The organism is Plantimonas leprariae, from assembly GCF_008802405.1.
Taxonomy (GTDB): Bacteria; Pseudomonadota; Alphaproteobacteria; order Rhizobiales; family Rhizobiaceae; genus Plantimonas; species Plantimonas leprariae.
Genome location: NZ_VZDO01000011.1, coordinates 1 through 56526, shown reverse-complemented (window position 1 = coordinate 56526; position 56526 = coordinate 1). Strand labels below are relative to the sequence as shown.

Here is a 56526-nt window from a genome sequence, read left to right as displayed (position 1 = left end):
GCTTCGCCGCGCTTTTCGCCGAGGCCGAGCGCCACGCGGACCTTCGCATCGTCGCCGTGGACGACGCCTCGCCCGAACCGGCGGTCGCGGGGCTTCTCGACGCGCATGCGGCGAACGGGCGGATCGCGCTTCGGCGGAACGGCACCAATCTCGGCTTCGCGGGCGCGGTCGGGCGCGGGCTCGAAGGCGAGCGCGGCCGCGACATCCTCCTCCTCAACGCCGACGCGGTGCTGCCGGCCGGGGCGGTCGCGCGGCTCGCCGCCGCCGTCTACTCGGCGCCCGCGATCGGCACGGCGACGCCGTTCTCCAACAACGGCGAATATGCGAGCCTGCCGCGCCACGCCGCCGCGAGCCCGGCGCCCACGCCCGAGGCCGCGGTGCGCATCGACGCAGCCGCCGCGCGAATCGGCGGCGGCACGGTGGTGGACCTGCCGACCGGCACCGGCTTCTGCCTTTTCGTGCGTCACGACTGCATGGCGGCGGTGGGCGGCCTGCCGCTCGTCTACGGGCGCGGTTATTTCGAGGACATGGAGTTTTGCCTCGGCGCCCGCCGCGCAGGCTTTCGCAACGTCTGCGCGACGTCCGTCTACGTCGTGCACCGCGGTTCGGAGTCCTTCGGCGCGGCGAAGCGCGGGCTCGCCGTGCGCAATCTCGCGATTCTCCGCCAGCGCTTTCCCGGCATCGAGGCGGAATGCGCGGCCTATGCCGAAGCCGACCCGCTGGCAAGCGCGCGCGCCGCGCTGATCGCGGCGGCCGGCGACGCCTTTCCGCCCGAGCCACCGCCGGAGGCGCCCGCGCCCCTCGCCGACCCGCCACCCGGATCGCGCGCGCGGCCGCCGACGCTCGGCGTCCTTGTGCCCGATCCGGCGCCCGCCCTCGACGCCTTCCTCGCCCGCCTGTCGGCGGCGCTCCGGCTGGTAGCGCCCGCGGCGCGGATCGTGGTGATAGGCCGCGCGGCGGACGATCTCGCGCTCATGGGGCGCGGCAACGTCTTCGTCACCGGGCCGCTCGCGGAGGGCGAGCATCGCAGCGTCGCCCTTCGCTACGGCGTTCGCGCGCTTCTCGTTCCCCCGCTTCCCGCGCCCGATCCCAGCCTTCCCGTCCTCACCTTCGCCTGTCCCGAAAGGGTGGGCGCCCCCTTTCCGGACATCCCCGCTCATGCCGTCGACCCCGCCGCCGCCCACGCGATCGCCGCTGAGTTCGCTCGTCGCATCGAGGCGCCGGCGCCGGGGTGACGGCGAGTCGCCGGCGCCGCCCGGCGCCCCCGAAGGCGTCGTCTCCACCCTCCGGCTGACGGGCGCGGGCGTCCTGGAAGGCCACGTCTTCGACGCCGCCGACCCGGCGCGCCGCTTCGTGGTGGAACTCGTTCTCGACGGCGAACCGCAGGCCATCGCCCGCGCCGAACTGTTCCAGCCGGGTCTCGGACCCGCCGCCGGCGACGGCTGCCACGGCTTCTGCTTCCACATCGACCCGGCGCTGCTGCCGCACGTCCGCATCGCCGCCGTCTGGATCGCGAACGGCGGCGCGCCTGTCGGCGAGGCCGTGGACCTCAAGGCCGGCGCGGTTTCGGCCGCCTCGCCGCTTTCGGAGGGCGGCGTCGAATGGACGGGCGACCTCGCGCTGCGCGGCTGGCTGCGCCGCGACGCCGCGCCCTTCCCGGCGCTCGTGGAAGCCTGGGCGGACGGGGCTTGCGTCGCGACCGCGCGGGCCGATCGCTGGCGCTCGGTGGCGCGCGGGAACCTGCGTGTCGCCGAGCCCGGCTTCGACTTGCACCTGCCTGCGGAGTTCGCCGACGGGCGCGCCCATGCGATCGAGGTGCTTTGCGACGGCAAGCCGCTGCCGAACAGCCCCGTCCGCCTCGTCGCCTTTCCGCAAGGGCTGCGCGCCCATCTTCTCGATCGGGCCGCAACGGAAGCGGAGGCCGAAATCGGCCGGCTCTTCGACGAGCGCTTCCCGGCGAGCGTTCCCTTCGGGCGTTTCGCGGCATGGGAGAAGCGGTTTGCGCCGGCGCTTTCGAGCCGGGCGCACGCCAACCTGCTCGCCGTCGTCGCGGTCGGCGCGGACGGGGGCGAGCGGACACTCGGCGGAGCCGGGCTCGATGCCGCCGGGGATTGGGTCGGCACGATGCTGCCGGCACCGGGCGACGCCCGGCAGCGCTTCGCGCCGAGCGACCTTCTGGCCTTCCTCGCCAACGAGGCGACGGCAGACATCGTGCTCTTCGCGGCGGCCGGCACCGAGATCCGCGCGGGCGGGCTGGAGCGCCTCGCCGCCGCGCTCGCCGACGACCGGGCGGCCGAAATCGCCTACGGCGACGTGCTCCTGCGGAGCGCCGACGGCACGCTCGCGCCGCTCGCCTTGCCTGCCTTCGACTACGAGCGGACACTGGAACAGGGCATCGGCACCCATTGCTTCATGATGCGGCGCGCGGCGGCGATTGCGGCGGCGACAAGCGGCGCGGACGACCTCGCCCGTCTCTTTCTCCACCCGGTGGAAGCCGGCGGCGTCGGGGCGGGCGCGCATCTCCACGTGCCGGGCTTCGGCGCGGTGCTGCCGCCCTTCGTGGGGAGCGAGGCGGGCGATCTCCGCCGCTCGGTCCGGGCGCATCTCGCCGCGCGCGGCTGCGCCGCCGAGGTGACGGAGCGAGCGGCCGCGACGCTGCCGGCCGTGCGCGTCGCACGATCCGCCCCGCCGCGCCCGCTAGCGCTGGTGATCGATGCCGGCGCCGACGCCGCGCGCGTCGCGCCGGTTCTCGAAGCGCTGGACGCCGGACGCGGGCGGCAGGCGCCGCGGATCGTGGTCGCCATGTCGGTCGATCCCGGCGAGCGCCTCCAGCGCGATCTCGACCTCGCGGGCGTCGCGCTCTGCCGCTCGCCGCCCGGTACGGGCCAAGCGCGGCGCCTCGGCGCGGCGGTGGAGGGCGTGGAGGCGGAGCTCGTCTGCCTTCTCGACGCGCGGCTGCGGCCGGCCGCGCCGGACTGGCTGGACGAGTTGCTCGGGCGCTTCGCGGAAGACGGCGTCGGCGCCGTCGCGCCGCTCGTGCTCGGCTCCTGCGGGCTGGTCGCCGAAGCGGGTCTGGTGCTCGGCCCCACGGGTGCGCCCGTTCCGGCCTTCGCCGACCGGCAGCACGGCGACCCCGGCTTTGGCGACGCGCTCCTCGTGGCTCGGCAGGCGGCGGCGGTCGGGCCGGGCTGCCTTCTCACGCGCCGCGCCGATTTCCTGGCGCTTGGCGGCTTCGATCCCTTGCTCTTTCCGGACCATCTCGGCGCGGTCGACTACTCCCTGAAGTTGCAGGCGCTCGGCCGGCGCGTCGTCGTCACGCCCGACGCGGTCGTCGCCTTTGCTGCGGGCAGCGACGCGACGAGTGCCGAAACGCCGGCGCACCGAGTCGCGCGCGAGCGCGAAGCGCGCGTTCTTTTCGCGCGCTGGACGACGGTTCTCGCGAACGATCCGTTCTACAGCCCGCTTCTCGGGCGCGGCGCCCCCGGCTTCGCCGGTCTCGCTTGGCCGCCGGGCGACCGGTCCCCGCGCCGCCCAACCGTCCCCCAGCCCCACGCGGTGCCGCCAGGCTGGTAAGGCCGGCCGAGCGCCGCTCGCCGCCTGCAAGGCGACATGCCCGAGCCCTCGACCTTCTCCAAACGCCGCCACAGGCGCTTTCGCGACGCCGACCTTTTGCATGCACTCTTCGCAATGGTGATGCGCCGCCGCATGGCGGGAAGCTCGGTTGACGGAGAGGGCTCGGCGATGGACGCAGCCTGATCGTTGCTGATGCCCAGCGCCAGCGGGGCGTGAAGCCAGCTGAGGATCTCCATCCCGTGTGGCACGCTGAGTGGTGCGAGAATGTCTCACCACGCTTAACGATGCCGCCTTCGGCGCGGCGACGCCGGAGGAGCCGAAGTTCGTCTCGCCAGTGGATCAGGCGGCCCTGCCGTCTTCGCCGACTGCACCAACGATCCGGTGGACGTGGAGAACGCGATCATCGTTGACGTCGAGGTCACCACCGCGGTTCGACAGGCCGAGGGGGGCGCTGCCAAAGAGATAATCGAGCGCGGTCACGACGATTTCGGGCTCTGGCTTGAGCGGCTGTCTACTTCGAGCCGCCATAGGTAGATACGTTACGCCGAATGATAATCTGGAAACCGCATGGCTCCGTTGGGTCGTGTTCCTTGGCGCAATGTAGCTGAGAGGTGGTCATCGGCGGTTGCGGGGCTGGGCCGGGTTGCGAGCGCCGGCCGCGAGCTCGAGTGCCCCCGATGGCCCACACAATGATGAACCTGCGCGAGCTCATGGAGAAGAGCGCCGACGCTGATCTGCCGCGTGAGATGATCGGCTTTGCCGCCGAGCGGCTGATGGAGTTGGAGGTCGGCGGCCTGACCGGCGCAGCCCACGGCGAGAAGAGCGCTAAGTGGCTGGTCCAGCGCAACGGCTACCGTGACCGAGAATGGCAGACCCGGGCCGGCAGGGTGGAGTTGTGCATCCCCAAGCTGCGCAAGGGCAGCTACTTCCCCGGCTTCCTCGAGCCGCGTCGGATGGCCGGGAAGGCGCTCACCGCCCCGATCCAAGAAGTCTACATCCAGCGCATCTCAACCCGCTCGGTCGACGACCTCGTCCAAGCCATGGGCGGCACGGGCGTCTCGAAGAGCCAAGTCTCACGCCTGTGCCAGGAGATCGATGAACGCGTCGGTGTATTCCTCGACCGCCCCATCGAAGGCGAGTGGCCCTACCTCTGGATCGACGCGACCTACGTGAGGTCCGCCAGGACGGGCGCATCGTCTCTGTCGCCGTGATGGTGGCGGTGGGCGTCGACAGCGACGGCCGGCGCGAGGGGCTGGGCCTGGACATGGGTCCGTTTGAGGCCGAGACGTTCTGGACGGCCTTCCTCCGGAAGCTCGCGCGCCGCGGCCTGCGCGGGGTCAAGCTCGTCGTCTCGGACGCGCACGAGGGCATCAAGGCCTCAATGGTCAAGGCGGTGAACGCCAATTGGCAGCGCTGCCGCGTCCACTTCATGCGCAACGTCCTCGCCCATGCCGGACGCAGCGGGCGGAGCGTCGTCTCCGCCTTCATCGCCACCGCGTTTGCCCAGGACGATGCCGAGGTCGCGCGTCAGCAGTGGCGGCGGGTGGCCGATCAACTCTGGTCCAAGGTCCCAAAGCTTGCTGCCCTGATGGACGAGGCCGAGCCGGACGTGCCGGCCTACATGGGCTTCCCAGCCGCCCACCGGGTCAAGCTGCACTCGACGAACCCGCTGAAACGCCTTAACGGCGAGATCAAGCGTCGCACCGAGGTGGTCGGCATCTTCCCCGACGAGGCGGCCATCACCCGCCTCGTCGGCACGATCCTGCTTGTTGAAACGCGAAGTCCCGCAACTCGCCGCCGTTTGAAGACTGCTTCTCTTGGAAGCGACTGGAAATCGGTGGAAGCGATCAGTCCTATGTCCTCTTCTCGTAAGCGGACTGTCTCTTTTCCACCAATAGTGTTGAAAAAGGCCGTATCCTGTGCGGCGCCGAGGCGGCACCGGTCATCGCTTCAGGACGCGGCGGGGTTGGCGGAGGGCCTATCGCCCGTCAGGTCCCCGGGATTGGCTGCTTGGCGACGTAGAGCTTGGCCATCTTCCTCAGGTTCTGCGCGGTGGCGGCCAGATGGAACTCGTCGCGGGCGCCGTTCGGTCCTCTTAAGTGCAAGCGGTCGAGCTTCAGGATGCGTTTGAGATGAGCAAACAGCATCTCGACCTTCTTTCGTTGGCGTCGTGACGCTGTGTAGGCATCGGTCTTGGCGATCGCCCGCGCCATGTCGCGGGCTCCCTCGAAGACGGACCGCGTCACCTTGCGGACCGGGGCGTTCGGACAGCATTGCGGCTTCAACTCGCAAGCCCGGCAGTCGGTGAGGCTGGCACGGTAGCGCAGCGTGTTGTCCTGATTGATCCCATCACGGGGCGTGGCGAAGCGGCGCCGGTAGAGTTCGAGCGTCTGGCGCGCCGGCGGCTCGCCGCCTTCGGGCTCGGCAATCAGGACGTCGAGGACATCGTGCAGGAAGCGCTCCTCGCCATTCATCTGAAGCGCGGGACCTGGGACGTGCGTCGGCCGATAGGGCCGTGGATCTCGGTGATCGTGCGCAACAAGCTGATCGACGCCCTCCGCCGTCGTGGTCACCAGGCGAGCGTGCCGATCGAGGATATCGTCGACCTCGTCGCGGACGAGCGGCAGAGCGTCTCGACGGACGAACAGGACATCGGTCGGATGATGGAACACCTGAAGCCGGTGCAGCGCGACATCGTTCGCGCCATCTCGCTCGACGGCTCCAGCGTTCGCGATACTGCCGCGCGGCTCTCGATGACGGAAGGCGCGGTGCGCGTCGCGCTGCATAGGGCACTCAGAAGTTTGGCCGCGATCTACCGCGGAGGCACGACATGAACGCCGAGAATGACGGTTCACCCAGACCGGCGATGGGAACGGACCGCCTCATCGAAATCCTGGCAAAGGACGCCGGCGTGCGGACGCGCTTCGGCGGCACCATACTCAAGGCGGCGGCGTTCGGCGTGATCGCCGCCGCGGCGTTCTATCTCGCCATGCTGCATCCGCGCCCCGACCTTGAGACTGTCGTGCGAACCACTCGCGTCCTGTTCAAGTTCATCGTGACGGTGCCGCTGGCCGTCGCCACGATCGGGCTGCTCGATCGCATCGGCCGCCCGGCGGCGCCGCTCGGGATCTGGCCGTGGCTGCTCGGCGGCGTCGGCGCCGTGCTGGCTGTCGGCGTCGGCATCGAGCTGGCGATGTTGCCGCCGGCAGAATGGGCGACCCGCCTCGTTGGAACGAACGCTCGCTACTGCCTTCTGTTCATCCCCTTGATCGCGATCGGACCGCTCGTCTGCTTCATCGCCGCGCTGCGGCAGGGCATGCCGACGCGTCCGGGCCTTGCCGGCGCCGCGGCGGGCGTCGCCTCCGCCGCGATCGCAGCCGCCCTCTACGCCACCCACTGCCCCGACGACAGTCCGCTGTTCGTGGCCACCTGGTACACGCTCGCGACCGGCATCGTCGCCACCTGCGGCTACTTCGCGGGCCGACGCTTCCTGCGAACCTGACGCGACCTGTAGCCTTCAACATCCTGCTGCCCGTGGACGGCTGACTTTTCGCAGAACCGTCTCAACCGATCAGCAGCTTCTTGCGACGCTCCGGATCGACGAAGGCGGCCAGTGTAGCCGCGGCGGCCTGCTCTGCGGTGACAGGCAATTCGGCATCGGCGATCTCGCCGGCGACCCAGAACGACAGACAGCCGCGGAACATGATGGCAAGCTGCCTCGGCAGCCGCGCCCTCGCGGCTGCCACGAGGCCCGCGTCGATCCCGTCGAACTCGGCCAAGGCCACCGACCATAGCGCGCTGGACTGGGCTGCCACCGCGCCCGGCGAACCGCTCCAGGTTCCGAGCGCCCCCATCATCGCCCGGTTGACCTCTGGCTCCTCCAAGAGGACCCCGACCGCCAACCGCACCGCCGCGAGCGTGCGCTCGACCGCATCGCCACCAGGCGCCGCAGTTCGCAGCCGCTCGCCCATCGCGGCGATGCGACGGCTCGAGAGCGCCTGCGCTATCGCCGTCTTGCTGCCGAATTGGTTGAACGGCGTCGCGAAGCTGACCCCCGCTTCCGCGGCGAGATCGCGCATCGAGAACGTCGCACCCGGATCGGCCCGGAGCAGCCGCTCGGCGGCATCCAGTACCTTGGAGCGGGCGACGCTTTCCCTCGGCGACTTTCGATCGGCTCCCGGCATCGCGAACTTCGTCCCCTCGCCTCTCTTGCATCCGGCTGATTATATCATGATATAAACAACGCCAGCCGCGCAGGCTGCGCGTTCGAAATCACGGAAGCAACCCATGACCACGTCGTCGCAGACATTTCTCATCACCGGCGTCAGTTCCGGACTTGGCCGCGCCTTCGCGACCGCCGCGCTCGCCGAGGGCCATCCGGTGATCGGCACCGTGCGGACGGAGAATGCCGCGACCGCTTTCGAAGCGCTGGCTCCCGGCCGCGCCCATGCGCTTCTCCTCGACGTCACCGACTTCGCCGCGGTGCCTTCGAGTGTGACGGATGTCGAGCGGCGCGTCGGCCCGATCGACGTCCTCGTCAACAACGCCGGGTACGGCCACGAGGGCGTGCTGGAGGAGTCCTCGATCGACGACCTGCGCCGGCAGTTCGACGCCAACGTCTTCGGCGCGGTGGCGATGATGAAAGCCGTGCTGCCGGGCATGCGCGAGCGCCGGCACGGGCGGATCGTCAACGTCACCTCGATGGGCGGCTTCATCACCATGCCCGGCATCAGCTTCTATTGCGGCTCGAAGTTCGCGTTGGAGGGCATCTCGGAGGCGCTGGGCAAGGAAGTCGCCGGCTTCGGCATCCACGTCACCGCGCTGGCGCCGGGGCAGTTCCGCACCGACTGGGCCGGCCGCTCGATGGACCGCACGCCGCGTTCCATCTCCGACTACGACGCGGTGATGGACCCGATCCGCGCCGCGCGGCAGGCGAAGAGCGGTAATCAGCCGGGCGATCCGACAAAGGCTGCGCAGGCTCTGCTCGAGCTGGTGCGCTCGGATGATCCGCCGATGCGCTTGTTCCTCGGGGACGACGCTTTGGCGCTCGTCGCGCAGAAGCTTGACGCGATGCGAGCCGAGATGGCGGACTGGGAAACCCTGTCGCGATCCACCAGCTTCGGCTGACGCAGAGCGCCGTCAGCCTTTGGCGGCGATGGCGCCGAGTTCCTCGAGGTCTAGGTCGCGTTCGAGGTCGTGCAGCGTCTCGTCGTCGATCTGGTTGGCACGATGGAGGCGGACGAGTTCGGCTCGCCCCGCCGCGACGGCGGCGAGGATCATGCCGAAGTGGGCGGCGATGCTTTCGTTGCGCTCCTCGTCGCTGCCGCTGAACTCGTTCGAGATCGTCGCGCGTCGCCGGTAGGTGTCGAGCAGACGCGGATGCAGGAGCGTGCCGTCGGGCGCGTAGGCGTGCTTCTCGACCGCCCCGAACTGGGCGCGCAGCATCGCGGCTTCGGCCGCGAAGAGGTCGAGCGGCGGTCTGGCGCGCTCGTCCTCCGTAAGACCGGCCCGGCGGATCACGAGGCCGAGCGTCGTGCCCTGGACGAGCACGGTCGCGAGGATTGCCGCGAACGCCGTCACCAGCATCAGGTCGCGCCCCGGCATCGCGTCCGGCAGGCTCAGCGCGACCGCGAGCGTGACGACGCCGCGCATGCCCGCCCAGCTCATCACCGTCGCGGCCGGCGCACCCAACGGCTCGGCCCGGCGCCAACCCATGCGGCTGACGAGCTTCAGAAGTGCGTCCGAGCCGAACACCCAGGCGAAGCGCGCCAACGTCATCGCGAGGATCACCGTCACGACCGGCAGCGCCATGTCCGCGACGACGACGCCAATGCCGCCGACGCGGTCGAGGACCCCGCGCAAGGACAGCCCGATCAGGATGAACACCGCCGCCTCGAAGAGGAAGATCAGCACCTGCCAGAACGCGACGCCCCGCAGCCGCACGCTCGCGGTGAAGATGACGTGCTGGTACCAGCCGCAGACGAGGCCCGCCGTCACGGTGGCGATGACGCCGGACACGTGCAACGCCTCGCCGAGAAGATAGCTCGCCCAGCAGACCAGCACGGAGGCCGCGATCATCAGGTGGTCGTCGCCGAGCCGACGCAGGAGCAGTACCCAGACCGCGCCGATCGCACCGCCGACGAGGAGTCCGCCGCCGACCAGCACCGCGAAACTGCCGACGGCCGCGCCCAGGCTGAAGGTCCCGGTCAGCGTGGCGGCGACGGCGAAGCGGAACAGCACCAGCCCGGTCGCGTCGTTGACGAGGCTTTCGCCTTCGAGCAGCGTGCCGAGCCGGCGCGGCAGCTTCACCCGTTGCAGAACGGCCCGTGCCGAAACGGCGTCCGGCGGCGAGACGATGGCGCCGAGCGCGACGCAGGCCGCCCAGGGCAGTTCCGGCACGACGAGTTTCGCCGCGACAGCGACCACGGCTGCGGTGAACAGGACCGCACCGACCGCCAGCGAGGCGATGCCGGCCAGATGCCGCCGGAAGGGGCTGAGCGCGGTGAACCAGGCGCCGTCCATCAGGAGCGGCGGCAGGAAGATCACCAGCACCAGTTCCGGGTCGAGCTCGACCGTCGGCAGGCCGGGCACGAAGGCCAGCGCCCCGCCGCCTACCAGCAGCGCCACCGCCGGCGGCAGCGAAAGGCGCTGCGCCGCGTAGTGCAGCGCCAGCACCGCCAGGAACATCGCGATGATCAGTTCGAAGACTTCGACCGAATGCATATCCTGCAGGCCGCCGGGAACGAGAGGAACGATGTGTTCCCGACGATCGGCACGACGTCAACCAGCGGCCAGCCTGCGCGATCGAAGCCGAACGCTTCGAAGGCCATTCAAGGCGCGTTCGCGGCTGCCGTGGCCGGTAGCGCGACGGGGCGCCTGGCGGTTGTATCGGCGTAGGCGATGTCGGCGTCGCGGAGCGCGGTTTCGATCTTCCGGAACGCCAGGGCACGCACGTCGAACTGGTTGCCGGGGGCGGTGCGGAACTTGCAGCGGAACACCTTGAGACCCGGCTCGATGCGCTGCAGCTTGCCTTTCAGCGGCTCGATGATCTTCGGCCCGACCTCCTCGTCCTCCAGCATCTCCTCGCCGACCCGCTTCAGCAGCTTGCGGACCTTCTCGGAGTCGGTCTCGATCGGCAGAGGCAAGTCGAACTTTTCCACCACCCAGTCGCGCGACATGTTCCGGACCGTGCTGAGGCTGCCGTAGGGCACGAAGTGGAGCGGGCCATTGTGGTGGCGCAGCGCCACGGTGCGCAGCGTGATCCGCTCCACCGTGCCCTTCGTCGAGGAGCCGCTCTCGATGTACTCGCCGATGCGGAACACGTCCTCGGCCAGGAAGAACAGGCCGGAGATCACGTCCTTCACCAAGGACTGCGCCCCGAAGCCGAAGGCGAGGCCGACGATGCCGGCGCCGGCGAGGAGCGGCGTGATCTCGATCCCGAGCGTCCAGAGCGACGACAGCGCGAGGAGCACGAGAATCAGCACCATCGCGGTGGTGCGCAGCAGTGGCAGGAGGGTCAGCAGGCGCGACTGCGACCCAAGCAGCGTGCCGGCTTCGGTTGCAGCTCCGATCCGAGCGAGCTGGTGATCAATCGCCGAGCGCACCGCGATCCAGGCGACGTCGGCGACGAGAACCAGCGCGGCGACGCCGAGGAGGCGCACCGCGAACCGCGCGAGCGGATCCTCGGCCTTCGCCATGCCGGCGAGCGACATGTCGGTAGCGAGCGCGCATAGAACGAGGGCGATCAGGATCGCAACGAGGCGCGCGGCCGGCAGCACGAGCAGCGGGGCGAGCGGCGGCGGCTCGTCGGCGGAGTCCGAGACGTCGGTCGGCATTACGTCGCGCCAGAAGTGGAAGACGATCCGGCGCATAGCGCCTTGCAGGAACACGAGCCCGCCGAGCGCGGCGAGGACGAGCGCGGCGCCACCGCCGCCGAACAGCCACAGCGCGTAGGTCGCGACGATCAGGGCAACGGCCAGCACGGCGCGGGGAAACTGCGGCAGCCGGCCTCGATGCTGCGGTGCCCGGCGGCGATGATCGGTCGGGGCCGGAAGCGCCGTCGCAACGATGATCGAAAGCACGGCCGCGAGGCTACCCGCGACGAGCCGCACGGCTTCGGCGGCCAGCGGCGCCGCTTCCGGTCCCGCCAGAAGCGGCGGCACGAGCCAAGCCGACGTAAGGAAGACTGCCAGAAGGACGCCCGCGAATACCGCGAGCCGCGCCGCGCCGTCCGCGAGCGGCACGAGACGGAGACTCGCGCGGTTCGGCGCGAACAGGGCGTCGGCGGCGAGCGCGGCCAAGCGCACCGCGACGACGCCAAGCGTCGCGCTCACCACGACCGCGTGGACGCCCGGCGGCCACGCGAAAGCGGCGCTTGTGCCGATGGCGCCAAGCGCGAAGAGCGCGACCCCGAACCCTTTCAGCAGCGCCTTGCGAAGCGCGAACAGGAGGGCTTGGCGCGGCGAGGACGGGGTCGTCGCAGCAAGGATGCGCAGGCCGGTCGCCGCGTAGACCCGGTGGTAGGCTTCCAGCGCGACGCCGACGCTCAGAATGACGAGAAGATAGGTGACGGCACGTACCCCGCTGCCGCTGGCGAGGGTATGGACGAGGTCGGTTTCGACCGTGCGGAACTGCGGCGCGGCGCCAGCCACGGCATTCGCGAGCGTGGCAGCGCGACTGGAGACGGCGTCGAGCGCGCTCATCGTCGCCGTCGGCATGTCGGCAAGGCTCTTCATGCCGCCGCTCCCGCCGGGACGCCCGTCACCTCCGGCCGGTCCTCGATCCAATCCTCCGGGTGGCGCGCCGCGCTCGCGTCGGCATAGGCTGGCACGAGACGCTCCACGACGACCGCGCCCGACAGCACCCGTGCCTGGCAGGCGAGGCGCACGTTCGGGATCGCACCGAGTGACCGCAGCGTTCGCGTCTCGGCCGCTCCCGGAGCGGAGAGGCGGTCCCCGCCGGCGTGGACGGCGATCCGGCACGTCCCGCAGCGCCCGCGCCCCTCGCAGACATGCGCGTGGTCGACGCCGGCGAGCCGGCTGATCTCGAGAACGCTGAGGCCTGCCCGGCCCGTCGCCTCGATCCCGCCGTCGTAGCGCACGCGAACTTCGGACCGGCGGCGGAGGGTGGCTCGGCCGAACCACGCCGCGAGGGCGAGGAGGACCGCGACGGCGTAAGCGAAGAGCAGCCGGTCCTGCCAGGCGAAGATCGTTGGAGCCGCCGTGGCGACCGCGCTCGTCGCTGCCTGAAGACGGGCTCGAGCGGCGGGATCGGCGGCCAGCTGCGCCACTACCTCCGTGCCGCCGCGGGCGAAGCCGAGCAGCGCCATGACCGGCAGGCCGAACAGCAAGGGCAGGACGAGGTTGCGGATCCGCGGCCAGACGGGCCGGAGCACCAGGACGGCGTAGAAGCCGATCACGGCATGGAGCCATACGGCGGCGACCGCGAGAAGCTGCTGGATGGCGAGCAGCGGTGCGGCGCTCCAGTAGATCGCGAGGATCGTCGCGTAGCTCGCCTCGAACCCCGCGACGATCGCGCCCGTCATTCGCATGGTCAGGACGTGCGCCATGACGAGCGGCGGCGTCGCGAGGCCGAGCGCGAGTTGCAGGAGGTCGAGCCGGGTCAGCGCGAAGGAGCGGCGGCGAGCGGTGGTCGCGAGGCCTGCCGCGACGTGAACGAGAACGCTCAGCACCAACAGCACCTCGCCGACCGGGTTGGCGAAGGGTGCGATCAGGATCGGCCGCCAGCGGTCGAGCGCCTCGAAAGAGACGAGACCGAGCGCGAGGTTCAGGAGATGGCTCGCGACGAAGGCGAACAGCACGAGCCCGGACAGGAGCCGGACCTGCCGGAACCGCAGATCGAAACCTTTCGGGCCCGTAGCCTCGGCTGCGAGCGACATGGGTTGCGCCTTTCTACCAGTTGCCGCGGCGGTGGTTCGAAAGCCGGCGAACCATGCCGGAGACGTTCAGCGTCCGCATCGTATCGAAGGCGATCCAGTTGCGCACGTCCTCTCGATCTGCCCCTGGGTGTTGCCGTCAACCTTACACCGCCCAGCAGGCGCAGCCGAGGACGCCCCAGAAGCTCCTGAGATCCTGGATCGGGAGCTTGGACGACCAGGCCGTCGCATGATCGTGGCCGTGAACGGTGCAGGCGTTCGCGCAGCCGCAGGAACCGATCGCGGCGCGCCTCAGCGGGTTGTTGCGCGCCGCCGCTGCGTCGTCGCCCCAGGCGGCATAGCCTCCGAACGTGCGCACCGGCGACCAGTCCGGCATGGCGGGCGGCACGTCGGTCTCGTCGAGGTCTGCGAAGTCGCCGGCACTCCAGACGACTTCGCCGCCGACGACGGTGAGGTCGGAGGACTGGTGCTCGGTGAAGCCGCCGACGACGCGCACCCATCGCGGCGGCGGGGTCGCGGCGACCTGCCGCTTCAGCATGTCCATCTCGTCGGCCAGCCGGCGCATCCCGTCCCAGCGCAGCTCCACGTTGAAGCTCAGGCCGCCGGCGGTGCCGGGGTGCGAACGTCGAACAGGGCGTGGATCGCCCCGATCGTCAGTCCGGACGCACGCGCGGGGACGCACTTTTGCATCGGAACCTCCAAGACAACAGGAAAGCGCACGGCGTCGACGGAGCGTCCTCGAGCCGCCCGGAACGACGCGGACGACCGCGAGTGGACCGCGATCGCACGAGGCCTTGAGTCCGGCCCGGACCGGCGAGGAGGCGCGAGCGCTCCGACGCCCGTTCGTCAGGAGCGGAAGGACCGCCTCCCCGCTGCGGTTGCGCCCCCCTACTTCACCATTCCGAACGGATCGGCGACGACGTGCCCGCCGACGTTGTTCCAGAAGCTCTCGATGGTGAGGCCGTATTCCGGGAGGTTCTCCTTGAAGGGTGCGAGCATCGCGTTCGCGGAGGGCAGCTTCCAGTCGGCCTGGAGCTCGCAGCCGAGCGCGAACGTCGTCACCAGTTCGGCGCCCGCGCCCGCCATGCGCGCCATCGCCGCCTCGATCTCGTAGCGGCTCCAGCCGCCGCACGCGTCGACGACCGGAAACACCCGGTAGCCGTCGTTCAGCATCGAGAGGGTCGGATAGGCGCAGCAGGTCCCGATCGTGCAGGCCGCGATGATGACGTGGCGCCGCCCGGTTCGCTCGACGAGGTCCTCGAACGCCCTGCGGAAGGACGGATCCTCGTAGGCGTTGATGATCCCGGTTCGCCGGTAGATCGGCTGGTCGGGGAACAGCGCCTTGATTTCGGGCAACGTATCGCCGTTCTGCCATTGCGCGTTCGACGTGCTGAGAAGCACCGGGATCCCGAGCGCCTTCGCGAACTGCGCCAACCCGACGACGTTGTTCTTGAGCTCTGCGAGCGAGGTCGTGTCGCGCATGCCCGCCATCAGGCCGATCTGGTGGTCGATCAAGAGCACGATGCTGTTCTGCGGCGTCGGCTTGTCGTGCGCGAAACGACCGGCCGCACGAGCGTCCGCGGCCGAGACGCGGTTGGGAAGCACGCGATCCTCGATTGAGCTCACGATGTCTGCTGGGCGTTCTGCCATGGTCATCTCCATTTCCTCTCCGAAAAGCTGGTTTCGGGGATCTGCGGGCGGCCGTGCTTACGGGCCGCGAGGTCGTACGCGCGTACTGTACGGATCGGCACATCCTCGCTACGAGGCGCCGGGCAATGCTGCACCGATACCCATTGATATGCTCGCGCGACGTCATCGGGAATCCGGGAGTTGAGCATCACAGCTCACACCGTTAGCGTGAGCCAATGCCCGATCGGATCGACAGCCTGCACGTGTTCGCCCGCGTCGCCGCCTCCGGCGGGCTCTCGGCCGCCTCGCGTGCGCTCGGCATGTCGCAATCGATGGTGACGAAGCATGTGGTGGCCTTGGAGACCCGGCTCGGCGTCAAGCTGCTGCACCGGACGACGCATCGGACGACGCTGACGGAGGCGGGCCGACGCTATCTGGAGACGGTGGAGCCGATCCTGGCCGAGCTGGAGGCGGCCGATGCGGCTGCCGCAGCGGAGCGCGTCGAAGTCAGCGGGACGCTGCGCCTGAACGCCCCGGTCTCGTTCAGCGTGCGCGTGCTGGCGCCCGTGCTGGCCGAGCTGGCCACCCATCATCCGGACCTGTCGATCGACCTGGGGCTGAACGACCGCGTCGTGGATCTCGTCGACAAGGGGTGGGACGCGGCCGTGCGGATCGGGCGCATACGCGACGAGACGCTGATCGCGCGTCGGCTGGCGCCCTGCCGCCTGATGGTCGCCGCCGCCCCCGCCTACCTCGCCGCGCATGGCGTTCCGCGCACCATCGAAGCGCTGTCCGAGCACAACTGCCTGGGATACACCTTCTCCAGCTGGATCGGGCCGAACCGCTGGCTGTTCGCCGCGGATGGTTCGATCGCCGCTCCGGTCGCGGGAACGTTCTACGCCAACAACGGTGATGTCTTGTTGCAGGCGGCCCGGGCCGGTCGAGGCATCATCTACCAGCCCACATTCATCATCGGGGATGACATCAGGGCCGGGAAGCTCGTTCCTCTGCCGTTGGATCAGCCGCCCTTTGAACTGGATGGCGTGTTCGCGGTCTATCCCGGAGGTCGCCGTCCGCTGGCCAAGGTCCGGGCGTTGGTCGACCATCTGGCTGCAACGTTCGGTCCCGAGCCCCACTGGGACCGCGACCTTGGGCTTGGCGACATCTGAAGCTCAGCGGGGGCGGCGTTGAGGCGGAATAGGTCTTCGCCGCCTTCGGCAGCGTCCATCATGTGCATGACTGGATACCGTCGAGCCTGATGGCAGTCGCAAAAACGATGTGCGCCGGCCTCTTCCCGAACGATCCGCCGGGTGATGACTGAACGCTGAAACGCGAAGCGATCGTTCCGACCGGTTGATAACGAACGTCTCCTTCCGAGCATCCGCAGCCTGAGACCAGCCGGACCGCTTCGGAGCATATCGGACGGAAATATCGGCTGAAATTCAAATATAAGTCGGACCGTTGTTGAAACGTAGCAGTCGCAACTCAGGTTGCTTGGTGGAACCAGACAGCTATTAATCCAGCCTATAATTTCTACCCACTTGATATCAAAGAAGACCAGGGCGCTTCAGGCGGCAATTCATGATATCGCACGAAGTTCCGGTTCCGCCGCGAGATGGCAGTCTGTTGTCCTGCCTCAGACATGATCATTGCCGTGGCGTTCTTTCGTTGCATCGACGCCGTCGAGACGAGCCGTCCAGTCCTCGACGGTGCTCGTCCGAAGCCTGCGAAGGGCGTGGTCGCGCCAATTCTTCGCGAGCTTGTCCAATCTGGAAAGGTGCTCGAGTTCGTTGCGGTTCAGCGTGTCGACGTAGAAGAGCCGACGGATGCGGGCGATCGTCCACTGAGGGTCGGCACGATGCAGGAGTCGCAACGCATCGCCGGGACCGACGATGCCCGGCCGCAGCACCCGGTAATACCAACCCGTCCGACCCGAGGACTGGACCAGCCTCGCCATCGCCTTGAACCCGAAGCGCTCGTTCAGCTTCCAGCAGGGTTGCCGACCTTGGGCGACCTCCAGAAGCGCGGTGCCGATCTCGAAGACGTCGCCGACCGCGACGTCCTCTTCGCTCAAGCCGAACGTCGAAAGGTTCTCACCGAAGGCGCCGGGCCGGTCGAGAAGGTCGCGGGGACCGAGATCGCGCGCCCAGGACGCATAGTGCTCGAACGGATAGTGATGCACGGCCTTTTCCGTGCCACCGTGCCGCACGGTATCGCCCTGCGCGTCGCCGACGAAACCCATGGCTGTCAACTCGGTCGGGGCTGACACCGCCGTCTTCGCGATGCCGCTCGGCACGCCCTTCGCCCCGAGCGGCCGGACAGGGCCCGTCATCAGCTCCCGGAGCGCGACGCCGCTCATCGTTCCGACCCGAGCCCGCTCAGCCACTCCGCCAGCATTGCCCGCGATGCCGAGCGAAGGGGTCGACCATGCAGCAGGCCCTCCCGCCGAAGCGCCGCCGGATCGATCTTCGCCCTGCCCAGCTCGGCGGCATGTCCGACGAGCCAGTTCTCAAAGGCGCGATCCGTGCTGGCCTCAGCATGGAATTGCAGGCCAAGGACGTTGCGCCCGATCGCGAAGGCCTGGTTCTCGACGAGTGTCGTGGATGCCAGGTTCTCGGCGCCGTCCGGCAGATCGTAGGTGTCGCCATGCCAATGCAGGACCGGCACGCCCGCGAGGTGACGAAGCGGCCCCCGCGCACCGGTTGCCGTCAGTCGAAGCGGAGAGAATCCGATCTCTTTCGTGCCCGTCGGGAACACCGCCGCGCCGAGCGCCGAGGCGATGAGTTGTGCGCCGAGGCAGACTCCGAGCGTCGGCCGGTCAGCCCGGAGCCGAGCGTGGATGAACGCCCGCTCGGCGGCGATGAAGGGATAGGCTTCGTCCTCATAGACGCCGACCGGTCCGCCGAGGACGATCAGGAGATCGGGAGCAAGCGGGTCGCCGGCGCAGAAGTCTGGGTCCGCGACGTCACTGGTGCGGATGCCGTAGCCCGCGTCCTGCAATGGGCACACGAAGGAACTAAGGTCCTCGAAGTGAACGTGCCGCAGCACGAGGGCGCTTTTCGTCATCGGGATCACGCAGCCGCTGAGGACGGTGCCGGCACTTCGCAGCGGTCGCCCGCGCAGCCGTTCGCATCACCGGCGGGATCGTCTTCGACGGCGGCCGGGATCGCGGCGGACAGCGCCATCGCGATCCGTGCGCCGACCGCGATCGGATCCTCGACGCCGAAGGCCTGATGGAGGATCGCGCCGTTTCGGCCGATCAGCACCGCAGAAGGCGTTCCGCGAAAGCCGTATCGCTGCATGGTGACCGGCACGGGCGAGTGCTCCGACGGCTGATCCACGGCGACGGGGTGCGTGATGCGGTACTCATGGAGAAACGCTTCGAGCGTCGCCGGCGTCATTGCCGCGTGGTGCTCGAACACCGTGTGCAGGCCGATGATCTGGAGGTCGGTCCCGGCGAAGACCCGCTCGATGCGCTGGACCTGCGGGATCGCCTCGGCGACGCAGCCGGGGCAGAGGAGCTGAAAGGTGTGCAGCAGGACCGGCCTACCCCGGAGCGCACGAAGCGTCAGGGGTGCTGGCGTGTTGAACCATTGGCTCGCCGCCAGTTCGGGCGAGAGCGTCGCGGATGCGTTCGGCATGGCCTGTCTCCTCGGATTTGGGAGGCGGACCGCGCCGGACGCGATCCACCGTCTCTTGTCCGCTTACGCGGCGGCGCGGGTCAGCTTCACCTTCTGGAAGTCGAGTGGCACGTCGAGCGCCACGTTGACGTAATTGGTGAAGAGGTTGAGGGCGACGTGCGCGACGATCTCCACGATCTCGCCGTCGTCGAAGCCTGCCTGCCGGAGCGCCTCGACGTCCGCAGCCTCGATGCCGGCGCGCTTGTCGACGACGGCAGTTGCGAAGGCGAGAGCGGCCGCGGTGCGCGGATCGGCGGAACGGCCGGCCTGCGCTTCCGCCATCTCTTGCGCAGTCGCACCGGCCTTCCGGCCGAGCGCGGTATGCGCGGCAAGGCAGTAATGGCAGTCGTTGCGGTCGGCGATCGCGACCGCGATCTGCTCGCCGAGCTTGGGCGGCAGGCGGCCGCCACCCAGCGCGCCGAACGCGCCCCACATGGAACTGAGCGCCGCCGGCGAGTTCGCCACCGCCTTGAACATATTCGGCACGACGCCGAAGGCCGACTTGATTTCGCCAAGCTGCTCGGCCGTCCGGCCGGTTGCGTGGGTGGGGTCGACGAGATTAATCCTGGTCATGTTCTGTCTCTCTTTTTGTCTGGAGGGGTTGGGACATGCGGGTTCGCCGATGGCTGTCGGCGGACCCGCGCTTCATGTGGTCACTTCGCGGGTGCGACCTTGCCGGGCAGGCTCAAGTTTCCGGAAGCGACCTTGAAGACATCCGCGACGCAGAGCAGCGGCGCATGGAGATTGCCGTTGACTTTCAGGCCCGCCGTCACGCCGTCGAAGGACGCGTTCTTCAGGCCGCCGATCAGCGACAGGGGAATGGTGACGTCGACGGCGTCGCCCTTCAGCGCCGTCGGGTAGGTCGGGCTGTCGATCAGGAGCGGCACGCCCGGCCAGGTCTCGGGCACTTTGGGTTTCGTGCCCTTCGGGATGTCGACAACCTTCAAGCCGGCGCCGCAGACCTCGTCCTTGGCCAGCACCACCCAGTGCGGGTGCCAGCGGTCGCGGTTCTTTGCGCCCTTGGCCGCGTCGTCGAAGTCGGGATGGAAGGTGACGGCCAGCGCGACGATGCCTTGGCCCTTGTCGAAGCCGATCTCACCGCTGTCGAGCGAGGTCGGCCAGACATAGGCGTAGACGCCGGAGCCTTCGAACTTGCCGGTCGCCTTGGGCTTCTCCTTGCCGGCGTCGCCCCGGACGCGGGTCGAGAAGACGGCGGTGTCGCCCTTGGTCGTGATCGTCGTCTCGACGATGTCGAACGAGGCGTGGACGGCCTTGTCCGGCTTGGCCTTCACGGCATCGGCCGAGGCCGTCGCCGCAAAGCAAAGCGATGCCGTTCCGGCGAAAAGCGCGCCGGCTGCGAGTTTTCCGAACATGGGATGTCTCCTATTATGTCGATGTCTGGAGGGGTGGAGCCGATCCCTTGTCGAAAGCGTCCCAGGTGGCTGCCCGGGATGTGGGATCGGCGGTCTCGTGTTCGCGGCAGTCGATGCGGAGATCCCGCTGGCCGAAAGCTGCGTCGACGAGATTGCAGTGATGCGGCCGGGCCGCATCGGAATGGGCAAAGGGCGCGAAGTACCGGCAGGTCGCGCACATCCGCTGGATCGGGATCGCCCCGATCTCCTGAAGCTGCCGGATCATTCTGATCAGGATGAGGAGGAGATCCTGCTGCTCGCCGGCGTCGAGGGCGTCCACGGCCCGTTCGGCGATGTTTCCCGAAGCAGTACCCGCTTCCAGCGCCGCCAGCCCGTCCGCCACGATGGCGACGTTGACGGCGCGCCGGTCGCCACCGGCGTCGCGCTTGGCAAGCAGGCCCTTGCGCTCGAGCGCGTTGACGGAGTCGGTCACGGTCGGCTGCGAGACCCCGAGCTGCGCCGCGATCTCCTTCACGCCGATACCGGATCGACGCCCTTCGAGAAGTTCGAGGATCGCGAGTTGCGTCGGGTTGAGGCCGGTGGCCCTCGCCCGGTTCCAATCGTCGCTCCGCATCGCCATCGCCACCCGAGAAAGCGCTTCGCGGACGCGATGGCTGACGGAGGTGGGGCTCTTCGGCGTTTCCATGCAGCCTATTTACATAGGACTCCTATGATACGCAATGGGCGCCTTTCGGATTTTGTGCGCCTTCGGAGATGAGAGCGGGAACTGGGCGGTTTCGAACCGATGGATGCTCGGAAACTTTTCGCTCTCGCCTCATGACACGGCGGATGCGTCAGCGCGGATGACCGCGAAGCTGCCGTCCACAGCCGCGATCCATGCGATCGAGATGAAGGCGCGGAGGGCCGAACACTCCGAAACGGCGTGTCAGTTCGGCAGCGGCTTGCAGCCGTCGCCCGCGACGGGCGAGCGCATGTCCGGGAAGGCGGCGAGAACGTCGAGAATATCGAGTTCGCCCGTCGGCAGGTCGCCGAACGTGTAGCGGTCGAGGACGGCGAGAAAAGCGCGCGTCGCTTCCGCCAGCACGCTGCGGATGCCGCAGGCTTTGGCGATGACGCAAGTCGAGCAGTCGACGAGGTCGAAGCCGTCCTCCGTCAGCCGGACCACTTCCCCAACCGTGATTTCGCCGGCCGGCCGCCCGAGCCGGATGCCGCCGGACCGGCCGCGCACCGTCGTCACCAGCCCGGCCCTGCCGAGCTGATGCACGACCTTCGTCAGGTGGTTCTGCGAGATGCCGTAGGCTTTGGAAATCTCGGCGATCGACGACAGGCGCTCCGGCCGAGCGGTGAGGAACACCAGCACGCGGATCGAATAGTCGGAATAGAGGGTCAGGCGCACGAGCGGTCACGATCCTTCAGCACGCCAAAAGATATATTCTTCTTGCATGTTTTCCGCAACATGCTATCAGCGTCAAAACATGCATATGGAATGCATGTTTTCTGGTGCCCCACGATGTTTGCCGCCTCCGCCGATCCCGTTGCCGTCCCGATGCCGGACGCACCCGATCCGAACCTCAATCATGTCGTCGTCGCCGACGGCGTGGCGCGGCCCGCGGCAAGGATCGCTGGCACGGACGGCTCGGTCACGGGAACCCGTCGTCGCTCCACTTCCATGCGTCGCAGGCCAGCCGTGTTCCGCGGGCCGGCTCAGCACTTCGGCCTGATGCTGATCGCCGCCGCTCTGGGGGCTCTCCTGCCGATCCCGGCGGAAGCTCACGTCAAGTGGTTCGCGCCCTACATCGTCGGCGCGCCGCCGGCGCCGATCTCGCGCACGCTGGCCGACGCCTGGTTCTGGACCGCCATCCTGCTCGTCCTCGCCTTCTTCGTCGCGACGCGCCTCGTGGAGAAGTCGATCATCGGCGAGGGCGTCCTTGCAGCGATGGATCGTCTCACCGATCCCTTATGGCGGCGGCTCGACGATTTCGTCCGAGTGGTGGTCGGCGGCTTCTTCGTTGCGATCTTCGCGGTCGGCGGCGTCTATCTGACACCCGACCTGAAAACCCCGGCGGAATGGGTCTCGTGGGTGCAGTTCGTGATCGCGCTCGGCATCTTCTCCCGCCGCACGATGCCGGTGTCGGCGGCCGGCATCGTCTTCCTGTGGCTCCTGGCGCTTCGGGACTACGACTTCTTCCACCTTCTCGACTATCTGGCGCTCGGCCTCGGCGTCGCCGGCTATCTCGTGCTCGCCGCCTCGGAGGATTTCGAACGGCGCAAGTATCGCTTCGAAGTGCTGCGCGTCGGTGTGTCGATCGCGCTGATGTGGTCGAGCCTCGAGAAGTTCGCCTATCCCGACTGGTTCTATCCGCTCGTCGTGGAGAAGCCCTTCCTCACCTTCGGCATGCCGCGCGACGTCTTCATCCCGATGGCGGGCGTCGCCGAGTTCACCATGGGCTTCGGCCTCCTCTGGACGCCGCTGGTGCGGCGCCTTTCGGCGGTGGCGCTGTTCGTCATCTTCAACGCGGCCGTTTATCCTTTCGGACGCACCGACCTCGTCGGCCACGCGCTGATCATGGCGATCATCGTCGCGATCGCCGCCGACCATACGCGCCAGCTGCATTTCCTTCCTGCCATCAAGCGCTCGCTTGCCGGCGTGCCGGCGGGGCTGGCGACGGCATTGGTTCTCTTCACCACCGGCTATTGGGGGCTGCACATCGCCTTCTACGGCATCGACGGGCAGGCCGGCGCACGGCCGATGGAGATGGCGACCCATACCTACTCGCCCGAGCATCCGCACGGGCCGAAGGCGGCGGAAAGCCTGGCCGCCGGCGAACTGCATCAGGGCATGGCCATGCCCGCCGCCGCACTGTCGGAGCAGCCGACGACCGGCGAGGCGGCCGCGGCCTTCGAAACCACGATGGCCGCCATGCACGGTCCGATGATGGCGGGCATGCGACACCCCGATCCCGACATCGCCTTCGTGCTCGGCATGATCCCGCACCATCAGGGCGCGATCGACATGGCGCGGGTGCAACTCCGCTACGGCCGCGATCCGGCCAACCGCGCCTTCGCCGAGCACCTTATCGCCGAGCAGCAGGGCGAGATCGACGCGATGCGCGACTGGCTCCGCCGCAACGGCATCGAACCGCCGTCCTCTGCCGGCGACGCGAAATAACGCCAACCCGACGTACGGAAGGACGACGATGACGCTCCCGCTCGAAACGGTCTCGCCCCAAGGGCCGCCGGCTTACTTCGACACGACTGTCGCAAGCGGCCAAGCGGTGCAGGCGGATCATCGACCTCAGTTGGACGAGATCGCGTTGCTGCGTTTGGTGGACCGCTTCTACGAACGTGTTCGCGCCGACCCGTTGCTGGCGCCGGTGTTCGGCGCCGCCGTGTCCGATTGGGACGACCATCTCGCCCGCCTGACGGACTTCTGGTCGTCGGTCATGCTGACGAGCGGGCGCTACAAGGGCAATCCGGTCGCGCTCCACCTCCTTCACGCCGGCGCCATGACGCCGGAGCGTTTCGAACGGTGGCTGGCACTCTGGACGCTGACGAGCGGCGAGATGCTGCCGGCGGACACGGCCACGATCATCCAGGGCAAGGCCGCGCGCATCGCGGAGAGCCTGCAACTCGCCATCGAGTTCCGGCCGTCCCCGGCCGCGTAATCAACCGCTCAGGAGAAGAGATATGCCTCAGCCGCTCAGTCCGGCCGCGATAGCGCTCGTCAAGGCGTCCATACCGGCGCTCGCCGAGCACGGCACGGCGATCACCACCGCCATGTATGCGCGCCTGTTCCAGGACGATCACATCCGCGCCCTGTTCAATCACGCGAACCAGGGCGGCAACGGCGCGCAGGTGCATGCGCTGGCGGCGGCGATCCTCGGCTATGCGAGCAACATCGACAATCTCGGCGCGCTCGCGCCGGTAGTCGAGCGGATCGCCTACAAGCATGTCGGCTACCACATCCTTCCCGAACACTACCCCTATGTCGCCACGGCCTTGCTCGGCGCTATCAAGGAGATCCTCGGCGATGCGGCGACCGACGAACTGCTCGCCGCTTGGGGCGAGGCCTTCTGGTTCCTGGCCGACGTGTTGAAGGCGCGCGAACTCGTTCTGCGGGACGAGATCATGACCGCGCAGGGCGGCTGGACGGGCTGGCGCCGCTTCGTCGTCGCCGAGAGGATCCGCGAGAGCAGCCACATCACCTCCTTCGTGTTGCGGCCGGAGGACGGCCGGCCGGTGCTGCGCCACAAGGCCGGGCAATACCTGACCTTCCGGCTGAAGCCCTCGGGCAGGCCCGAGCTGAAGCGCAACTATTCGATCTCCTGCGGGCCGAACGGCGGGCACTACCGCATCTCGGTCAAGCGTGAGGAGAGCGGACAGGGCGGCTCCCGCTTCCTGCACGATCAGGTACAGATCGGCGACGTCCTCGAAACCACGCCGCCGTCTGGCGACTTCCATCTTCCGGACGCACCGACCCGTCCCGTGATCCTGCTTTCCGGCGGCGTCGGGCTGACGCCGATGGTCAGCATGGCTGAAAGGATCGCCCACGACCTCGACGAAATCCCAGCCTATTTCGTCCACGGCACGCTGAACGGCGAGACCCATGCGATGGCGTCGCACATGCGCGCGCTTGCGGGCCGCGCCGGCAACCTACGGGTCGCGACCTTCTACAGCGAGCCGGCCGAGACGGACGTGCTCGGCACGAGCCACGAAGGCGAGGGCTTCGTTTCCGTCGACTGGCTCACCCGGCACACACCCCTCGCGGAAGCGGACGTCTTTCTGTGCGGTCCGAGGCCATTCCTCCACTTCTACGTGCGAGAGCTGACGCTGGCCGGCGTGCCCTCGAACTGCATTCACTATGAGTTCTTCGGTCCGGCGGACGAACTCGTCGCCGCTTGATCAAGCGACGGGGTTCGGCGAAACCGGGCTCCCGGCTATCGTCCAAGCCACCTTGCCGCCTTTGCAGGCGTCTGCATCACCATGAACGTTCAATGGCGACCTTTGACTACCCCGTTGGGTTCGTAGCGCGCGCCTACGCACCGCTGTCGGCCCGGGCGGCGCGTGGGTAGCCGTTGCGAGGTCATCGCTGCGGCGCTATAGCTCACATGTCGGAAAAGGCAGACTTGGTTTGGTAAGCCCAAGTCCTTCCGGTAACGGAAGCTCTGGTCTTTGGCCTCGCGCCGGAGATCCCCACGACGAACGACGGATGCGTCTCGCGCATCCAACCGTTCGTCCGTGCGGGTCTCGGGTTCGGGAAACGCTCCGGTCGAACATCGACTTGGAGAGCCTCGACCATGCATCGCACCCCCATCCACCTCCATGACGTCGTCATCGCCGGCGCTGGCCCGGTCGGCCTGTTTCTTGCCGGCGAGCTGCGGCGGGCCGGCTGCTCGGTGCTGGTGCTCGAAGCGGCGCACGACCCGCATTCGCCGCTGAAGCAGCCGCCGTTCGGCGTGCGCGGCCTGACGGTGCCGACGATCGAGAGCTTCGACCGCCGCGGCCTGCTCGACGCCGTCAAAGCTCATGCCGCAGGCCGCGACACGCCTGGAACGGCGCATTGGACGAAGCAGCAGCGCCGGCCGGGCGGCCACTTCGCCGGCATCCAGTTCTTCCACGATCAGATCGACCGCAGCCGCTGGCCGTATCGCCTGCCCGGCGAAGTCGGCAACCTCGCCACCGACATGGCGAGCATCGAAGCCGTCCTGACAGCTCGCGCCGACGCCCTCGGCGTCGAAATCCGGCGCGGCTGTGGGGTGGACGGCTTCGAGCAGTCCGGCGAACAAGTCGCGGTTCGCGCCGGCGGAGAGATGTTCCGGGGGCGCTGGCTCGTCGGCTGCGACGGCGCGCGCAGCGCGGTGCGCAAGGCGGCCGGCATCGGCTTCGCCGGCACCGATCCCGAATTCACCGGCTACTCCGTCCAGGTCGAACTGGCCGATCCGGACGCGCTGAAGCCCGGTCGGCACTACACGGCGACGGGCATGTACCTCTTCACGCCGCCCGCTACGATCGGGATGGTCGACTTCGACCGCGGCGCCTTCCATCGCGCCGCGCCGATCACGCGCGACCATGTCGAAACGGTCCTGCGCAAGGTTTCCGGGACCGATGTCGCGGTGACGGCGCTCGACCTCGCCACGACCTGGACCGATCGCGCCTTCCAGGCGACCGAATACGCCCGAGGTCGCGTGCTGCTGGCGGGCGACGCCGCGCACATCCATTCGCCGCTCGGCGGACAGGGGCTCAACCTCGGACTCGGCGATGCGATGAACCTCGGCTGGAAGCTCGCGGCCACGATCCATGGGCATGCGCCGGACGGCCTCATCGACACCTATGCGAGCGAGCGCCAGCCCATCGCGGCGCAGGTCCTCGACTGGTCGCGCGCGCAGGTCGCGCTGATGCGGCCAAGCCGGAGCACGCGGGCGCTCGAAAGCGTCATCCGCGATCTCATCGCAACGCGCGATGGCGCGACCTACTTCGCCGAGCGCGTCTGGGGCATCTCGCTCCGCTACGAGCTCGGCGACGATCACCCGCTGGTGGGTCGCAGCGCGCCGGACTTCGCGCTGGTCGACGGGACGCGGCTGAACGAGCGGCTCCGGAACGGCCGGGGCGTGCTGCTCGACTTCGACGCATGCCCGGCGCTGCGAACCATCGCGGAGCGCTGGGGCGACCGGCTCCCCTATGTCGCGACGGATGCCCGCGATCGGCTGGGCCTCGGCGCCGTGCTGGTGCGTCCCGACGGCATCGTCGCCTGGATCCATGACGAAACGGCACTTGACGAGACCGAACTTGCCGATGCCATCTCGCGCTGGTTCGGCACGGCATGAGATCGCTCGGCGAAACCATGGAGCCGACACCGGCCGGCGCTTGTGCCGGCAACGGCGCTGAAAGCGGATACAGGAGTGGTGTCGTGCGAGAACGCCGTCTTGAGGGGCGCGTCTGCGTCGTCGCGGGTGTGCTGGGCGACATGGGCGAGGTGGTCGCCCGGCGCTTTGCCGATGAAGGCGGCATCGTCGTCGGCATCGACCGCCGCCCGCATGCGATCGGTGAACTGCCGTTGATCGCCGACCTGACCGACGAGGATGCCGTCGCCGCTGCCTATGCGAGCGTGGCCGAAAGGTTCGGCCGCCTGGACGTTCTCTATAACAATGCCGGGCCGCTCGATCCGGACGATCACTCGGCGCTCGACACCACGCTGGAAACCTGGAACCGGGTGATCGCCTCGATCCTCACGGCGACATGGCTTAGCTGCAAGCACGCGATCCCGCACATGGGCAAGGGAGCATCCGCAAGCTCGGTCATCAACACCGCCTCGTTCCTGGCGGGCATGGGCGCCGCCACGGGCCAGATGGCGTTCAACGCCGCCAAGGCCGGCGTGGAGCAGCTCTCGCGCGACCTCGGCGTGCACCTCGCCCGCGGCAACATCCGGGTGAACGCCCTCGCCATCGGCCCGATCGAGACGCGGGAGATCAGGGCGACGTTCGAACGCATAGGTCCGGACCAGGCCGCGCGCCGCTTCACGCACATGCCGATGGGACGGTTCGGGACCTTGGAGGAACTGGCCGCAACGGCCGCCTATCTCGCGAGCGACGATGCCGGGTTCGTGACGGCCGGGTCGTTTCCGCTGAACGGCGGCATTCCCGGTGCCTTCACCGTCCCGGACCTGCCACCCCGCCTGCGCTGAACCCCTGCCTGGAGGATCAACCCGCCTGCCGCAGCACCCGGCGTTCACGCTCCAGCAGCCGACGATATCCATCCCGGCCGGCTGTTCGGCTGACTCCCCTCCGGGCCGAAGCCGGACGGTCCGCTTCCGGGCGGAAGACGTGGGAAATCTGCCGTCCTGCTTTCGACCCCGACAGGCAGGAGGGCTGCCGGTTTTCGTGCTGCCCGATGTCAGCCTCCGCCCGGTATCGGCAGGCTGGCGCTTGACGACCGGACGCCGATCGGAGAAGCCTTCCTCGTCGCGAGAGGGTGCGATGGCTCGAACGACCGACGCCCAGTTCAGCGATCTGGCAACCGTCGGCGGCCGCGCGCCGAATGCACCGGCCCCGCTCGAACGGCCGGTGGGCTCGAGGTCGATCTGGCTCGTGCCCGCCGCCGCGGTCGCGGCTGCCCTTGCCGTCTGGTTTGGCCTGTCGGGCACGGTCGGGGCGGTTCTCGCCCTGCATGCCGCCTGCATGCTGAGCGCCTGGGGCATCCTGCTGCCGGCCGGGGGCCTCATCGCGCGCTTCGCCAAGGTCACGTCCCGGCAGGATTTCCCGCGCGAGATCGAGAACCTCTACTGGTGGGTCTGGCACCGGCGGCTGCAGTATGCCGGCAGCGTCGTTGCGACGCTCGGCTTCGTCGCCGTCGTCTCCCAGACCGGCGGTCGCTTCGACACGGTCCACGGCCGGGTCGGCCTAGCAGTGCTGCTGCTCGGTTGGTCGCAGGTGGGCTCGGCCTGGCTGCGCGGCACGAAGGGCGGACCGACCGGCAGAAAGGCCGATCCCCGCGATCCCGCGACCTGGCGAGGCGACCACTACGACATGACGGCGCGGCGCCGCCGGTTCGAAGCATGGCACCGGCCCGCCGGCTGGGCGGCGCTCGGGGCGGGGCTGCTGACGATCGTTCTCGGAGTCGATCTGGTCGGCACACCGGCCTGGCTCTTCGCGGTCGCAGCGGTCGCCGAGGGCGCGGTCGTCTTGGCATTCCTGGACGGCACATTCCGGAGCAAGCGGACGGACACCTACGCCTCGATCTGGGGTCCCCGCCGATAGACAGGCGCAGCGCGGGCGACCCGGTCGCCTTGATGGCGGAAAGCAGGTCGTCCAGCCGGGTCGTCGCGTGCTCGCCGGCGAGCGCGAACAGGAGGTCGATCTTGCCGCGCAGCGCCTCGACATGCTCCGCCGCCAGCTCGCGGACGGAACTGTCGCCTGAAGCGGGACAAACGACTGTTTTCGAGGTGCCGGGCTCTCAGCTCTCAGCAAGCGGGGATGGGCCGAGTTCCTGCAGGAGCTGCGCCATGCGCGCATAGGCGTTGTTCCGGTAGGCGACGAGTTTCGCCAGCTTCTCCGGGTCGTGTTTGCCGGTGAAACCCTCGCCGCTCTTCACGCCGAACTTGCCCTCCGCCACCAAGCCCTTCAGAAGTTCGGGTGTCGCCATGCGCTCGCCGAAAGCGTCCTCGAACGTCTTGAAACAGTTGGCGTAGACGTCGAGCCCCGCCATGTCGGCGATGGCGAACGGGCCGAAGAACGGCAGGCGGAAGCCGAAGGTCGAGCGGACGATCACGTCGACGTCGGCGGGGGTGGCGACTCCCTCCTCGACGATCGAGTTGGCCTCTTTCAGCAGCGCATATTGCAGACGGTTCAGGACGAAGCCCGGCGTGTCCGCGACCTCGGCGCTATTGCGGTCGGCGCGCCGCAGCATGTCCTTCACCACCGGTATCAGCGCCCGGTCGGTCGCGACGCCGCAGACCAGCTCGACGCCCGGGATGAACGGCGCCGGGTTGGAGAAGTGCACCGTCAGGAAACGCTCCGGATGGGTGACGGCCGGCGCCAGCGTGTGGACCGGCAGGGTCGAGGTGTTGGTGCCGATGATCGCGTCGGGCCGCGCCGCGGCGCAGATCCGGCCGAGCACCTCGTGCTTGATCGCCGGCACTTCCGGCACGGCCTCCTCGATGAAGTCCGCGTCGCGGACCGCAGCCTCGATCGAGTCTGCGGCGGAAAGATTCGCCTCGATGACGGCGGCCGACCCGGCCTTGAACAGGCCTTGCGCCTCGAAGTCCCGCGCCTCGCTGAGCAGACGGGTCAGCGCGCTCCGCGTCGCCTCCGGGGAGACGTCGGCCAGCATCACCTTCATGCCGGCTGCCGCCAGCGACTGAGCGATGCCACCACCCATATAGCCGGCGCCGATGACGCTGACGTTCTCGATTTTCTCGATCATCGCAGTTGGACTCCCAGAGGTTGCACCCGGCGTAGCGGGCACTGCCGGCGTGGTTCGCCATCGGGCGACGTCGGTCGGCAGCAGGCCGTTCGGGCTGTGACAACAGCGCTTGAGCGCCGCCCCTCGTTCCTACCGATCCAGCGTTCCGGCGTTCGCGCCGAAGAAGTGCGCGTCCTGCCGCCGCCGCATGGCGAGGAGCGGCGCCGCCTCGTCGATCGCGACATCGCCGGCCATGATCGTTTCGCCGGCCTCGACGTCGCGCAGGATCGTGCGGCCGGCCATGAGGTAGTAGGGGATCGGCCGGTGCGGCCCAAGCGGCGCGGCCGGCAGCAGCGCCGGGCCGACGCCGTCGATCGTATGATGGTGGCCGACGGCCTCGAGCTTCGTGCCGGCGGCAAGGCGCTTCGACGTGCGGCCGACGAGATCCACGACCGGTTTCGGGCTGCCGGCGACGGAGACGCCGTTGACCGCGGCATCCAGAATGCTGATCGGCGCCTCGAGGCCGAGAAGGTGGCGCGGCAGCCAGAGCATGGCGGCGCTGCCGTCGGCCGATACGGTGTGACCCTTGCCGGCGAGAATGGCCCACGTCTCGCGGTCCTCGCAGGCGACGACCACGAAGACGCCGCCGGCGAAGGAAAGGCCGTTCGGCTCGCGCAGGCAGTTGAACACGTCGAGCCGACGGCGGCCGGACAGGAGGCCGCCGCGAACCTGCTCCACGAAGAGGCTGGCCACCTCCTCGATCCGTGCGATCGGCGCGTGAAACGAGGGCACGTCCGGCAGCAGGCCCGTCGCGTTCGCGACGATGCCCATCTCGCAGAGATCCGGCACGGCGAGCTGCGGCAGCGCGCTCGCGAGACGGGCGCGTTCCGCCGCAACCTCCGCGATCGGCCGGCCGGCGGCATCCCAGCAACGGTCGAAGCCCGGCACCGGAGCACTGCGCTCCTCGCTCAGCATCGTCTCGCTCGCCCGATCGAAGACGAAGTCGTATTCGCTGGACTTGCCTGCGGCGATCACCGGCAGTCCAAGCGTTTCCGCCCAAGTCACCAGCCCGATCAGCAGGGCCGGCTGGTCGCCATCGACCGGCGTGACGACGAGACCTCGGCTGGCGGCTTCGGCCGCGAGCCAGGGACCGACGACGGAGTCGGCCTCCTTGGTGACGAGCGCGACGTGCTTGCCGGCCTCGATGGCGGCGAGCGCATGGGACGCACCGGCTTCCGGATGGCCGCTGGCTTCCACCACCACATCGACCGGCAGCGTCAGAACGTCGGCGAGACTTCCGGCCGCGACGGCCTGGCCAGCATGCCAAGCGGCCTCGACCTGGTTCGGCGTGTCGCAGCGAGCGACCGCCGCGTCTTCCCAACCGGCGGCGCGAAAGGCATCGGCCGCGCGTTCCGGCGTGACGTCCACCGCGACGCGGACGTTGAGCAACGTCATGCGACGACCCTGCCCAAGCAGCGAGCGGCCGAACGCGCCGGCGCCGACGAGCGCGGCCTCGACGGGACGCGTCGCCCGGCGGAAGCGGGAGTGAGTGTTCATTCCACATATCCCCGATGAACGTCGGCGATCCGGGTCCAACGGCATCGCAGGCGAGCCGAAGTCTCGACGCCGCCCTCGTCAGACGAAGCGCTCGACCCGGACCCAGGCATTGGTGAGGTGGCGGCCGAGCACAGATGCCAGCTTCGCACCATCCCGCGCCTCGAGCGCGACGATCATCTGTTCATGCTCGGCCACGGCGGCTGCCCAGTTCTCCGGTCCCTCGTGACCGATGAAGCGGATGCGCTTCAGTCGCATCTGCAGCCGCGCCTGCATCGCGGCGAGCGTCTCGTTGTCGGCGAGTTCAACGATCGCCGTGTGGATCGCCTGGTTGAGCTTGTAGTAGTCGAGCCGGTTGCCGTCCCCATAGCAGCGGATCATCTCGTCGTGCATCCGGCGGACGCGGGCGATCCCTTCGTCCGCGGCGTTGCGGCAGGCCAATTCTCCGGCGAGTTCCTCGAGCCGGGCGATCACCGCCAGCATGTCGGCGACGTCCTTAGGGCTGAAGCGTTTCACGCTGGCGCCGCGGCTCGGCACCAGTTCCACCAGCCCTTCGCTCGCCAGGTACTTGATCGCCTCGCGCAGCGGCGTGCGGGAGATGCCGAGCCGCTCGCCGAGTTGCACCTCGTGCAAGCGGGAGCCGGCCGGCAGTTCGCCTTCGATGATCATGTCCCGCAGGCGGTCGACGATCATGTCGTGCAGCGAGCGGCGCGAGATCCGCTCGCCACCGAGCGCTGCAGCCGACATCGGCGAGAGTTCGTTCATCCGGTTGCCGATCCGCTCACCTCACTAGCAGTCCGCAACCTAAGCCAAACGCCGACACCTGCCAATACATTATTTTGCATACAGAAGACAAAATGCTTGCGGGCGGATGTCGGATGCTCTAAGTGCTCGCTTCGTCGGATCGCTTGGGAGGCATCGACCGTGTCGAACATCACGACTTCTTCCGAAGCAGCGCCGGTGATCGCGCTCGCCATGGGCGATCCGGCCGGCGTCAGCCCTGAGCTGACCGCAAAGTTCCTCGACCTGCCCGAAGCGAAGCGCGAAGCGCGGATCGTCGTCTTCGGCGACGCGCGCATTCTCGACGAAGGTGCTGCGGTCGCGGGCGTATCGCTCGACCTCGACCGCGTCGATACACCGGAAGCGGCCCGTTCCTCCGGGCGAAACGTCCTCGTCGACCTCAAGAACCTCGCGCCCGCCGAGGTCCGGCGCGGCGAGGCGACCGCCGAGGGCGGCGCTTTCGCCACCCGCAACTTCCGCGAGGCGCTTCTGATGGCGCATCGCGGCGAAGCGGACGCGGTCTGTTTCACGCCGTTCAACAAGAAGGCGATGCGCTACGCCTACGAGGGCTACGACGACGAGATCCGCTTCGTCGCGGATGTCACGGGTTTTCGCGGCAAGGTGCGCGAATTCAACGTTCTGCCGAACATCTGGAACGCCCGCGTCACCTCGCACGTGCCTTTGAAGGACGTGGCCTCGCACCTGACCGAGGACGCGATCCTCGCCGAGATCGACCTGACGCTGCGCTGCCTCGCCGAAGCCGGCATCGAATCGCCGCGCATTCTCGTCGCCGGCCTCAACCCGCACGCGGGCGACGGCGGCTCGTTCGGGCGCGAGGAGATCGAGATCATCGAGCCGGCGGTCGCCAAGGCGAAGGCGAAGGGCTACGCCGTCGAGGGACCGTTCCCGTCCGACACCGTGTTCCTGCGCGCCTTGAAGGAAGGCTGGCACGCGGTTCTGACCATGTATCACGACCAAGGCCAGATCGCGATGAAGATGATGGGCTTCGACAAGGGCGTCACCATGATGGGCGGCCTCCCCTTCCCCTTGACGACGCCGGCGCACGGTACCGCCTACGACATCGCTGGCAAGGGCATCGCCGACGTCGGCGCGACCCGCGAGGCGCTCCGGCTCGCGATCAGGATGGCGAAGCGCCGCGGGCGCTTCGCGCAGGCGGCCGAGTAGGTTTCCCTCGATGTCCAGCACCACCAACCTGCCCTACGCTCCGGAAACCTGGCCGATCGCCTCGGCGATGATCCATCGGCAGAACGCGCTTCCCGACGGCCGCACCGTTCAGGACCAGCGGCCGGAAGAATGGGCCGAAGCGCTCGCCGAAGTCGCCGGCGCCGGCTTCAGCCACGTCGATCCGACCGACTCCTGGATTCGGATCGCCGATCTGGAGCCGTCGCGCCTCGCCGAGTTCATGGACGTCGCCCGCTCGCTCGGGCTGTCGATCCCAGCGATCTCGACGGCCCGGCGCAGCGTGATCGATCCGGAGAAAGGCGATGAATTCCTCGCCTACGGTCACCGCCTCGTCGACACGGCGGCGAAGATCGGGGCGTCCGCCGTGTCCTTCGGCTTCTTCGGCCCGCTGTCGGACGCGCAAAAGAAGGCGCTCTGGTTCTGGACCGCCCCCGGCGTCGTCAACCCGGACGATCCGGCGGTGTGGAAAATGGCGGTGGAGCGCATCCGCGAGCTCGGCCGTCATGCCGGCGAGAACGGCGTCGAGGTGGCGCTGGAGATGTACGAGGACACCTATCTCGGCACCGCCGACTCGGCGGTTCGCTTCGTGACCGAGGTCGATCTCGCGAACGTCAAGCTCAACTGCGATCTCGGCAACTTGGTGCGTTTGCATCGCCCGGTTGAAGGTTGGCAGTCGATGATGGCGAAGCTCGCGCCCTTCGCCGGCTACTGGCACGCGAAGAACTACTACCGGCTGGAGGACGAAACGACGGGGACCGTGATGTCCTCGCCGGCCCCGATGGAGTTCGGTGTCATCAACTACCGCGCCGCCGTCCGCATGGCGCTACAGGCCGGCTTCCGCAGCGCATTCCTTCTGGAACATTACGGCGGCGACGGTCTCAGCGTCTGCGCGGCGAACCGAGACTACCTTCGCCGCATCCTTCGAGCGACTTCGGTGGCGACGGCATGACCCGCATCCACGACGATCCCGAACGTTTCGCGGCCACCGCCCTCGACGGCTTCTGCCGTCTCCATCCCCGCCACGTGCAGCGCGTCGCGGGCGGCGCGGTGCGCGCCGCCGAAACGCGATCCGCCAAGGTCGCGCTGGTGATCGGCGGCGGGTCCGGGCACTACCCGGCCTTTCTCGGCTATGTCGGGCCGGGCCTTGGCGACGCCGCCGTTTGCGGCGACGTCTTCGCCTCGCCCTCGACGCAAGGCATCGCTCGGATCGGCCGCCTCGCCGACCGTGGCATGGGCGTCGTGTTCGGCTTCGGCAACTACGCGGGCGACGTCCTCAACTTCGGCGCGGCGGCCGAGCGTCTGCGCGGCGAAGGCATCGACGCTCGCATCCTGGCGGTGGTGGACGACTTGGCGAGCGCCGGACCCGACGAGCGGCGCAAGCGCCGCGGCGTGGCGGGCGACGTCGCGGTGTTCAAGATCGCCGGCGCCGCCGCCGAGACCGGCGCCGATATCGACGAGGTGCTGCGGCTGGCCGAACGCGCCAACGAGCGCACCGTCTCGCTCGGCGTGGCTTTCGCCGGCTGTACGCTGCCGGGCGCCAAGGAGCCGCTGTTCACCGTTCCGAAGGGCCAGATGGGCGTCGGCCTCGGCATCCACGGCGAGCCGGGCGTCAGCGAGGAGCCGGCGGCGTCGGCGTCGGACTTGGCCGCCCTCCTCGTCGACAAGCTGCTCGCCGAGCGCCCGGACGGCTGGAACGGGCGCGCCGCGGCGATCCTCAACGGTCTCGGCGCGACGAAGTACGAGGAGCTGTTCGTGCTCTGGACGCACGTCGCGGACCAGCTTGCCGAGGCCGGCGTGACGCTGGTCGAGCCGGAGGCCGGCGAGCTCGTCACTTCGCTAGACATGGCCGGCTGCTCGCTGACGCTGACCTTTCTCGACGACGAGCTCGAACCGCTGTGGCTCGCGCCCTGCGACGCTGCCGCCATGCGCCGTGGCGCGACGATCGAGACGAGCCCCGCCGCGCCCGTTCGCGACGAGGCGGAAGCGGCCAGGGCCTTCCCGGCGGCGAGCGAGGCGTCGCGCGAAGGCGCGGCCCGCATCCTTGCGCATCTCGGCGCGATCGCCGCGATGCTGCGGGAGAAGGAGCATGAACTCGGCCAGCTCGACGCGCTGGCCGGCGACGGCGACCACGGCCAGGGCATGCGCCGCGGTGCGACCGCCGCTCTGGAAGCCGCGGAACGCGCGGCCGGCGCCGGCGCAGGCGCACGCAGCCTGCTGGAAGAGGCCGCCGACGCGTGGGCGGACCGGGCCGGAGGCACGTCGGGTGCGATCTGGGGTCTTCTCCTGCGCGGTTGGGCCGCCAAACTGTCCGACGAGGCCGAGCCGGGAGATGCCGACGTCGCTGCAGGCGCGCGCGAAGCACGCGATCGGGTGATGCGGCTTGGGCGAGCCCAGGTGGGCGACAAGACGCTGGTCGACGCGCTCGTTCCCTTCGTGGAAACGCTCGCCCGCGGGATCGAAGCCGGCGAGCCGCTGGCCGCCGCCTGGCGCCGGGCTGCCGATGCCGCGACACAAGCGGCGGAGGCGACTGCGCCGATGACGCCGAGGCTAGGTCGCGCTCGTCCGCTGGCGGCCCGGTCCATCGGCCATCCCGACGCGGGTGCCGTGTCTCTCGCGCTCTGCGCGAGCGTCGTCGCCGATCGCCTGGAGCGACAGAGGACCGATTAACCGGACGTTCGTTCGGCGCGGCCGGGAAGGACGGCCCGCGGGAACGCCGAAACAATCATCCGGCCGACGATCGGCCGTCACGTATCCAGGGAGGATCGTATGAAGACCTTACTCGCAGCCTGCACGGCGCTCGTGGCGCTCGCGGCGGCTCCCGCTTCCGCCGAGTGGGCGCCGCGCCGCCCGGTGGAGCTGGTCGTGTCCGGCAATGCCGGCGGCGGCAGCGACACCTTCGCTCGCCAGATCCAGGCGGCGATCCAGAAGCACGACCTCAACCCGACCAACGTCGTCGTCGTCAACAAGGGCGGCGGCTCGGGCGTCGAGGCCTTCATCTACGCCAAGGGCTACCAGGGCGATGCCCAGAAGCTGGTCACCGGCACCAACAACGAGTGGGTGCTGCCGCTGGTCACCAAGGTCGGCTACAAGGGCGAGGAGCTGACGCCCGTCGCGGTCCTCGCCTTCGACGAGTTCATCGTCTGGGTGCAGCCCGACGCGCCCTACAAGACGATCATGGACATGGTGACGGCCGCGAAGGCCGAGCCGGGCAAGATCAAGTTCGGCGGTTCGCAATCGAAGGACACCGATCAGACGCTGGTTCGCCAGATCGAGGCCGCGACCGGGGCGCAGTTCACCTACGTTCCCTTCAAGTCCGGTGCCGAAGCCGCGACGCAGCTCGCCGGCAAGCACATCGACGCCAACACCGACAACCCGGCCGAGACGACCGGACAGTGGCGTGCAGGCCAGGTGCGGCCGCTCTGCGTGATGTCGACCGAACGGCTCGCCGACAAGACCAAGATGACGGCCGACATGAGCTGGAACGACATTCCGACCTGCAAGGAGCAGGGTCTGCCGATCCAGACCGCCTACCAGCAGCCGCGCACTGTGTTCATGCCGGGCAAGGTCCAGCCGGACGCCGTCGCCTACTACGCCGCGATGCTGAAGAAGGTTTCGGAAACGCCGGAATTCCAGAACTACCTGAAGACGACGTCCCAGACCGGCCGTTTCGTCGCCGGCGACGAGATGCAGCAGTACATCAAGCAGAACACCGAACAGCTGCGCCCGCAGTTCGAGAAGGACGGCTGGCTCGTCGACTGACGCGCCGCCGCTCGCCGGACGGAAGCGGCCTTGCGGCCGCGCTCCGTCCGGCTGTTTCCTGATATCTTACCGAACGGAGGCGGGATGCTGACGCGCCGCCACATGGAGGTCGGGACCGGCCTCGCGCTGAGCATCTTCGGGGCCGTCGTGTGCTACGGCAGCCTGGAGAACGGTATCGGCTGGGCGGAAACCGGGCCGACGGCCGGGTATTTTCCGTTCCGCATCGGCGCGATCATCGTCGCGCTCGGCCTTGCGATCGCCGTGCGCTACGGCCTGACCGGCCGCCGGCATCGAGCCGCGGCCCTCGCGGCGGCGGACGCTTCGAGCCCGACCGAAACCGAGGCCGATTTCGACCGTCGCTTCTTCGAAGCCGGCGCGCTGAAGCGCATCGCGTCGGTATTCGTGCCGACGGCGGCGGCAGCCGCGCTCATTCCCTGGCTCGGCCTCTACATCGCTGCCGTGCTCTTCCTCGTCGTCTCGATGTGGATCCTCGGGCGGGTGCCGCTCTGGAAGGGTGCGCTGATCTCCGTCGCCCTGATGGCGGCGTTCTACCTGATCTTCGAGTTCTGGTTTCAGGTGCCGCTGGAGAAAGGCGTCCTGATGCCGCTGGTCGGCCTTTACTAGGAGCTGCAGCGATGGCCGACTTTTCCCTGCTGCTTCACGGCTTCACGGTCGCCTTTTCGCTCTACCACGTCGGCATCATCGTCGTCGGCGTGCTGCTCGGCATCCTGGTCGGCGTCCTGCCCGGCCTCGGGGCCCCGAACGGCGTGACGCTGCTGCTGCCGCTGACCTTCTCCATGGACCCGGTGTCGGCGATCATCCTCTTGTCGTCGATGTACTGGGGCGCGCTGTTCGGCGGCTCGACGACCTCGATCTTGTTCAATATCCCCGGCGAGCCGTCATCCGTCGCGACCACCTTCGACGGCTACCCGATGGCGCAGCAGGGCCGAGCCACCGAGGCGTTGTCGACCGCCTTCTTCTCCGCCGGCCTCGGCGCGCTCGTCGGCGTCCTCGTCATCACCTTCCTCGCCGGCTGGATCGCCGACTTCGCGCTGCGTTTCTCGTCGCCCGAGTTCTTTGCGATCTACCTTCTCGCCTTCGCCTCGTTCATCGGGCTCGGCGGCGCCGACCCGATGAAGACGGCGGTCTCGCTGCTCGTCGGCCTGTCCTTCGCGACCGTCGGCATGGACACCGTGTCGGGCGCGCTGCGCCTCACCTTCGGCCTCAACGACCTCCTGCGCGGCGTGTCCTTCCTCGTCGCGGTGATCGGCCTCTTCGGTATCGGCGAGTTGCTCCTCACCGTGCAGGAGGACCTGAAGTTTCGCGGCGTCGCCTCGAAGATCGACATCCGCGAGGTGTTCCGCTCGCTCGCGCGCCTGCCGCGCTACTGGGTGACGTTCCTGCGCTCGGCCGTGATCGGCGTCTGGATGGGCATCACGCCGGGCGGGCCGACCGCGGCCTCCTTCATGAGCTACGGCCTCGGCCGCCGCTTCGGCCGCTACCGGCAGAACTTCGGCAAGGGCGAGCCGGAAGGCGTCGTCGCGCCCGAAACCGCCGACCATTCCGCCGGCACCTCGGCGCTGTTGCCGATGCTGGCGCTCGGCGTGCCGGGCTCGGCGACGGCGGCCGTGATGATGGGCGGCCTGATGATCTGGGGCCTGCAGCCGGGGCCGCTCCTGTTCACCGAGCAGCCCGACTTCGTCTGGGGTCTCATCGCCTCGATGTACCTGTCGAACATCATCGCGGTGGTGCTGGTGCTCGCGACGGTGCCGCTCTTCGCCTCGATCCTGCGCATCCCCTTCGCGATCATCGGGCCGATCATCATCGTGGTCTGCCTCATCGGCGCCTACACGGTCGCGAGCGCGCCCTTCGACGTCTGGCTGGCCGTCGGCTTCGGCGTCGTCGGCTACGTCTTCAAGCGCCTCGACTATCCGATCGCGCCCTTCGTCCTCGCCATGGTGCTCGGCGACAAGGCCGAGGACGCCTTCCGGCAGTCGATGATCCTGTCGGGCGGTTCGGCGTCGATCTTCTGGTCGAACGGGCTTGTCGCGACCTTGATGGTGCTCGCCCTCGCCCTCCTGGTCTGGCCGCTTCTCTCGTATGTCCTGTCGAGCTTCAGGACCAACAGTGTCCAACGACTTCAACAGCGCTGAACAGGCTTCCGATCGAGCGGTTTCTGCGACGGTCGCAGCCGGGACGACTCCTTGCGGCGACATGAAGACCGTCGATCAGCATCGACTACCGAACTGGACGACGGCTGTTCAGAGGCTGCCGAGGGAGCCGGACGCCGGGCCGAGGCGTTACTTGACGCCCCAGATCTTCCGGTAGACGTCGCGGTAGCCGTTGTCGGGATCGAAGACGTTGTCGGCACCGCCGTCGAAGGCGACGTTGTTCGCCGTGACGAGGTGGATGCCGGATACATAGCCCGACCAGGGCTGGTTGCCGAACGCCCGGTTAAGCTCGTCGATCAGCTGCCAGCCCTGCTGATGCAACGGTTCGGGCACCGTCGCCATCTGGAACTGCTTGGAGCGGATGCGCTGGAACGACGATTCCGAGCCGTCGCCGGCCGAGATGTTGTGCGGCGCGTCGCTGCCCGATTTGCCGGCCGAGGCGAGGCCGGGGCTCATGAAGTCGTAGTAGAGGTCGTTGACGGCCAGCGAATGGGTCCACTTGTCGCCGAAGCGCTGCAGGAGCGCCGTGGTGAGCTGCGGCATGCGGGTCGAGGCTTCCGCCATCGGCGAGTCCTCCAGCGTCAGCACCTCGCAGCCGCCGCATTTCTTGATCTGCGCCTCCATCATCCGCGCCTTGCCGATCGCCATCGCGTAGGTCGAGTCGCCGAAGATCACGACGCCGGCCTTGCCGCCCGATTCGACGATCGCAAGGTCGGCCGCCGTTTCGGCCACGTCGGCGATGCGGGTGTTGACGTTGGCGAACATGCCGGTCTGCGCGTCCGGGCCGGGCTCGATGGTCGCGTGCCAGCCGACGAACGGGATGTTCGCCTCCTTCACGCCGGCGAGCGCGGCGTTCTGCTCGATCGCGTCGAAGCCGCCGACGATGATGCCGTCCGGCTGCAGCGCGATGGCCTGGTTGAGAGCGGCGGTGCGTCCCGAGATCTCGCCCCGGCCGTCGATCACCCTGAGCGTCCAGCCGATCGCCTTCGCGGCTTCCTCGACGCCGCGCGATACGCCTTCCGTGCCGCCGTTCTTCAGGTCGCCTGCGACGTAGACGACCGTCTTGCCGGTTGCCGCCTTCGGTCCCGTCGTCGGTCCGTCCCAGGCGCCGGCCTTCTGCGTCGCGGCTTCGACCTTCGCCTTCGCCGCGTCCATGAACTCGTCCGCCAGACTGCTGGCCGGCGCGAGTAGAACAAAGGCGGCGACGCCACCCAGCAGTATCGTCTTCATCGTTGTGCTTCCTCCCCAGTTGTCCGCAACGCGGAGGCGCTGCGGCTGTCTGCTCGGCGCGGCAGGCGCGCTGCGGACGCGCCGCGCTTTCGCTGCGCGTAGCCGGCGATGCCGATGGCGATGAGCAGCGTCAGGCCGTTGAACATCGGCTCGACCCAGAAGGAGCCGCCGAGCTGCTGGATGCCTGCGATACCGATGGCGAGAATGACGACGCCGACGAGGGTCCCCCAGACGTTGACCCGCCCGAGCTTGATCGTGGTCGAGCCGAGGAACGCCCCGACCAGAGCCGGCAGGAGAAATTCGAGGCCGACGCTCGCCTGACCGATCCTGAGCTTCGCGGCGAGGATCACTCCGGCTGCCGCCGTCAGGGTGCCGGAGGCGACGAAGGCGGCGACCGTGTAGCGCCTGACCGGAATGCCGTTCAGCGCCGCCGCCTTGGGATTGGCGCCGATGGCATAGAAGTAGCGGCCGACCGGCAGGTATTCGAGCACGAACCAGAGCGTGATGGCGAGCGCCAGGACGTAGAAGCCGGTGATCGGCATCCCGGCGAGCCGCGTGGTATTCAAGGCGAAGAAGCCGTCCGGCAGCGCGCCGATGATCTGGCGCCCCTGCGAATGCCACATGGCGATGGCGTAGAGCACAGTGCCGGTGCCGAGTGTGGCGATGAAGCTGTCGATCTGAGCCACCTCGACGAGAAGGCCGTTGACGAGGCCGACCAGGGCTCCGAGCAGGACGACGACGAGCACCGCGATCGGCCACGGCAGCCCAAGCCAGACTTGCAGGCTGATGGCGAGGATATGCCAGAGCACGATGCCGTAGCCGACGGTGAGGTCGATCTTGCCGGTGACCATCGGGATCATCACGGCCAGCGACAGGATGGCGATGATCGACTTGTCGGCGACGATCGAGCGCAGGTTCAGAAGGGTCGGGAAGGTGTTCGGCAGCAGAGCCGAGAAGAACAGCGCCAGCAGCACCGCCAGGATGACGAGACCGTAGACCGGCACGAGGCGGGCGAGGCGCGCGGATGAGGTGAGATGCGCCAGCTCGGCCTGCGTCGGCTCCAGCGCGTTCGACTTCACCGAGTTGGTTGCCATCGGCGCACTCCTTTCAGGCGGCTTCGGAGGCGGACGCCGCCAGGATCAGGGCTTCCAGCGTCAAGGCCGGCCCGACGAGCTCGTGGGTGATCCGGCCGCGGCCGAACACGAGGGCGCGGTGACAGATGTGCGCGACTTCCTCGAAGTCGGTCGAGACCACCAACACTGCGAGCCCCTCGTCGAGCGCCCGCGCGATAAGCCCGTAGATCTCGGCCTTGGCGCCCACGTCGACTCCCGCCGTCGGGTCCTCGGCGATCAGGAGCCGCCGCCGGGTGGCGAGCCAGCGCCCGACCACCACCTTCTGCTGGTTGCCGCCGGAAAGCCCTTCCACCGCGAGGTCGGGCATGTTGGGCCGCAATCCAACCGAGCGGCCGAGCGCGGCGGCGCGCGCGGCTTCGGTCCGGGGCGGCAGCACCGACCACAAACCTCGCCCGCCAGCCGCAGGGTTGAGGAACGCGTTCTCTCGTACGCTGAGCGGGAGCGCGACCGACTCCTCGGCGCGGTCGCGCGCCATCAAGCCGACGCCCTGCCCGAGCGCCGCGTGCGGCGAGGACAGGTCGAGGGGTTTGCAGTCGAGCGTCACGGTCCCGTCGTGCCGTATGGCGCCGAACAAGGCGCGGCCGATCTCCTCCTGACCGGCGCCCCGCAAGCCGACGAGCCCGAGCAGTTCGCCCTGACGGATCTCGAACTCGACCGGTCCGGCGCGTTCGGTCCGCACGCCCCGCACCGCGACGCGCGCGGCGCCAGCGCGCCGCTCCGTCCGCTCGAAGGCGTCGAAGGTACTTCTGCCGACGATGAGGCCGACCAGCTTGTCGGCGGTCGTCGCCGCGACGGCGTCCTCCGCGACCTTGCGACCGTCCCGCAGCACCACGACGCGGTCGGCGACGCGGAAAATCTCGTCGAGGCGATGCGACACGTAGATCATGCCGACGCCGCGATGCTTCAGAGCGCGCATGGCGACGAACAGCTTCTCGACCTCGTCCGCCGGCAGGCTTGCGGTCGGCTCGTCGAGCACGAGGAAGTCGCAGCGCACGACCAGCGCGCGGGCGATCGCGACCAGCGATTTCTCCGTTCGGCTCAAGGCTTGGACGCGGGTATCGGGATGGATGTCGCAGCCGACCAGCGACAGGGCTTCGCGCGCCATGCGGGCGGTGGACGACCAGTCGATGGTGCGGAGCAATCCTGAGCGCGGATAGCCGCGCGCCAGTCCGACGTTCTCGGCGACCGTCATCCATTCGATCAGCCCGAGATCCTGATGGATGAAGGCGACCTGCTGGTCGCTGCCCTTGGCGACATGGTGATAGGGTGCGCCGTCCAAGGCGACGCGGCCGGCGTCGGGTTTGTGGATGCCGCCGAGGATCTTGATCAGCGTCGACTTGCCGGCGCCGTTCTCGCCGAGCAGCGCGACGATCTCGCCGCGCGCGACGTCGAAGCTGACGCCGCGCAGCGCCTGCGTGCCGCCGAACGCCTTCTCGACGCCCTCGAAGCTGAGGACACCCGCAACCGCCATGCTCCCCCCGGCTCGCCCTTCTGGCGGGGCGAACGTATCCGGATGTTCCGAAACGTCATGAGGAGATCAGGCCCCAATACCTGTCAAGCGATCTTTAGCCGCTCCCGTGCCGTCGCATGTCCGCTCGCCGGAAATCGGCGCACCTGCTCGTACGACCGGAAAGGGCACTTACCGGAAGTCCCATCTTCATCCGGACGGCGTCGACGATACGCTGTGCCAGCTCGTCGCGAAGGTGCGTGATGCCGCCGGTGAACTCGAACGTCGCCATCCTCCGCCGCAGCGCTTCGGCCTTTGCAGTTGGCGCGAAGATGCCGGTCAGACCTAGCCGGTCAAGCCCGACGACCGTTAGAACTTCGCCGGGTATCGTTCGACGGCATGGCATCGCGTAGCGGTCGCCGTCGAGTGCAGAAGCGCAGCCGCAGGCACTGACCGAGTGTCTCCTTCTGTCGGCTTGGCGCTCCAAAGCGGATTGGAAATTTTCCACCTTCAGCAGTCATTCAAGCCTAGAGCGGTCGCAGTCGAAAGAAATCCGGCGCGAGACGTGCGTTGCCGAGTGAGCCGGTATGGTTCGGCGCGTCGTGTTTGTTACACTTTCGCACGTCCATCGATCAGTTACACCATCACTCATCTAAATAAGGCGGCGAGGTTTCCGTCAGGACCCAGCGCTCATGCACCTCGCATCGATCAGCGGAAAATAGTTTCCAGCTCAGCACGACGGCTCATGAGACGCTGCCGAACCGTCGACGCGCTTCGATATGAGTGGTTGAAGTCGGCCGGAAGCCAGGACACAGAACTGATGCCCACTGGCCGCGCATTGCCACGGCTGCCGGCTTGGCTAGGACGAATCCACATTCACCGCAGCCAGAGGCAGATTGCGGCGATGTGGACGAAGGCGGCGAAGTGGGTGGCCTTGCGGTCGTAGTGGGTTGCGAAGCGACGGAAGTGCTTGAGCCTGTTGAAGCAGCGCTCGATGCGGTTGCGGTACCGATAGATCGCCGCGTCGTGTGGGATCGGGACTTTGCGGGATCGGGTGGACGGGATGACCGCTTCGGCGTTCATGGCGGCGATGGTCTGCCGCAGGTCGTTGTTGTCGTATGCCCTATCAGCCCGCACGGCCTCGGCCCGGAAGCCGTCGAGCAGCGCTTTGGCGGCGAGATTGTCATGCCGCTGGCCGGCGGTGAGCAGGAAGCGCAACGGTCGGCCGAACGTGTCGCACAGCATATGGACCTTGGTCGTCAAACCGCCTCGGGAACGCCCCAGCGCCTGATCCCTGGCCCCCCTTTTCCGCTCGCCGCCTGCTGATGAACGCGCACCAGCGTCGTGTCGAGCATCAGGTACTGGTTGTCTCGGTCTTGGATCAGTTCCGCAAACACCTTCTCCCAAACCCCCGCCCTGGCCCAGCGGCTGAAGCGGGCGTGAACGCTTTTCCATTTGCCGTAGCGCTCGGGCAGGTGCTGCCAAAAGGCGCCGGAACGCAGAACCCACAAGACCCCGTTCACGAACAAACGGTTGTCAGCCGTGCTGCGGCCAGGATCGCCCACCTTGCCCGGCAGCAAAGGCGCGATCCGCTGCCACTGTGCCTCGTTCAGTTCGAAGCGCTTCACGCCCAACAAGCCGCCCTGGATCAACAAACCCGGAACGCTTTGAATCAACGCTCAGCCCCAATGAAAACCTGAATGGGGATTGGTCCTAGCAGGCGGTACTCCCTCCGTGACGGCTCCATTCTCGCAAGGACTGGAGCCTCCGGGAAACCATGCGCAGTGCACGCCCACCATCGGCCAGAGAATGACGAACAGCACCTGTGTGGTGTTCGTGGCGGTGTCGTGCTGCGGCGCGACCTCCACGACGTCGCCGCCGACGATGTCCAGCCCCGTAGGGATGCCGGCTGGATCCGGTACCTCGCTGGTGTCCATTCCGGCTGGGGAAGCGTCGAAGCGGCGCTGGGCTGGTGACCTCCATGCCCGTGAGGAAGGGCCGGGCACGCGTCTTCAGCCCGATCCGCAGGGCGCCGATCATCCGGGCTCGCTGAACGCCGCTCGTGACCATGTGAATGCCCCACAGAAGCAGGGCGATCAGCCCGGCGGTTCCCGACACCTCGTACGTCTTTCAACCGAACATACGACGCGGCGATGCCGTGTCGAGTCTCGCGCGAAGTCTCCCATGAAGCGCGCTTGCGGCGGCTAGGCAGGTCGGGAAAGCGACGGATATTGCTGCAGAAACCACGAAATCCTGGTGAGCTGGCTTACTTCGTGGCAGCGCTAAGATGGCTGCCGCGTCAGCCTTTCGGTTTCTCCTTTTCCACGGCGAGAGCCGCGGCCCGCTTGCTTGCGGCGTAGAGGTTCAGGCGGGAATAGACGCCGAAGGCCGAGCCGTCGTCGAGGAAGCCGCCACCCGGTCCTTCGGTCTCGGTGAGGATGCGGTTCGCCTCCTCCAGACTCAGGGCTGGAAAAGCGGCGGTCAGGAGGTTGCCGGCTTCCGGCGCGATCGCGTTGACATCCTCCAGCCTGTTCGCGTTCTGCGGGTAGACCACCGGCAGGCCGTAGGTCTGCGTCGAGGCGGCGAAGGCCTCGTTCGCCGCGGCGTCCGCGAAGCGGCCGATATCCTCCCTGGCGCAGGTTGCGATCGGATTGCCGCAGCCCGTTTCCATGGCCTTGACGATGTCGGCGCGGGCGGCCTGAACCACCGCCCGGTAGTCCCCGATCGCCGGCGCGCCCTTCAGGGTGCGGCCGAGATAAGCCGGATCGTTGGCGAGGAGATGCGCGAGGTCGTAGGTCGCGAGCGTCCGCCCGCCGAGCACGTCCATCGCGTAGTGCGCGCCCATGATGATGCGGTCGTTGCCGTATTCGGCCCCCCGCGCCATCATCTCCGGGTAGCGCTCCGGCACGAGCACGGCGAGCAGGATCGAGCCCATATAGCCGTAGGTCGTGTGGCCGCTGGGATAGGACGGACTGTCGGTCAGGTCCGAAATCGGGCCCTGGTTGTAGACGAGGTTGCCGGCGGGCGCGCCGAAATAGTCGGGCCCGACGATCGGCAGGACACTCGGTTCGGTCTGGAAAGGCCGGGAGTCGCCGTAGGCATCCGCCCCGGGGCCGCCGCCCGGCTTGTGGTAAGCGCGGCCGAAGGGGTCGGGCGCGCCGCCGTTGCCGGAGAGGATTGCCTTCGCCTCTTCCGACACGGCCGCCTTGCCGTCGGTGGTGAGGTTGGCGAAGAAGTATTTGCCGGAGTTGGAGTCCGCGCCGGTCGTCGCGTTGGTGTAGGCGATGAGGTCGGCGACGGCCGGCGACACGTTGGTGAAGCGCTCGCGGTCGTTGTAATGGGCACGCGCCTGGTAGGCCGCGCCGAGCGTCGTGCCGAGCCCGTCGGCGAGTTGGGAAAGATTGCCGTCGGTGATGAAGGCGTCGCGCAACGCCTGCCCCTGCTGCTCGGCGAAGGGCAGCAGCGTCGGCTGGCGGATCGCGCCCGTCTGGATGCCGCCGGTGACGGAAAGGTTCGCGCCGAGGGCAGCGCGGCCCGCATAGGTCTTCGACAGGACCGTCACCGGCGCCAGCCCCTTCAGGACCGGCATGTTCGTTACCGTCTGGGCACCGGCCGACTGCGGAACCAGCAGGCACGCGGCCGCCAGAGCGAATTCAACCGCCTTGCGCATGGCTACCCCTCTTCTCCAAGGACTTTCAAGAAACGCCGCGACTGCAGCAATATTCGGGCACAGGCGCCCCGAGGGCATGCGCCGACGCGTGGCGCGATTCGTACAGCGCGAGACGACAGGCGCTTCGACGGCGGTGTCTTTCAGGCAGCCACGGAACTCCAAAGGCGTGGCACGACGGACGTCCGGCGTCCGGGACCGGAAGCCGGCTCGCCCAGGAAAGGCAGCCAGTTCGACGTCGGGCTTCAAATGGCTCATGTCGAGACCCGCCGGTTCGGGACCCAAAGCCGCTCGCCCCGGGTGACGATGCCGTGCCTCAATGACTTCCCAGATAGGCGGACCGAACGGCCGGATCCTCCTTCAGCTGGGCGGCCGGTCCCTCGAAGCGTATCCGGCCGTTCTCGAGAACGTAGCCGTAGTCGGCGACGCCGAGCGCCGCCAGGGCGAACTGCTCGACGAGCAGCATCGTCACCTTCTCCTCCTTCAGTCGGCGGATGATGTTGAAGACCTCCTCGACGAGCTTCGGAGCGAGCCCCATGGACGGTTCGTCGAGCAGAAGGACCTCGGGCCGCAGCATCAGAGCCCGCCCCATGGCAAGCATCTGCTGCTCGCCGCCGGACAGCGTTCCCGCGGGCTGCGCGCGCCGCTCCTTGAGGCGCGGGAAGAGTGCGAAGGCGCGCTCGCGGTCGGCCGCGACGTCACCCTTCGCGCGGGAGCCCGTCAGGCGCGGGAAGGCGCCGAGCGTCAGGTTGTCCTCGACGCTGAGCGACGGGAACACGCGGCGGCCTTCCGGCGAATGCGCGAGGCCCGCACGCGCCACCACATGGCTGTCGAGGCCGGCGATCTCGCGGCCTTTGAGGCGGATCGAGCCGGAGCGCGGGCGGATCATGCCGGAGAGCGTGCGCATCGTCGTGGTCTTGCCTGCGCCGTTGGAGCCGATCAGCGTCACGACCTGGCCCTGGGGAACGCGGAACGACAGGCCGTGCAGAACCTCGATCTGGCCGTAGCCGGCCGAAAGGTCGGCGACCTCAAGCATGGGCGGCCTGCGCCGTGTCGTCCGTAACCGGACTGCCGAGATAGGCTTCGACAACCTTCGGGTCGCGCTGCACCTCGCGCGCCGGCCCTTCCGCGATCTTGTGGCCGAAGTCGAGCACCGAGACGCGGTCGCAGAGGCCCATCACCACATCCATGTGATGCTCGATCAGAATGACCGTGATGCCGGCATCGCGGATCTTGCGGATGATCGCGCTGAGGTCGGCGATGTCGGGCGACGTCAGGCCGGCGGCCGGCTCGTCGAGAAGGAGCAGCACCGGATCGAGGGCGAGCGCGCGGCCGATCTCGAGGAGGCGCTGCCTGCCGTAGGGCAGGTTGCGCGCCTCCACCTGCGCGACGGCTCCCAGCCCGACGAAGTCGAGGATCGCCGCGGCGCGGCGGCGCGCGGCACGCTCCTCGCGGCGGCGTCGCGGCGTGCCGAAGATCGTATCCGCGAGGTTGCCGGCGAAGGTGTGGTGCAGTCCGACGAGCACGTTCTCCAGAGCCGTCATCTCGCGGAAAAGCTGGACGTTCTGGAACGTCCGGGCGACGCCGGCCTTCGCGATCCGGGACGGCGTCAGGCCGTCGAGGCGCCGGGGCCCGGTCGAGCCCGCAAGCGTCACGGCGCCGCCGGTCGGCACGTAGATGCCGGTCAGGACGTTCATCATCGTGCTCTTGCCGGACCCGTTCGGACCGATCAGGCCGTGGATCGTTCCCGGACGAACCGCGAGGTCCACCCCGGCAAGGGCCTTGAGGCCGCCGAACTGCATCAGCGCCGCGTCGACCCGGAGCAGCGGGTCGGCCGGCGCCGCATCCACGCCTCGCGTCGGCAGCGCTTCGCCGTCCGTTCCGACCGCCCTGCCCGCGCCGGTATGCGCCGGCCGAAGCGCCGGGATCTTGTCGCGGAGGTATCCGACGATCCCGTCCGGCAGATAATAGACCACGAACAGGATCATCAGCCCGAAGACCGTGAGGCGGAAATCCGTGACGGAATCCATCGCGAGGGTCGCCGGAAAGAACAGGATGCAGAGCGCGACCGGCACGAGAACGGCATAGCGGTTCTCGCGCCGGCGCAGCCACGCCAGCGTGCCGACCGCGAGCGCCGCGAGCGCGATGACGCCGGCCATGATCCGCACCAGCGCGATGTCGGCGAGGATGTTCGGCATCAGGACGATGATCGCCGCGCCGATCAGCGGGCCGGCACGCGATTTCCGCCCTCCCATCGTCGCGGCGAGCAGGAACAGCACGGTCAGTTCGAAACCGTAGGAGTTCGGCGCGACGTAGCGCTCCGACCAGGCGAACAGGGCACCGGCGAGGCCGGCGAGGCCGGCGGAGATCGCGAAGGCGTAGACCTTGTAGCGATAGACGCTGACACCCATGCAGTCGCAGGCGATCGGGCTGTCGCGCAGGGCCTCGAAGGCGCGGCCGAACGGCGAGCGCACCACGTGGTTCACGACGAGGATCGTGAGAACGAGCGCGAGGCAGACGAGGTAGTAGAATTCGAGCCGGCGTCCGGCCGCGCCCCAGGGCGGCGCGATGCCGAAGCTCGCGAAGTCGAGGACGCGCGGCGGCGGCAGGGTGATGCCGAGCGGGCCGTTGGTGAGCGGCGTCAGCTCGTTGATGAAGATCTGGATGATCGTGCCGAAGGCGAGCGTCACCATCGCGAGGTAGGGACCCGTGACGCGCAGCGCCGGCACCGCCAGGACGAGGCCGAAGGCGGACGTGACGCCGATGCCGGCGACGAGCCCGAACCAGATGCCGAGCTTGAACTTCATGAACAGGACGGCGGCCGCATAGGCGCCGATCCCGAACAACCCGGCATGGCCGAGGCTGACCTGGCCCGTGTAGCCGACGACGATGTCGAGGCCGAGGATCAGGATCGCGTAGATCGCGATCACGGTGACGAGGTGGACGTAGTAGTTGCCCGGCACCACCAGCGGAAACGCGATGAGGAAGACGACGAGCAGCGCGGCGCCGAGAGAGCCGAGATGACGGACGACGCCTGCGGCTTCCCCGCTGCGTTCCGGCGCGATCGCCGGGGCGAGGGTCGATGGCGTCATCGCATCCGCTCCCGGTGAGGCTCGATGGTTCGCCTGGCCATGCTCAGACCTTGTTGACCGCGGCCTTGCCGAACAGGCCGACCGGGCGGATCGAAAGAACGACGAGCAGGAGGATCAGGCCGGGGACGTCCTTGTAGCCGGTCGAGACGTAGAAGCCGGTCAGCGTTTCGGCGACGCCGAGAATCAGGCCCCCGACGATGACGCCGATACCCGATTCGAGGCCGCCGATGATCGCCACCGCGAAGGCCTTCAGCGCCAGCACCGCGCCCATCGTCGCGCCGGTCAGCGTCACGGGCGCGACGAGGACGCCGGCGAAAGCCGCGGTCATAGCGCTGACCGAATAGGACAGGGTGATGACGCGTTTGGTGTCGATCCCCATCAGCCCGGCCGCGTCGATGTCGTTGGAGGTGGCGACCACCGCCTTTCCCCAGATCGACTTGCGGTTGAAGAGCTCCACCAGCAGCATCATCAGGAGCGCCCCGCCGACGATGAGGAGTTCCATCGGCAGGACGCGGATGCCGCCGAGCTGGATCGCCGTCTCGGGAAGCGGCGAAGGAAAGCGCAGATCGTCCCGGCCCCAGATGTTCTCGGCGAGGTTCCGGAAGATGATGCCGAGCGCGATCGTCGCCATGATCCAGCCGTACTCGGACTTGATCCGGACGGCGGGCCGCACGGCGAGCCGCTCCACCACCGCGCCGAGCGCGAAGCCGAAGACGAGCACCAGCGGAAGCATCAGCCAGTAGCCGGTGAACGGCACCAGCGTCAGCCCGAACAGGGCGCCGAGCGCCAGCGCCTCGCCCTGCCCGAAGTTCAGCGTCTTCGAGGTCGCGAAGGTCAGCTGATAGCCGAAGGCGATCGCGGCGTAGATCATGCCGATCGCGACGCCCGAGGCGACGAGCTGCAGAAGAATGGTCATGGCGAACCCATGTTTCGCGTCGCCCCGGCCCGGCGCGTGAGCGGACCGGCGCCGATCCGGCCGCCCCCGCGCGGGGGTACGATCAGTTCGCGCTCGCCTCCTTCACGCGCACGACGCCGGCGTTCTTCGCATCCTCTTCCTTGTCGTAGACGATCTTGCCGTCCTGCACCCGCCCGAACACCACCATGTTGCGCGAGATCGCGTTGTGATCCGTGGCGGTGAAGGGCTTGTTGTAGGTCGTCACCACGCCTTCCACGGTCGAGTTGAGGTTCTCCAGCGCCTCGCGGATCGCCGGTCCGTCCGTCGAGCCGGCCTGGGTGATCGCGGCCGCCATCAGGTACATCGAATCGTAGCCTTGCGCGCCGGCGACGGGCGTCGGGATCTTCTTGACGTTGTAGGTCTTGTAGTAGCTCTCCAGGAACGCCTTGCGCTTCGGCAGCGTCTCGTCCTCGATGAATGTCTGCGGCATGATCACGCCGTTGCCGTTCGCCCCGGCGATGTCGATGAAGCTCTGCATCGAGGCGGGCCAGGAGGTGATCATCGGCACGCGCCAGCCGAGCTTGGCCATGCCGTTGGCGATCTGCGCGAGTTCCGGCCCGATGCCGTAGGCGAGGATCACGTCGGCATTGGCCTGCTGCGCCTTCAGCAGCTGTGCCGTCATGTCGACGTCCTTGATGTTGAACTTCTCCACTGCGACCGGCTTGAGGCCTTTCGCATCGAGATACTTTTCGAGGTCCTCGCGCCCGAGCTGGCCGTAGTTCGTCGAATCCGCGAGGATCGCGATGTTCTTGTGGCCCCTCGCCAGCGCCTCGTCGGCCATCATCCCGGCCTGCAGCACGTCGTAGGCGGAGTTGCGGAAGACGTAGTTGGCGTCGTAGTCGGGAGCCGCGAACTGGTTGGTGATCACCGTGCCCGTCGCGACGTTGTTGAAGACCGGGATTTCGGCCTCCTGGTAGAAGCGCTGGGCGGCGAGCGCGACACCGGTGTTGATGAAGCCGAGCGTCGCGACGACCTCCTCCTTGTCGATCAGTTCCTGGGCGACCTGCGCGCCGACCTCGTTCTTCGCCTCGTCGTCGCGCTCCACGAGCTGGATCTGGCGCCCGAGCACGCCGCCGTTCGCGTTGATCTCGGCGGCCGCGAGACGCACGCCGTCGCGCATCGAGACGCCCATCGCCGACGAGCCGCCGGTATAGGGGCCGGACAAGCCGATCTTGATCGGCTCTTCCTGCGCGAAGGCCGGCGCGTAGGTCGCCAGCGCGGTTGCCGCGAACAAGGCGCCGACGAAGGCGCGTCTGGTGATCAGCAAAATCCGTCCTCCCATCTTTTTCCGACCGACCAGCGCGAAGCCTCCACTCCGATGTCGCTGCCGACCGATGCATGCCGACCCAAGCCGGTAAGCCCGATCACTTTCGATCGGTTACGATGCAATGTCCATCGGTCATGGCGCGATCGCCGGACGATGCGATGCGCCCGGCGGCTATGCCGCGGCCCAGACGAGGCCGCGCCGGAGGATCTCGCGCATCTCGGGCACCTCGAACTCGGCCGCGACATGGCCGAGCGAGGAGTAGAAGACGCGTCCCTTGCCGTGGCGGCGCTTCCAGACCACCGGCATCACCGTGCCGTCGATCCATTCGGCGTGCTCGCCGGAAAAGCGCGTCGTCGCCAGGACCTCGTTCGACGGGTCGACATGCATGTAGTACTGCTCGGAGCGGTAGGGGAAGCTCGCGATCCCCTGCATCACCGGGTCGTCGGGGCGCGTCACGTCCACCCGGTAGTCGATGATGTTGCCGGGATGGGCGACCCACTGGCCGCCGACCATGAACTGGTATTCCGGCTGATCGCGGAAGCTGTCGCCCATGCCGCCGTGGTAGCCGCCGAGCCCGACGCCGCCCCTGACCGCCGCCGACAGGTTCGCCAGTTCCTCCTTCTCGATCTTCGCCATGGTGACGATCGGCACGATCAGCGACAGGTCGCGGATGGAGGGGTCGGCGAAGGCTTCGGTGGTCGTTTCGGTGAAGACCTTGAAGCCCTCCCCCTCCAGCATCGCCTTCACCACGGCCGCGCCCTGTTCCGGCTCGTGCCCGGCCCAGCCGCCCCAGACGATCAGCGCTTCCTTCATGGTTTCCCTCCTCGGATTTCGGTTCACAAGCGGTCGAGCGGCGCGTCGCGCCCGAGCGGTTCGGGGCGCTCGGGCCGCGTTTCGATCTCGATGAAACGCCCGGTCTCGTTCGAGCGGCCGAAGGCTTCCATCACTTCGAGAACATGGAGCGCGAGATCGCCGCTCGCGCGGTGCGGCCGCTCCTGGCGGATCGCCGCCGCCATGTCGGCGAGGCCGAGCGAGCGGTAGTTGCCGTCCGCGTAGGGAAGTTCCACCGGCACGGGCGTCCATTCGCCGCCTTTCGGCAGAAACGCGACCTCGCCGCCGAAGTGGTTGGGATCCGGAACGAGCAGCGAGCCCTCCGTGCCGTAGACTTCCAGCGGCACGTGCTTGTGGGCGGCGACGTCGAAGCTCATCGCCATGTTGACCACCGCACCGTTCGCGAACTGCAGCGCGCCGGCGACATGCGTCGCGACCTCGACCGCGATCGTCTCGCCGTTCCGCGGCTGGCTGGTGATCGTGCGCGTCGCGCGCGGCTCCGGCGAGAGGCCGGCGACGCGGGCGACGGGGCCGAGGAGGTTCACGAGATCGGTGATGTAATAGGGCCCCATGTCCAGCATCGGGCCCCCGCCCCGCTCGTAGTAGAAAGCGGGATCCGGATGCCAGCGCTCATGGCCCGGACACATGAAGAAGGCCGTGCCGCCGACCGGCTGGCCCAGACGTCCGGCATCCAGGAACTCGCGCGCCGTCTGGTGCCCGCCGCCGAGGAACGTGTCCGGCGCGGAACCGACGCGCAGGCGGCGCTGCGCGGCTGCCGCCGTGAGGCGCGTCGCATCGCGAAAATCGATGCCGAGCGGCTTCTCGCCATAGACGTGCTTGCCGGCCTCGACCGCGCGAAGGCCGACTTCCACATGCGCCGCCGGGATGGTGAGGTTCAGGACGATCTCGATCTGCGGGTCCGCCAGGATGTCCTCGACGGAAGACACCGGAATGCCGAACTCCGCCCCGCGCGCTTCCGCAGCTTCCCGCCGCTGATCGCCGAGCGCCCTGATCGCGAGAACGGGGAAGCTCTTCGCGGCCTTCAGATAGGCGGCGCTGATGTTGCCGCAGCCGATGATGCCGATGCCGACGGGCTTCATGGGACGTTCCTTCTCGATCGGGGCGGCGGTCAGCCGGGGCGGACGGGGCCGGTCGTGTTCCAAGGCGAGCCGTAGAGTTCGCAGAGCGCCACCGCTGCGGCGCCCTGGCCGAGCCTGGCGGCGCCCCGCGGCGGATCGGTCAGGATCTCGGTGACTTCGGCCAGCGGTTCCGCCACCGCTTCCGCGAAGCCGGCGGAAATGGCCTCGACGAGCGGCGCACCGAACCCGAGCAGCGAGCCGGACAGGATGATCCGCGGCGGCGCGAACAGCGTCGCGACGTTGGCGACGGCGATGCCGATGGCGCGGCCGGCCTCGGTCACGAGCGGCGGCGCCGCGAGGCCGGTCTGTCCCAGCCGCTCCACCGCGTGGCGGAGGCCGAGGCCGGCGCGGGCGGCGTCGCGCACCACGGGGTCGGCTTCGAAGGCCGTGAGGACCGCGGTTTCGGAGGCGACGTCGACCAGCCGGACGAGCGCCCCTCGCGCGTCCGTGCCGAGCACCATGCGGCCGATGTCGTGGCTGAGGCCATGCGCGCCGCGGAAGAGCCGCCCGTCATGCATGACGCCGAGGCCGATCGACTGCTCCAGGAACAGGACGGCGAAATCGCCGAGGTCCCGGCAGCCGCCGAACCAGTGCTCGGCGAGCGCGATGGCGTTGGCGTCGCTCTCCACGACGGTGCGGATGTCGAGCCGGCGGCTGAGCGCCTCACCGAACAGGACGTCGCGTTCGGCGAATATCGGACTGGCGCGCACGAGCCCCGTTCCGTACTCGACGATGCCGGGGAGCGTGGCGCAGATGCTGTCGACGTCGCGCAGCGTCAGGGCGGCGTCCACCACGACGCGCCGCACCGCGTCCTCGGCGAGGTCCGCCACCACCGTCACAGGCTGGCGCCTGACGCGTACCGGCACTTCCAGGCTGGACAGGACCTCGCCGCGGAAGTCGGTCACCGCCGCCGCGATGCCATGCGGTCCGACGCGCAGGCCCACGACGCGCGCGGCGCTGGGGTTGAGCTGCAACATGACGCGCGGCCGGCCGCGCGCCGCCGACTCGTGAATGCCGCCGACCGGTACGGGCTGGACGATGCCGTCCTCGATCAGCGCGCCCGTGATGGCCGAGACCGTGGTGGACGAGAGGTCGCCTCGGGCGCAGATCTCGACGCGCGCGATCGGCCCGTGACGGCGGATCAGGTCCAGGATGTGGAACCGATTGATCTCGCGCATCAGTTCCGGATCGCCCGTCTTCATGTCCGGCCCCGGAGATAATTTCGGACTGCGGAATAAATCGAGCGGCCGCCGGATGTCAATGGCGACAAATCAGGCATGTCGTAAGGGGATTGCCGATCTTTAGCGCCAAACGGGTTGACAGAGCGACATCGAGCGAACCTTATTAAATCCGGTACGCGAGAAAAATAGGCCGCGTGGGAGGAAACGATGCTGCATGCCTTGAGAAAGCGCTTCGGCCGTGGGGCGGTCATGATCGGCATGGCGGGTACGCTGCTGCTCGCGGGTTCGCCCGCACGGGCGGACACCACCGTCCGCCTCATGCATGTCGACACCAACCCGCGCTACGTCGCGGTCTGGCGACAGCTCGCGGACCAGTACCAGGCGAGTCATCCGGGGGTTAAGATCGACCTGCAGTTTCTGGAGAACGAAGCGTTCAAGGCGAAGCTGCCGACGCTGCTGCAGAGCGACGACGCGCCGGATCTCTTCTACAGCTGGACCGGCGGCGTCCTGAAGGCGCAGGCTGAGGCCGGCGCGGTGCAGGACCTGACCGAGCGCATGCAGGCCGATAGCGGGGCCTGGGCGAAGAGCTACCTGCCCGCCGCCATGGAAGGCGCGACGATCGACGGCAAGACGCTGTGCGTGCCGCTGAAGATGAGCATGGTCGGCTTCTTCTACAACAGGACGCTGTTCGAGAAGGCCGGCGTCGACGCCGGTGCTATCCACACCTGGAACGACTTCACCGGCGCCGTGCAGAAGTTGAAGGCCGCCGGCATCACCCCGATCGCGGGCGGCGGCGGCGACAAGTGGCCGATCCACTTCTACTGGTCCTACCTCGCGCTTCGCGAGGGCGGCGGGGCCGCCTTCAAGGCCGCCAAGGCCGGCGAGAACGACGGGTTCGCCGGTGCGCCCTTCGTCCAGGCCTCCGAGAAGCTGAAGGCGCTCGGCGCGCTGGAGCCGTTCCAGCCGGGCTATCTCGGCACCCGCTGGCAGGACACGCTGGCGCTGTTCGGCGACGGGCGTGCGGCGATGCTGCTCAGCTTCGACGACACCGCGAACCGGCTGGCGGCCGC

Annotated in this window: 48 protein-coding genes and 4 pseudogenes (1 of these 52 only partly in view); 21 read left to right on the top strand and 31 right to left on the bottom strand. The window is 68.5% G+C overall.

The window, feature by feature from the left end; all coding sequences use genetic code 11:
* Together F6X38_RS14090 and F6X38_RS14085 are read left to right on the top strand one after the other, a co-directional pair.
* Positions 1–1235, top strand: the 3' portion of a protein-coding gene (locus F6X38_RS14090; protein WP_161992756.1) for a glycosyltransferase. It extends 796 nt beyond the left edge of the window; the window shows 1235 of its 2031 coding nt (coding positions 797–2031); the start codon falls outside the window, past its left edge; its stop codon occupies positions 1233–1235.
* Entirely contained in the window at positions 1159–3573 is a 2415-nt protein-coding gene (locus tag F6X38_RS14085) for a glycosyltransferase family 2 protein (RefSeq protein ID WP_150970598.1), read from the top strand. Before F6X38_RS14090 ends, F6X38_RS14085 begins: the two co-directional genes overlap by 77 nt.
* Positions 3574–3912: 339 nt before the next feature.
* On the opposite strand, the gene F6X38_RS23425 is transcribed toward F6X38_RS14085, so the two are convergent.
* Positions 3913–4053 carry a hypothetical protein gene (locus F6X38_RS23425; protein ID WP_161992755.1) on the bottom strand — a complete coding sequence of 47 codons (141 nt, stop codon included), beginning with the start codon at positions 4051–4053 and terminating at the stop codon, positions 3913–3915.
* A gap of 197 nt (positions 4054–4250) precedes the next feature.
* Here F6X38_RS23425 and F6X38_RS14080 point away from each other — a divergent pair.
* A pseudogene (locus F6X38_RS14080) lies at positions 4251–5278 on the top strand (IS256 family transposase); the annotation flags it as partial.
* A 283-nt stretch (positions 5279–5561) separates the two neighbouring features.
* Here the strand turns inward: F6X38_RS14080 and F6X38_RS14075 are convergent.
* Positions 5562–5975, bottom strand: a pseudogene (locus F6X38_RS14075) (transposase); the annotation flags it as partial.
* A 45-nt stretch (positions 5976–6020) separates the two neighbouring features.
* Here F6X38_RS14075 and F6X38_RS14070 point away from each other — a divergent pair.
* Positions 6021–6407, top strand: a complete 387-nt coding sequence (locus F6X38_RS14070; protein WP_343033234.1) for a sigma-70 family RNA polymerase sigma factor — start codon at positions 6021–6023, stop codon at positions 6405–6407.
* Positions 6404–7075, top strand: a complete 672-nt coding sequence (locus F6X38_RS14065) for an NrsF family protein (RefSeq protein WP_246191351.1) — start codon at positions 6404–6406, stop codon at positions 7073–7075. Before F6X38_RS14070 ends, F6X38_RS14065 begins: the two co-directional genes overlap by 4 nt.
* Before the next feature lie 61 nt (positions 7076–7136).
* On the opposite strand, the gene F6X38_RS14060 is transcribed toward F6X38_RS14065, so the two are convergent.
* Positions 7137–7757 carry a TetR/AcrR family transcriptional regulator gene (locus tag F6X38_RS14060; RefSeq protein ID WP_150970596.1) on the bottom strand — a complete coding sequence of 207 codons (621 nt, stop codon included), beginning with the start codon at positions 7755–7757 and terminating at the stop codon, positions 7137–7139.
* Positions 7758–7860: 103 nt separating this feature from the next.
* Here F6X38_RS14060 and F6X38_RS14055 point away from each other — a divergent pair, with 103 nt between their 5' ends.
* Complete coding sequence (locus F6X38_RS14055; protein WP_150970594.1) at positions 7861–8700, top strand: oxidoreductase; 840 nt, start codon at positions 7861–7863, stop codon at positions 8698–8700.
* Positions 8701–8712: 12 nt separating this feature from the next.
* Here F6X38_RS14055 and F6X38_RS14050 read toward each other — a convergent pair whose 3' ends face one another.
* From F6X38_RS14050 to F6X38_RS14030, 5 genes and pseudogenes are all read right to left on the bottom strand, one after another.
* Positions 8713–10296: a Na+/H+ antiporter gene (locus F6X38_RS14050; protein ID WP_150970592.1), complete on the bottom strand. Its 1584-nt coding sequence runs from the start codon at positions 10294–10296 to the stop codon at positions 8713–8715.
* A gap of 107 nt (positions 10297–10403) precedes the next feature.
* Complete coding sequence (locus tag F6X38_RS14045; protein WP_150970591.1) at positions 10404–12308, bottom strand: mechanosensitive ion channel family protein; 1905 nt, start codon at positions 12306–12308, stop codon at positions 10404–10406.
* Positions 12305–13471, bottom strand: coding sequence for a 2Fe-2S iron-sulfur cluster-binding protein (locus F6X38_RS14040; protein WP_150970589.1), 1167 nt, complete (start codon positions 13469–13471; stop codon positions 12305–12307). Before F6X38_RS14040 ends, F6X38_RS14045 begins: the two co-directional genes overlap by 4 nt.
* Before the next feature lie 142 nt (positions 13472–13613).
* Positions 13614–13931 (bottom strand): annotated as a pseudogene (locus tag F6X38_RS14035) (amidohydrolase); the annotation flags it as partial.
* Positions 13932–14356: 425 nt separating this feature from the next.
* Positions 14357–15124, bottom strand: a complete 768-nt coding sequence (locus tag F6X38_RS14030) for an isochorismatase family protein (RefSeq protein WP_150970587.1) — start codon at positions 15122–15124, stop codon at positions 14357–14359.
* A 209-nt stretch (positions 15125–15333) separates the two neighbouring features.
* Between F6X38_RS14030 and F6X38_RS14025 the strand changes: the two genes are divergently transcribed.
* Positions 15334–16266, top strand: coding sequence for a LysR family transcriptional regulator (locus F6X38_RS14025; protein ID WP_150970585.1), 933 nt, complete (start codon positions 15334–15336; stop codon positions 16264–16266).
* A 467-nt stretch (positions 16267–16733) separates the two neighbouring features.
* On the opposite strand, the gene F6X38_RS14020 is transcribed toward F6X38_RS14025, so the two are convergent.
* The 7 genes from F6X38_RS14020 to F6X38_RS13990 form a co-directional block, all read right to left on the bottom strand.
* Positions 16734–17456 carry an MOSC domain-containing protein gene (locus F6X38_RS14020; protein WP_150970583.1) on the bottom strand — a complete coding sequence of 241 codons (723 nt, stop codon included), beginning with the start codon at positions 17454–17456 and terminating at the stop codon, positions 16734–16736.
* On the bottom strand, positions 17453–18163 hold the full coding sequence (locus F6X38_RS14015; protein WP_150970582.1) for a glutamine amidotransferase: 711 nt from the start codon (positions 18161–18163) through the stop codon (positions 17453–17455). Before F6X38_RS14015 ends, F6X38_RS14020 begins: the two co-directional genes overlap by 4 nt.
* A 5-nt stretch (positions 18164–18168) precedes the next feature.
* Positions 18169–18738 (bottom strand): thioredoxin domain-containing protein, encoded by a 570-nt coding sequence (locus F6X38_RS14010; protein WP_150970580.1) that lies wholly within the window; start codon positions 18736–18738, stop codon positions 18169–18171.
* Positions 18739–18801: 63 nt separating this feature from the next.
* On the bottom strand, positions 18802–19350 hold the full coding sequence (locus F6X38_RS14005) for a carboxymuconolactone decarboxylase family protein (protein WP_150970578.1): 549 nt from the start codon (positions 19348–19350) through the stop codon (positions 18802–18804).
* Between the two features lie 80 nt (positions 19351–19430).
* Entirely contained in the window at positions 19431–20150 is a 720-nt protein-coding gene (locus F6X38_RS14000; protein WP_150970577.1) for a hypothetical protein, read from the bottom strand.
* 13 nt (positions 20151–20163) lie between these two features.
* The gene (locus F6X38_RS13995) at positions 20164–20835 is read right to left on the bottom strand and encodes a MarR family winged helix-turn-helix transcriptional regulator (protein WP_150970575.1); all 672 of its coding nucleotides are present in this window, start codon (positions 20833–20835) and stop codon (positions 20164–20166) included.
* A gap of 240 nt (positions 20836–21075) precedes the next feature.
* Positions 21076–21546 (bottom strand): Rrf2 family transcriptional regulator, encoded by a 471-nt coding sequence (locus tag F6X38_RS13990; RefSeq protein WP_150970573.1) that lies wholly within the window; start codon positions 21544–21546, stop codon positions 21076–21078.
* Positions 21547–21819: 273 nt separating this feature from the next.
* On the opposite strand from F6X38_RS13990, the gene copM reads away from it, so the two are divergent.
* The 6 genes from copM (at position 21820) to F6X38_RS13960 (ending at position 28903) form a co-directional block, all read left to right on the top strand.
* A complete protein-coding gene (gene copM, locus F6X38_RS13985; RefSeq protein WP_246191349.1) occupies positions 21820–23319 on the top strand; it encodes a CopM family metallochaperone in 1500 nt (499 codons plus the stop codon).
* Between the two features lie 28 nt (positions 23320–23347).
* Positions 23348–23815: a group III truncated hemoglobin gene (locus F6X38_RS13980; protein WP_246191348.1), complete on the top strand. Its 468-nt coding sequence runs from the start codon at positions 23348–23350 to the stop codon at positions 23813–23815.
* Between the two features lie 22 nt (positions 23816–23837).
* Positions 23838–25052 carry an NO-inducible flavohemoprotein gene (gene hmpA / locus F6X38_RS13975; RefSeq protein ID WP_150970572.1) on the top strand — a complete coding sequence of 405 codons (1215 nt, stop codon included), beginning with the start codon at positions 23838–23840 and terminating at the stop codon, positions 25050–25052.
* Between the two features lie 395 nt (positions 25053–25447).
* Positions 25448–26974: an FAD-dependent monooxygenase gene (locus F6X38_RS13970; protein WP_150970570.1), complete on the top strand. Its 1527-nt coding sequence runs from the start codon at positions 25448–25450 to the stop codon at positions 26972–26974.
* A gap of 83 nt (positions 26975–27057) precedes the next feature.
* Positions 27058–27831, top strand: a complete 774-nt coding sequence (locus F6X38_RS13965; protein WP_202617980.1) for an SDR family oxidoreductase — start codon at positions 27058–27060, stop codon at positions 27829–27831.
* A 292-nt stretch (positions 27832–28123) separates the two neighbouring features.
* Positions 28124–28903: a cytochrome b561 domain-containing protein gene (locus tag F6X38_RS13960; RefSeq protein WP_150970566.1), complete on the top strand. Its 780-nt coding sequence runs from the start codon at positions 28124–28126 to the stop codon at positions 28901–28903.
* Positions 28904–29099: 196 nt separating this feature from the next.
* Here F6X38_RS13960 and F6X38_RS13955 read toward each other — a convergent pair whose 3' ends face one another.
* From F6X38_RS13955 to F6X38_RS13945, 3 genes are all read right to left on the bottom strand, one after another.
* On the bottom strand, positions 29100–30068 hold the full coding sequence (locus F6X38_RS13955; protein ID WP_150970564.1) for a 3-hydroxyacyl-CoA dehydrogenase family protein: 969 nt from the start codon (positions 30066–30068) through the stop codon (positions 29100–29102).
* A 129-nt stretch (positions 30069–30197) separates the two neighbouring features.
* Positions 30198–31604, bottom strand: a complete 1407-nt coding sequence (locus F6X38_RS13950; RefSeq protein ID WP_150970562.1) for an NAD(P)H-dependent oxidoreductase — start codon at positions 31602–31604, stop codon at positions 30198–30200.
* 78 nt (positions 31605–31682) lie between these two features.
* Positions 31683–32366, bottom strand: coding sequence for a GntR family transcriptional regulator (locus tag F6X38_RS13945; protein ID WP_150970560.1), 684 nt, complete (start codon positions 32364–32366; stop codon positions 31683–31685).
* 210 nt (positions 32367–32576) lie between these two features.
* Between F6X38_RS13945 and F6X38_RS13940 the strand changes: the two genes are divergently transcribed.
* The 6 genes from F6X38_RS13940 (at position 32577) to F6X38_RS13915 (ending at position 39496) form a co-directional block, all read left to right on the top strand.
* A complete protein-coding gene (locus tag F6X38_RS13940) occupies positions 32577–33566 on the top strand; it encodes a 4-hydroxythreonine-4-phosphate dehydrogenase PdxA (protein WP_150970803.1) in 990 nt (329 codons plus the stop codon).
* A 10-nt stretch (positions 33567–33576) separates the two neighbouring features.
* A complete protein-coding gene (locus tag F6X38_RS13935) occupies positions 33577–34533 on the top strand; it encodes a sugar phosphate isomerase/epimerase family protein (RefSeq protein ID WP_150970558.1) in 957 nt (318 codons plus the stop codon).
* Positions 34530–36251, top strand: coding sequence for a dihydroxyacetone kinase family protein (locus F6X38_RS13930; protein WP_150970556.1), 1722 nt, complete (start codon positions 34530–34532; stop codon positions 36249–36251). Before F6X38_RS13935 ends, F6X38_RS13930 begins: the two co-directional genes overlap by 4 nt.
* A gap of 99 nt (positions 36252–36350) precedes the next feature.
* The gene (locus F6X38_RS13925; RefSeq protein ID WP_150970554.1) at positions 36351–37343 is read left to right on the top strand and encodes a tripartite tricarboxylate transporter substrate binding protein; all 993 of its coding nucleotides are present in this window, start codon (positions 36351–36353) and stop codon (positions 37341–37343) included.
* 84 nt (positions 37344–37427) lie between these two features.
* Entirely contained in the window at positions 37428–37967 is a 540-nt protein-coding gene (locus F6X38_RS13920; RefSeq protein WP_150970552.1) for a tripartite tricarboxylate transporter TctB family protein, read from the top strand.
* An 11-nt stretch (positions 37968–37978) separates the two neighbouring features.
* Complete coding sequence (locus F6X38_RS13915; protein ID WP_150970550.1) at positions 37979–39496, top strand: tripartite tricarboxylate transporter permease; 1518 nt, start codon at positions 37979–37981, stop codon at positions 39494–39496.
* Between the two features lie 147 nt (positions 39497–39643).
* Here F6X38_RS13915 and F6X38_RS13910 read toward each other — a convergent pair whose 3' ends face one another.
* Genes F6X38_RS13910 through F6X38_RS13900 form a run of 3 tightly spaced genes read right to left on the bottom strand, consistent with a single transcriptional unit; the run spans position 39644 to position 43348 of the window.
* On the bottom strand, positions 39644–40744 hold the full coding sequence (locus F6X38_RS13910) for a substrate-binding domain-containing protein (RefSeq protein WP_150970548.1): 1101 nt from the start codon (positions 40742–40744) through the stop codon (positions 39644–39646).
* Positions 40741–41838 carry an ABC transporter permease gene (locus F6X38_RS13905; RefSeq protein WP_150970546.1) on the bottom strand — a complete coding sequence of 366 codons (1098 nt, stop codon included), beginning with the start codon at positions 41836–41838 and terminating at the stop codon, positions 40741–40743. The genes F6X38_RS13910 and F6X38_RS13905 overlap by 4 nt, the downstream gene beginning before the upstream one ends.
* 13 nt (positions 41839–41851) lie before the next feature.
* Complete coding sequence (locus F6X38_RS13900) at positions 41852–43348, bottom strand: sugar ABC transporter ATP-binding protein (protein ID WP_150970544.1); 1497 nt, start codon at positions 43346–43348, stop codon at positions 41852–41854.
* Between the two features lie 106 nt (positions 43349–43454).
* Between F6X38_RS13900 and F6X38_RS23420 the strand changes: the two genes are divergently transcribed.
* On the top strand, positions 43455–43673 hold the full coding sequence (locus tag F6X38_RS23420; RefSeq protein ID WP_161992754.1) for a hypothetical protein: 219 nt from the start codon (positions 43455–43457) through the stop codon (positions 43671–43673).
* A 527-nt stretch (positions 43674–44200) separates the two neighbouring features.
* On the opposite strand, the pseudogene F6X38_RS13895 reads toward F6X38_RS23420, so the two are convergent.
* The 10 genes and pseudogenes from F6X38_RS13895 to F6X38_RS13850 all read right to left on the bottom strand — a co-directional run bounded on the left by F6X38_RS13895 (position 44201) and on the right by F6X38_RS13850 (position 55477).
* Positions 44201–44889: pseudogene (locus F6X38_RS13895) on the bottom strand (IS5 family transposase).
* A gap of 114 nt (positions 44890–45003) precedes the next feature.
* A complete protein-coding gene (locus F6X38_RS24300; protein WP_425482863.1) occupies positions 45004–45261 on the bottom strand; it encodes a hypothetical protein in 258 nt (85 codons plus the stop codon).
* Positions 45262–45623: 362 nt separating this feature from the next.
* Positions 45624–46994 (bottom strand): phosphatase PAP2 family protein, encoded by a 1371-nt coding sequence (locus F6X38_RS13885; protein WP_202617979.1) that lies wholly within the window; start codon positions 46992–46994, stop codon positions 45624–45626.
* A 313-nt stretch (positions 46995–47307) separates the two neighbouring features.
* Positions 47308–48027, bottom strand: a complete 720-nt coding sequence (locus F6X38_RS13880; protein WP_150970542.1) for an ABC transporter ATP-binding protein — start codon at positions 48025–48027, stop codon at positions 47308–47310.
* Positions 48020–50083 carry a branched-chain amino acid ABC transporter ATP-binding protein/permease gene (locus tag F6X38_RS13875; protein ID WP_150970540.1) on the bottom strand — a complete coding sequence of 688 codons (2064 nt, stop codon included), beginning with the start codon at positions 50081–50083 and terminating at the stop codon, positions 48020–48022. Before F6X38_RS13875 ends, F6X38_RS13880 begins: the two co-directional genes overlap by 8 nt.
* Before the next feature lie 43 nt (positions 50084–50126).
* Complete coding sequence (locus F6X38_RS13870) at positions 50127–50999, bottom strand: branched-chain amino acid ABC transporter permease (protein ID WP_150970537.1); 873 nt, start codon at positions 50997–50999, stop codon at positions 50127–50129.
* Positions 51000–51081: 82 nt separating this feature from the next.
* Positions 51082–52320: an ABC transporter substrate-binding protein gene (locus F6X38_RS13865; RefSeq protein ID WP_150970535.1), complete on the bottom strand. Its 1239-nt coding sequence runs from the start codon at positions 52318–52320 to the stop codon at positions 51082–51084.
* 156 nt (positions 52321–52476) lie between these two features.
* Entirely contained in the window at positions 52477–53118 is a 642-nt protein-coding gene (locus tag F6X38_RS13860) for a ThuA domain-containing protein (protein WP_150970533.1), read from the bottom strand.
* Positions 53119–53141: 23 nt separating this feature from the next.
* Complete coding sequence (locus tag F6X38_RS13855) at positions 53142–54236, bottom strand: Gfo/Idh/MocA family protein (RefSeq protein WP_150970531.1); 1095 nt, start codon at positions 54234–54236, stop codon at positions 53142–53144.
* A gap of 29 nt (positions 54237–54265) precedes the next feature.
* A complete protein-coding gene (locus F6X38_RS13850) occupies positions 54266–55477 on the bottom strand; it encodes an ROK family transcriptional regulator (RefSeq protein WP_150970529.1) in 1212 nt (403 codons plus the stop codon).
* Positions 55478–55663: 186 nt separating this feature from the next.
* Here F6X38_RS13850 and F6X38_RS13845 point away from each other — a divergent pair.
* Positions 55664–56526, top strand: an 863-nt coding sequence (locus F6X38_RS13845) for an ABC transporter substrate-binding protein (protein ID WP_150970527.1), incomplete at its 3' end; no start/stop codon positions are given.

Excerpts from the sequence above, each read along its gene's own strand:
- F6X38_RS14085 (WP_150970598.1), top strand. The coding sequence starts at position 1,159 with ATGCCGTCGACCCCGCCGCCGCCCACGCGATCGCCGCTGAGTTCGCTC.
- F6X38_RS14065 (WP_246191351.1), top strand. The coding sequence starts at position 6,404 with ATGAACGCCGAGAATGACGGTTCACCCAGACCGGCGATGGGAACGGAC.
- F6X38_RS14060 (WP_150970596.1), bottom strand. The coding sequence starts at position 7,757 with ATGCCGGGAGCCGATCGAAAGTCGCCGAGGGAAAGCGTCGCCCGCTCC.
- F6X38_RS14055 (WP_150970594.1), top strand. The coding sequence starts at position 7,861 with ATGACCACGTCGTCGCAGACATTTCTCATCACCGGCGTCAGTTCCGGA.
- F6X38_RS14050 (WP_150970592.1), bottom strand. The coding sequence starts at position 10,296 with ATGCATTCGGTCGAAGTCTTCGAACTGATCATCGCGATGTTCCTGGCG.
- F6X38_RS14045 (WP_150970591.1), bottom strand. The coding sequence starts at position 12,308 with ATGAAGAGCCTTGCCGACATGCCGACGGCGACGATGAGCGCGCTCGAC.
- F6X38_RS14040 (WP_150970589.1), bottom strand. The coding sequence starts at position 13,471 with ATGTCGCTCGCAGCCGAGGCTACGGGCCCGAAAGGTTTCGATCTGCGG.
- F6X38_RS14030 (WP_150970587.1), bottom strand. The coding sequence starts at position 15,124 with ATGACCATGGCAGAACGCCCAGCAGACATCGTGAGCTCAATCGAGGAT.
- F6X38_RS14025 (WP_150970585.1), top strand. The coding sequence starts at position 15,334 with ATGCCCGATCGGATCGACAGCCTGCACGTGTTCGCCCGCGTCGCCGCC.
- F6X38_RS14020 (WP_150970583.1), bottom strand. The coding sequence starts at position 17,456 with ATGAGCGGCGTCGCGCTCCGGGAGCTGATGACGGGCCCTGTCCGGCCG.
- F6X38_RS14015 (WP_150970582.1), bottom strand. The coding sequence starts at position 18,163 with ATGACGAAAAGCGCCCTCGTGCTGCGGCACGTTCACTTCGAGGACCTT.
- F6X38_RS14010 (WP_150970580.1), bottom strand. The coding sequence starts at position 18,738 with ATGCCGAACGCATCCGCGACGCTCTCGCCCGAACTGGCGGCGAGCCAA.
- F6X38_RS14005 (WP_150970578.1), bottom strand. The coding sequence starts at position 19,350 with ATGACCAGGATTAATCTCGTCGACCCCACCCACGCAACCGGCCGGACG.
- F6X38_RS14000 (WP_150970577.1), bottom strand. The coding sequence starts at position 20,150 with ATGTTCGGAAAACTCGCAGCCGGCGCGCTTTTCGCCGGAACGGCATCG.
- F6X38_RS13995 (WP_150970575.1), bottom strand. The coding sequence starts at position 20,835 with ATGGAAACGCCGAAGAGCCCCACCTCCGTCAGCCATCGCGTCCGCGAA.
- copM (WP_246191349.1), top strand. The coding sequence starts at position 21,820 with ATGCGTCGCAGGCCAGCCGTGTTCCGCGGGCCGGCTCAGCACTTCGGC.
- F6X38_RS13980 (WP_246191348.1), top strand. The coding sequence starts at position 23,348 with ATGACGCTCCCGCTCGAAACGGTCTCGCCCCAAGGGCCGCCGGCTTAC.
- hmpA (WP_150970572.1), top strand. The coding sequence starts at position 23,838 with ATGCCTCAGCCGCTCAGTCCGGCCGCGATAGCGCTCGTCAAGGCGTCC.
- F6X38_RS13970 (WP_150970570.1), top strand. The coding sequence starts at position 25,448 with ATGCATCGCACCCCCATCCACCTCCATGACGTCGTCATCGCCGGCGCT.
- F6X38_RS13960 (WP_150970566.1), top strand. The coding sequence starts at position 28,124 with ATGGCTCGAACGACCGACGCCCAGTTCAGCGATCTGGCAACCGTCGGC.
- F6X38_RS13955 (WP_150970564.1), bottom strand. The coding sequence starts at position 30,068 with ATGATCGAGAAAATCGAGAACGTCAGCGTCATCGGCGCCGGCTATATG.
- F6X38_RS13950 (WP_150970562.1), bottom strand. The coding sequence starts at position 31,604 with ATGAACACTCACTCCCGCTTCCGCCGGGCGACGCGTCCCGTCGAGGCC.
- F6X38_RS13945 (WP_150970560.1), bottom strand. The coding sequence starts at position 32,366 with ATGAACGAACTCTCGCCGATGTCGGCTGCAGCGCTCGGTGGCGAGCGG.
- F6X38_RS13940 (WP_150970803.1), top strand. The coding sequence starts at position 32,577 with ATGGGCGATCCGGCCGGCGTCAGCCCTGAGCTGACCGCAAAGTTCCTC.
- F6X38_RS13935 (WP_150970558.1), top strand. The coding sequence starts at position 33,577 with ATGTCCAGCACCACCAACCTGCCCTACGCTCCGGAAACCTGGCCGATC.
- F6X38_RS13930 (WP_150970556.1), top strand. The coding sequence starts at position 34,530 with ATGACCCGCATCCACGACGATCCCGAACGTTTCGCGGCCACCGCCCTC.
- F6X38_RS13925 (WP_150970554.1), top strand. The coding sequence starts at position 36,351 with ATGAAGACCTTACTCGCAGCCTGCACGGCGCTCGTGGCGCTCGCGGCG.
- F6X38_RS13920 (WP_150970552.1), top strand. The coding sequence starts at position 37,428 with ATGCTGACGCGCCGCCACATGGAGGTCGGGACCGGCCTCGCGCTGAGC.
- F6X38_RS13915 (WP_150970550.1), top strand. The coding sequence starts at position 37,979 with ATGGCCGACTTTTCCCTGCTGCTTCACGGCTTCACGGTCGCCTTTTCG.
- F6X38_RS13910 (WP_150970548.1), bottom strand. The coding sequence starts at position 40,744 with ATGAAGACGATACTGCTGGGTGGCGTCGCCGCCTTTGTTCTACTCGCG.
- F6X38_RS13905 (WP_150970546.1), bottom strand. The coding sequence starts at position 41,838 with ATGGCAACCAACTCGGTGAAGTCGAACGCGCTGGAGCCGACGCAGGCC.
- F6X38_RS13900 (WP_150970544.1), bottom strand. The coding sequence starts at position 43,348 with ATGGCGGTTGCGGGTGTCCTCAGCTTCGAGGGCGTCGAGAAGGCGTTC.
- F6X38_RS24300 (WP_425482863.1), bottom strand. The coding sequence starts at position 45,261 with ATGGACACCAGCGAGGTACCGGATCCAGCCGGCATCCCTACGGGGCTG.
- F6X38_RS13885 (WP_202617979.1), bottom strand. The coding sequence starts at position 46,994 with ATGCGCAAGGCGGTTGAATTCGCTCTGGCGGCCGCGTGCCTGCTGGTT.
- F6X38_RS13880 (WP_150970542.1), bottom strand. The coding sequence starts at position 48,027 with ATGCTTGAGGTCGCCGACCTTTCGGCCGGCTACGGCCAGATCGAGGTT.
- F6X38_RS13875 (WP_150970540.1), bottom strand. The coding sequence starts at position 50,083 with ATGACGCCATCGACCCTCGCCCCGGCGATCGCGCCGGAACGCAGCGGG.
- F6X38_RS13870 (WP_150970537.1), bottom strand. The coding sequence starts at position 50,999 with ATGACCATTCTTCTGCAGCTCGTCGCCTCGGGCGTCGCGATCGGCATG.
- F6X38_RS13865 (WP_150970535.1), bottom strand. The coding sequence starts at position 52,320 with ATGGGAGGACGGATTTTGCTGATCACCAGACGCGCCTTCGTCGGCGCC.
- F6X38_RS13860 (WP_150970533.1), bottom strand. The coding sequence starts at position 53,118 with ATGAAGGAAGCGCTGATCGTCTGGGGCGGCTGGGCCGGGCACGAGCCG.
- F6X38_RS13855 (WP_150970531.1), bottom strand. The coding sequence starts at position 54,236 with ATGAAGCCCGTCGGCATCGGCATCATCGGCTGCGGCAACATCAGCGCC.
- F6X38_RS13850 (WP_150970529.1), bottom strand. The coding sequence starts at position 55,477 with ATGAAGACGGGCGATCCGGAACTGATGCGCGAGATCAATCGGTTCCAC.